We start from the raw sequence: 57,671 nt of genomic DNA on the forward strand, positions 1-57,671 counted from the left end.
AAGAATCCGTATCTTCGAGTGCCCACACAGATTGTCTGATAAATTGTTAAAGAGCAGTGCCGCTTCGCTTTTTCTCAGCGGCGCGGGGTGTGCATATTACGCTTTCCCGCTTCAGAGTCAAGCGTTTATTTTCGCTTTTCTCCGTGAGGTTCTGGTCTGAACCCCGCTGACCCGGCGGCCTGTGTGCCGTTGTTCCGTGTCAGTGGTGGCGCATTATAGGGAGTTATTTCTGCCTGACAAGAGGAAATTTAAAATAATTTTCTGAGTGTCTCTTTTTTCATCAATAGCGTGCTTAACGTGCCATAAAATAAGCAAATTGCCGTTATTGCAACTGCAATCACACTTCCAGGTGGCATACTAATAACCAAACGAAAGAGAAAGGAAGAACATTCATGCCTTTAAGCGCACAACAATTAGCCGCACAGAAAAATCTATCCTATGTTCTGGCTGAAAAGCTGGCGCAGCGGATATTAAAGGGTGACTACGCCCCCGGTACGATTCTTCCCGGCGAAATAGAACTGGGCGAGCAGTACGGCGTAAGTCGAACGGCAGTTCGCGAAGCGGTGAAAACGTTGACGGCTAAAGGTATGGTGCTACCCCGTCCGCGCATTGGTACGCGGGTGATGCCGCAGGGAAACTGGAACTTTCTGGATCAAGAGCTGCTGACCTGGTGGATGACGGAAGAAAATTTTCATCAGGTGGTAGATCATTTTCTGGTGATGCGTATTAGCCTGGAGCCGCAAGCTTGCCTGCTGGCGGCGACTCTTGGCACACCGGAGCAGAAAGCGCGGCTTAATGCCTTAATGGAAGAGATGGTCGCGCTGAAAAAGCATTTTAAGCGTGAACGCTGGATTGAAGTGGATATGGCGTGGCACGAGCATATCTACGAAATGAGCGCCAATCCCTTTCTAATCTCTTTTGCGACGCTATTTCATTCGGTTTATCACACTTACTTTACCTCAATCACCTATAACGAGGTGGTAAAGCTGGATTTGCACCAGGCCATTGTTGATGCCATCGCTGATGGCGACGGCGAACGCGCTTTCCAGGCCTGCCAGGCGTTGTTAATAGCGCCCAATGAGAGACCAGATAATTAACAGGATATTGAATGACCAGCAAAAAAGCGCGCAGTATGGCTGGCCTGCCGTGGATCGCGGCAATGGCCTTCTTTATGCAGGCGCTAGACGCCACCATTTTGAATACCGCTTTACCGGCTATTGCGCATAGCCTTAACCGTTCCCCACTCGCCATGCAGTCCGCTATTATCAGTTATACCCTGACAGTAGCCATGTTAATTCCGGTAAGCGGCTGGCTGGCTGACCGCTTCGGTACGCGTCGCGTCTTTATGGTCGCCGTAAGCCTGTTTACGTTAGGCTCGCTGGCCTGCGCGCTCTCCAGTTCACTATCTGAATTGGTTATTTTTCGCGTCGTACAAGGCGTCGGCGGAGCGATGATGATGCCAGTGGCGCGGCTGGCGTTATTGCGAGCCTATCCGCGTAGTGAGCTGCTGCCTGTTCTTAACTTTGTCACTATGCCGGGGCTGGTAGGTCCGATTCTGGGGCCGGTATTAGGCGGCGTACTGGTGACCTGGGCAAGCTGGCACTGGATCTTCCTGATTAATATTCCCATTGGTGTTGCAGGCATTCTGTATGCCCGCAAATATATGCCCAACTTCACCACGCCGCGTCGCAAGTTTGACATGACCGGCTTCTTTCTTTTTGGGTTAAGTCTGGTTTTATTTTCCAGCGGAATGGAACTGTTTGGCGAAAAGATTGTGGCGACATGGATCGCATCCGCCATTATTTTTTGCAGTATCGTTCTACTATTGGCCTATATCCGCCACGCCCGCCGTCATCCGACACCGTTAATATCACTATCGCTGTTTAAGACACGCACATTTTCCGTCGGTATTGCCGGCAACCTCGCCACGCGTCTGGGGACAGGCTGCGTACCTTTTTTGATGCCGTTAATGCTACAGGTTGGTTTTGGCTACCCGGCTCTGATCGCCGGCTGCATGATGGCGCCGACAGCTTTGGGTTCTATTATCGCGAAATCGACCGTAACGCAGGTTTTGCGACGTTTGGGATACCGGAAGACTCTGGTCGGCATTACGGTATTTATCGGTCTGATGATTGCCCAGTTTTCGTTTCAATCTCCCGCCATGCCGATCTGGATGCTCGTACTGCCGCTATTCATTCTTGGAATGGCGATGTCCACTCAATTTACGGCAATGAATACGATTACTCTTGCGGATCTGACAGACGATAACGCCAGCAGCGGCAACAGCGTTCTGGCGGTTACGCAGCAATTGTCTATCAGTTTAGGCGTGGCGATCAGCGCGGCGGTGTTACGTATTTATGAAGGTTTTGCGGGCACCAGTACCGTGGAACAGTTCCACTATACCTTTATCACGATGGGGGCGATCACTATCGTGTCCGCGCTGATGTTTATGCTGCTAAGAGCCAAAGACGGCAACAATCTGATTAAAGAACGGCATAAATCTAAACCGACCCACGCACCGTCAAAACCGGAGTAAGCTGAAGTCGCTGTTGTTGCAAGGCGGGCTGCGCCATCCGATGAATCAACACATCAATAGCCAGCTCGCCCAATTCATCTTTCGGCTGATGGATAGTCGTCAGCGGCGGCGTCATATAGCGCGCCAGCTCAATATCATCATAGCCAATGACAGCCATATCCTGCGGAATACGAAGCCCCGCCTGATATAGCGCCTGATAGGCGCCGACAGCCATCGCATCGTTTCCGGTAAAAACCGCTTGCGGTCGCTGTTGATGGGCGAGTAACGCCTGCATGGCGTCAAAGCCGCCGCCAAATTCAAAATCGCCGGTGATCTCATAGCCTTGCGGAATAGCCAGCCCTGCGCGTTTCATCGCCGCCCGATACCCTTCCAGCCGCAAACGCGCTGGCGTTTTGTCCAGCGGGCCGGTAATACAGGCTATTCGGGTAAATCCTTTATCGATAAGGTGTTGGGTGGCAAGATCGCCGCCTAGCAACGAATTATCCTGAATGAGATCGCTATCGCCCTCACCATCAAACGGCGACCAGTCCATCATGACGGTAGGAATAGACGGATAACGCTCCATGATTTCACGAGAAGGCTGATGCGTTTCGGTACACAGCAGCAGTAAACCGTCTACCCGTTTTTGCATCAGGGTCTCCAGGTTGCGGTTCATCCGTTGCTCGTCGCCTTCGGTATTGCACAGCACCAGACTATAACCGCGCTCAAAACAGCTTCGCTCAACGCCGCGCACCAGTTCGGAATAAAAAGGGTTGGTACTGGCGGTAATCAGCATACCAATCGTGCGGGTCTGGTTTAACTTGAGGCTTCGCGCCAGCGCGGAAGGCGCATAGTTAAGTGATTTAATCGCCGCTTCAACTTTTTCGGTTATCGTCTCACTCACAAAGCGATCTTTGTTAATAACGTGAGAGACCGTCGATGTAGAGACTCCCGCCAGGCGGGCAACATCTTTCATAGTAGCCAAGCGTTACCCCTGCTGATGTAAAAACGCTTCTATCTCTTCGCGCCACGGAACGGACGGCTGCGCGCCTTTACGCGTTACGGCAATCGCGGCGGCGGCATGGGCAAAGCGAATCGCTTCCGGCAACGGCGTCTCCTCCAGTATCGCGGTGATAAAGGCGCCGTTAAACGTATCTCCGGCGGCAATGGTATCGACAGCCTCAACGCTAAATCCAGGAACGCGGCGGCCCTCGCCGTCTACGCTGGCCCAGACGCCACGGCTTCCTAAGGTAATTAATACGGTTCGAATGCCTTTATCATGCAAAACCTGCGCAGCTTTCGCGGCATCGTCGTCATTTTCCACACGCACGCCCGTCAGCTTTTCAGCTTCCGTTTCATTTGGCGTGATGATGTCCACCAGCGCCAGCAGTTCATCCGGTAGCTCACGGGCAGGCGCCGGGTTAAGCGCAACAGTAGTATGATGTTGATGGGCGATTTTCGCCGCCGCCAGTACGCTTTCCAGCGGCGATTCCAGCTGCATCAGTAACGCATCCGCCTGCGCGATACGTTCACGTTGCGCATCAACCAACGCCGGCGATAACGCGGCATTCGCTCCGGCATGAATACCGATGACGTTCTCGCCTTCGCCGTTAACGAAAATCAGCGCCACCCCGGTAGACTCGCCTTTAATAACGCTAACTGGCGCGATATCAATACGATCGCTGACTAATTGTTTACGAATACTGTCGCCAATATCGTCATCGCCCGTGCAGGCGATAAACGCAATATTTGCCCCGCTACGTCCCGCAGCAACCGCCTGATTCGCGCCTTTCCCGCCAAACGCGACCTGATAATGGCTACCGGTTACCGTTTCACCCGGGGTAGGGAAGGACTCAAGATTAAGGATATGATCGGCATTAATGCTGCCAAGGACGATGAGATTACCTGCGGTTTTCATATTCGGGGTTCCACGTCAAAGTGCGCCACCGGTTAGGGTGGCGCGTGCCCTGCTTTTCTTTTTTTACGTTCACCTCAGCGGAGGCTCGCGTATTTCTGTCGCCATCAGGCCATAGTTGACCCGTGTCGTTTATTACTGCTTGATGACCAGTTTCAGGTCAACCGGATATTTGGCCTGAACTTTTTCGCCTTTCAGCACCTTATCCGCCACTTCAACGCCTTTGGCGCCGATTTGATCCGGTAACTGAGCGATAGTCGCTGCCAGTTTGCCATCTTTTACGGCCTTTTCGCCATCCGGCGTACCGTCAAATCCAACCACCATCACATCTGCTTTACCGGCAGTTTGCAGCGCGCGCAGTGCGCCCAGCGCCATTTCATCATTCTGGGCGAAGACAGCCTGAACATCCGGATGCGCGGTCAGCAGGTTCTGCATGACGTTCAGACCCTTAGTACGGTCGAAATCAGCAGGCTGGCTGGCCAGGACATTAAATTTGTGGGCGGCTACCGCCTGCTGGAAACCTTCGCCACGCTCACGCGCCGCAGATGTTCCGGCAATGCCTTGCAACTCAATCACTTTGGCGCCTTCGCCAGCTTTTTTCGCGATATAGTCGCCAGCGATCTTACCGCCCAGCACGTTATCAGACGCGATATGGCTGACGACATCGCCTTTGGTTGCCTGGCGGTCAAGCGTGATAACCGGAATCTTCGCCTGGTTCGCCATCTTCACCGCGTTACCCACCGCATCGGAGTCAGTCGGGTTGATCAGCAGAATTTTGGTCCCGCGAACGGTTAAATCCTGCACGTTCGCCAGCTCTTTGGCAGGGTTGTTCTGGGAGTCCAGCACCACCAGGTTATAACCCAGTTTATCCGCCTCTTTTTGCGCCCCGTCTTTTAACGACACGAAGAAGGGATTATTGAGGGTAGAGATCACCAGCGCAATGGTGTCTTTCGCCATTGCATTCGCGCTCACGGTGGCGCTCAGCGCAACAGCAGATACCAGGGTAGCCAGTTTTTTCATGTTCATATTTCAGATGTCCTGTAGTCGTTGTTACTGCTTTTTGTTGTCTACCAGTACCGCCAGCAAAATCACCACCGCTTTGACGATCATCTGGTAATAGGAGGAAACACCTAACAAATTCAAACCATTATTAAGGAAGCCGAGAATCAATGCGCCGATCAATGTCCCAACAATGCGTCCTTTACCGCCTGCAAGGCTGGTGCCGCCCAGCACCACGGCGGCAATAGCATCCAGCTCATAGCCGGTACCCGCCGTCGGCTGCGCGGAAGAGAGGCGCGCCACTTCAATGATGCCCGCCAGCGACGCTGTCAGGCCGCAAAGTGAATAGACGATAATTTTCACTTTGCTCACGCTAATGCCAGACAGGCGCGTCGCCGCTTCGTTACCGCCCAGCGCGTAGATATAGCGTCCCAGACGGGTGTGATGCAGCATATACCAAGCGGCGATAAAGACGATAGCCATGATCCAGACCGGCGTAGGAACGCCCAGCGGACGGCCGATACCGAACCAGCCAAACAGATCGGCGTTATCGGTAAAGCCGGTGTTGACCGGGCTACCGTCGGTGTAAACCATCGTTACACCGCGCAGTAGCAGCATCATCACCAGCGTAGCGATAAACGCCTGTACGCGGCCTTTCGCGACGATAACGCCAGTGACGGCGCCAATCGCAGCGCCCAGCGCCAGCGCGGCGGCAACCGCGACCAGCGCATTCACTTCAACGCCGACGATTGAAGCGGCAACCGCACCGGTGAGCGCCAGCAGGGAACCGACGGACAGATCGATCCCCGATGTCAGAATCACCAACGTCATCCCCACCGCCATAATGGCGTTAACGGAGGTCTGTTGAAGAATATTGAACAGATTATTAACGGTAAAAAAGTTGGGGCTTAACGTCGACACAATCGCGATCAGCACCAGCAGGGCAATGAGCGACTTCTGCTCAAGAAGCCACGCTTTAGTGAAATAACGGCGACCAGAAACAGCCTGGGTTGTCATCTTTTTTACTCCTGATTCACGCGATTAAGCTTGCCCACTGCGGCAGCCATTAACACTTCCTGGGTGGCCTGCTCGCGAGTAAATTCACCGCTGAGATGCCCTTCATGCATGACGATGATGCGATCGCTCATGCCTAATACTTCTGGCATCTCAGATGAGACCAGAATGATGCTCAGGCCGTCGGCCTTAAACTGGTTGATAAGCTGGTAAATCTCTTTCTTGGCGCCGACGTCCACGCCGCGGGTCGGCTCGTCGAGAATGAGCACTTTCGGGCGCGTCATCAACCCGCGGGCAATCGCCACTTTTTGCTGATTACCGCCAGAAAGCAGGCCTATCGCCTGTTCCATTGACGGTGTCTTGACGTTGAACAGACGGATAAAATCCCCCACCGCCTGTTGCTCATCTTTGTGTTTCAGGCTTCCGCCAGCGCGGCTGAAATAGTCCAGCGCCGTCAGCGACATATTCTCTTTAACTGACATGCCGAGCACCAGTCCATCGCGCTTACGGTCTTCAGAGATATAAACGATGCCATTGGCCAGCCCGTCCTGCGGAGAACGCGTCACCACTTCGTGTCCATCAAGCGTCACGTAACCGCTGGTTCGCGGCATCGCGCCGTACAATACTTTCATCAGCTCGGTGCGACCGGCGCCCATCAGGCCGGAAATGCCAAGAATCTCACCTTTTCGCAGCACAAAAGAGACATCATTCACGCCCGGTCCGCACAGATTATCGACCTTCAGGCGAATCTCACCCGGCGCGTTATCCAGATGCGGGTACTGATCTTCCAGCTTACGTCCCACCATCATTTCGATAAGAGAATCTTCGGTCAACGTGGCCACTTCACGCTCGGCGATAAATTGCCCATCACGGAAGACCGTCACGTCATCGCAAATTTCGAAGATCTCTTTCATACGGTGGGAGATATAGACAATGCCGCGCCCCTGCGATTTTAATTCGCGGATAACGCGGAACAGAGAGTCGGTTTCAGTGTCGGTCAGCGCATCGGTCGGTTCATCCATAATGATGACTTTGGATTCGAAGCTCAGCACTTTGGCGATTTCCACCATTTGCTGATCGCCGATAGAGAGTTCGCCCACCAGCTTATCGCTCTTAAAGCGCAGATTGAGTTTGGCTAAGAGGTGGTCGGCTTCGGCATACATCTTTTTCCAGTCGATTTTACCAAAGCGATTCACAAACTCACGGCCCAGGAAGATGTTTTCCGCAATGGTCAACTGCGGGATCAGGTTCAGTTCCTGATGAATAATGCCGATCCCGGCTTCCTGAGACGATTTAGGCCCATTAAAGGTGGTCTCTTTACCCAGCCATAACAACGATCCCGCATCTCGCGTATAGATGCCGGTTAATACTTTCATCATGGTGGATTTTCCGGCGCCGTTTTCCCCCACCAGCGCCATAACGCGGCCAGGATAAACGTTTAACGCGGCGCCGGAGAGAGCCTTCACGCCGGGGAACGCTTTATCGATCCCTTTGAGTTGCAGTAATGCGTCCATAGCGGCCTCAGAAAGTGACGCCAGCGCAAAGAATGACGTTCGCATACGGGGAACACTCCCCGCTGCGAATCACCGCCTGACTGTCTGCAGTCAATTTTTTGAATTGTTCGTGTGTCGTATAACTAATTTTTATGGTGTTTCCCTGGTGTTGCTGCAGTTGCTCAAGGTGAGTGAGCAACGTTTCGTGGAGCTGCGGATTCTGTTGTTTGATTTCCGTTGCAAGAATCGCCGCCTCAACCTGCATTTCCCGGGTCACGACATCCACCACCTGCATAAAAGAAGGTACGCCCTGGGTTAGTGCCATATCGATACGCGCGGTGCTATTCGGGATGGGTAAACCCGCATCACAGACTACCAGAGTATCAGTATGCCCCAGACGGGAAATGACCGACGAGATTTCAGAGTTGAGTACGGTGCCTTTCTTCATTTTTCTGCTCCACTAGCGAAACGTTTCGCTGGCCGCAGTGTAACCCTGGATGTGTTCATAAAACCATCATGACGTAACAGAATTGTGATCGCCGTCGAAACGTTTCGCTAGCGGAAATCAGGCGATTATCTTGTGGGAATCTACGGATTGGCCAGGCCGGGTAAGCCAATGCGGCCCCCGGCATGTTGATGGGAGGTTAAATCTCGACCTGCGTACCTAACTCAATCACGCGGTTAGGCGGGATCTCGAACTGATCCGGCGCGCGCAGGGCGTTGCGTTGCAGCAACAAATACAGCTTGCCACGCAAACGCAAATACCACGGGCGTTTGCCGACAATCAATGACTCGTGCGACATAAAGAACGACGTTTCCATCATCCGACAGCTAAGCCCTTCCAGACCGCAGCGGTGGAACACCTCTTCAACGTTTGGCGTTTCGCGCCAGCCGTAGCTGGCCACCACGCGCCAGAATGTCGGAGACAACTGCTCAATCTGCACCCGGCGAACGTTATGCACATAAGGCGCATCTTCCGTACGCAACGTCAGTAAGATTACGCGCTCATGCAACACTTTGTTGTGCTTCAGGTTATGCAATAAAGCAAAAGGGATCACACTGAGCGCGCGCGACATGTATACGGCAGTACCCGGCACCCGAACCGGCGGTGACTTCTCCAGTGAAGCAATCATCGCTTCCAGCGAATTACCGTGTTCATGCATACGACGCAACAGACGGAAACGCTCGCTCTTCCAGGTGGTCATGATCGTGAACATGATCAGACCCAGGCTCAGCGGCAGCCAACCGCCGGACAACAATTTATCGAGGTTAGCCGAGAACAGCGGGATATCCACGCACAGGAACGCGATGAGGATCAGCGCGACAAAATATTTGTTCCAGTGCCAGTTCTTACGCGCCACTGTCGTAGAAAGAATAGACGTCAGCACCATCGTACCGGTCACGGCGATGCCATAGGCCGCCGCCAGGTTGCTGGAGTGCTCAAAGCTAACAATAACAACCACGACCGCGAAATAAAGCAGCCAGTTAACGAAAGGGATATAGATCTGACCGGACTCCATCTCGGAGGTATGGATAATGCGCATTGGCGACAAATAGCCAAGACGCACAGCCTGACGCGTCAGCGAAAAGACGCCGGAAATTACCGCCTGGGAGGCGATCACCGTCGCCAGCGCGGCCAGAATCAGCAGCGGAATTAACGCCCAGTCCGGCGCCAACAGGAAGAAGGGGTTTTTAATCGCTTCCGGATGTTTAAGTAGCAATGCGCCCTGACCAAAGTAGTTCAGTACTAACGACGGCAATACCACGGTAAACCACGCCAGGCGAATCGGGAACTTACCGAAGTGTCCCATATCGGCGTACAACGCCTCTACGCCGGTAATCGACAGCACCACCGCGCCCAACGCAATAAATGATACGGTTTTATATTCAAGGAAAAAACGTACCGCCCAGACAGGATTCAGCGCATGTAACACTTCGGGATTGGCGATAATACTGCGCAGGCCAAGTACCGCCAGGATTAAAAACCAGGTCAGCATGATCGGCGCAAAGAGTTTTCCTACCATTCCCGTACCGTGCTTCTGAATCATAAACAACAGAGTCAGCACAATAATGGAGAGCGGGACAATCCAGGTATCCAGCTGCGGCGCGACAATCTCCAGGCCTTCAATCGCCGACATCACCGAAATCGCCGGCGTAATGACCACTTCGCCATAGAAAAAGCTGCCGCCTATCAGTCCCATGATAACTAACATGGATGTGGTGCGCGCCGAGGTATTACGCCCGGCAAGCGACATCAGCGTCAAAATTCCACCTTCACCCGCGTTATCGGCGCGCATCACGAAGGTGAGATATTTGATGGAAACCACAAAGATGAGTAGCCAGAAGATCAGCGACAGAAAACCAAACACGGCATCTCGTTCAACGCCAAAACCAAACTGACCGGACAAACATTCACGAAGCGTATAAAGCGGGCTGGTACCAATATCACCGTAGACAACCCCAATAGCTGCGAGGGTAATCGCAGGCAACGATTGCTTATTATCAGTGCTCATAGACTCATCTTTCGTTTATACACGTCACCCTTCACACTACCTCCTTGTCGGCTGCATTCGCTTAACCCAGTCACACGTTTAAGTCAGTGCCAGGGGATTCACTCCTTTGCCGCCTTGATGTAGTTTGAATGAATGAGTGTATAGATATGAAATGTGTGCTTAGTCCCTTGGCCCACAAAAAAGCGCACAGTATGCACGATTAATCATAAAATCGTACCCCTAAATGAAGCCAGATTAACCTGGCTCAAAGAAAAATAAACAGCGCGTCAGACGATTACAGCCCCGGTGGTGAAACGTCTATACTCGCAATTAGCATGATCCATTTGTCGAAAGGACGCCTCTTTATTATGGCTCACCCACATTTATTAGCGGAAAGAATTTCCCGTCTGAGCAGCGCCCTTGAGAAGGGGCTGTATGAACGTAGTCACGCCATACGCCTTTGCCTACTGGCGGCGTTAAGCGGTGAGAGCGTCTTTTTGTTGGGCCCGCCCGGTATCGCCAAGAGTCTGATTGCCCGCCGCCTGAAGTTTGCTTTCCAGCGCGCCCGCGCTTTTGAATATCTGATGACACGCTTTTCCACGCCGGAAGAGGTGTTTGGCCCGCTCTCTATTCAGGCGCTGAAAGATGAAGGTCGCTATGAACGCTTAACGACCGGCTACCTTCCCGAAGCCGAAATCGTTTTTCTGGATGAAATCTGGAAAGCCGGGCCCGCTATCCTGAACACATTGCTGACCGCCATTAACGAACGCCATTTCCGCAACGGCGCATTTGAGGAAAAAATTCCGATGCGGCTGCTGGTGGCGGCCTCTAACGAACTGCCCGAAGCGGACAGCAGCCTGGAAGCCTTGTACGACCGAATGTTGATTCGCCTGTGGCTGGATAAAGTTCAGGATAAAGCCAATTTCCGCTCCATGCTGATTAGTCAGCAGGATGAGAGTGATAACCCGGTCCCCGCCTCGTTACAGGTTAGCGACGAAGAATATCAACAGTGGCAAAAAGATATCGGCGCGATTTCACTCCCTGATCCGGTCTTTGAGCTGATATTTACTCTGCGCCAACAGCTGGATAATTTGCCGAATGCGCCTTATGTCTCCGACCGTCGCTGGAAGAAAGCCATCCGCCTGTTACAGGCCAGCGCCTTCTTTAGCGGACGCGACGCGGTTGCGCCGATTGACCTTATCCTGCTAAAAGATTGCTTGTGGTATGACGCGCAGAGTCTGAATCTCATGCAACAGCAACTGGAAATATTGATGACCGGACACGCCTGGCAGCAGCAGGCCATGCTGACTCGCCTCGGCGGTATTGTCCAGCGCCGCCTCCAGTTGCAGCAACAGCAAAGCGATAAAACCGCCTTCACCGTCATTAAAGAAGGCGGTATGTTCAGCCGTCGCCCGCATTACACTTTACCGCCGGAAGCCAGTGCATCAACGTTGACGTTATTGCTACAAAAACCGCTAAAACTGCATGATATGGAAGTGATCCATATTACCTTTGACCGCAGCGCGCTGGAACTTTGGCTGACCAAAGGCGGCGAGATCCGCGGCAAACTGAACGGGATCGGCTTTGCCCAAACGTTGAATATGGAAGTCGATAACGCTCAACATCTGGTGGTGCGCGACATCAGTCTACAAGGTACCCGTCTGGCGTTACCGGGAGCGGCTGAAGACAGTATGCCTGCGGAGATCAAACAGCAGCTGGAAACGTTAGAAAACGACTGGCGCCAGCAGCATACCCGCTTCAGCGAGCAGCAACATTGCCTGTTTATTCACAGCGACTGGTTAGGGCGCATTGAGGCCAGCCTGCAGGATGTAGGAGAACAGATCCGCCAGGCGCAACAATGCTGACGCTGGATACGCTAAATACCATGCTGGCCGTCAGCGAAGAGGGAATGGTCGAAGAGATGATCCTCGCGCTACTGGCTTCCCCACAGCTGGTCATTTTCTTTGAAAAGTTTCCACGTTTAAAAAACGCCGTGACCGCCGATCTCCCGCGCTGGCGGGAAGCGCTACGCAGCCGTCTTAAAGACGTTCGCGTTCCGCCGGAACTCACGGAAGAGGTCATGTGTTATCAGCAAAGCCAACTTCTCTCTACCCCACAGTTCATCGTGCAACTGCCGCAAATACTGGCGTTGCTTCATCGCCTGCATTCACCGTATGCCGCGCAGGCGAAGCAGTTGACGGAGAGCAACAGTACCTTTACCCCTGCGCTACACACGCTTTTTTTGCAACGCTGGCGGTTAAGTCTGGTCGTGCAGGCCACCACGTTAAACCAGCAATTACTGGAAGAAGAGCGCGAGCAGTTGCTGAGTGACGTTCAGGAACGGATGACGCTGAGCGGGCAACTGGAACCGACGCTGGCGGAAAATGATAATGCCGCAGGCCGCCTGTGGGATATGAGCGCGGGCCAGCTTAAACGTGGTGATTATCAACTGATCGTAAAATACGGCGAATTTCTCGCCGCCCAGCCGGAGCTAATGCAACTGGCGGAACAACTGGGACGTTCGCGGGAAGCCAAATCGGTACCGAAAAAAGACGCGCCGATGGAAACCTTTCGTACACTGGTACGCGAACCCGCTACGGTGCCGGAGCAGGTTGACGGTATTCAGCAAGGCGATGATATTCTGCGCCTGTTGCCGCCAGAGCTGGCGACGCTCGGCATCACCGAGCTGGAATATGAATTCTACCGCCGGTTAGTGGAAAAACAGCTCCTCACCTATCGCCTGCATGGCGAAGCGTGGCGTGAGAAAGTGACCGAACGGCCGGTAGTACACCAGGATGTCGACGAGCAGCCGCGCGGACCGTTTATTGTCTGCGTCGATACTTCAGGCTCGATGGGGGGATTTAACGAGCAGTGCGCAAAAGCGTTCTGCCTGGCGTTGATGCGCGTTGCGCTGGCGGATAACCGCCGCTGCTTTATTATGCTGTTTTCCACTGACGTTGTGCGTTATGAACTCTCCGGCCCGGAAGGTATCGAGCAGGCCATCCGCTTTTTAAGTCAACGTTTTCGCGGCGGCACGGATATCGCCAGCTGTTTTCGCGCCATTATTGAAAGAATGCAGGGACGGGAATGGTTTGATGCCGATGCGGTGGTCATTTCGGATTTTATCGCCCAACGCTTGCCGGATGACGTGGTGAGCAAAGTGGGAGAGTTGCAGCGTCTTCACCAGCATCGATTCCATGCGGTGGCGATGTCGGCGCACGGCAAACCCGGCATCATGCGCATTTTCGATCATATCTGGCGCTTTGATACCGGGATGCGAAGCCGCCTGCTGAGACGCTGGCGGCGCTAACGGCTTATAAAATAGCAGGAATGCTTTCGCGAACCTGCGCGGGCCATACGCCGCACTGCACCTGACCAATATGCGGCAATTGCAGCAGCAACATCGTCAGACGCGACTGCCCAATCCCGCCGCCGATGGTCTGCGGCATTTCGCCGCGCAGCAGCGCCTGATGCCATTCCAGTTGCAGGCGATCTTCATCACCGGTCAACGCCAGCTGGCGCATCAGCGTATCGGCATCTACACGGATACCCATAGAGGAAAGCTCAAACGCATCTTCCAGCACCGGGTTCCACACCAGGATATCGCCGTTCAGACCGGCGTAGCCCAGCTCAGATGCGGAGCTCCAGTCATCATAATCCGGCGCGCGTACATCATGGCGGTGGCCATCGCTCAGTTTACCGCCGATCCCCACCAGAAAAACGGCGCCAAGTTCTTTGGCGATCGCGCGTTCGCGCCCTTTCGCATCCAGATCCGGGAAACGCGCCAGCAGTTCCTGACTGTGAACAAAATGGATCTGATCCGGCAGGAACGGCGCCAGACCAAACTCTTTACTGACCGCGGCTTCGGTAGCTTTAATTCCTGCCCATATAGCCTCTACTGTGCTTTTCAGGGTGGAAAATTGGCGCTCGCCATCGCCCATGACACGCTCCCAGTCCCACTGATCCACATAGACCGAGTGGAGCGGAGAGAGTCGGTCTTCATCGGGGCGAAGGGCTTTCATGTGCGTGTACAGCCCTTCGCCCGCGCTGAAGTCATGTTGCCCCAGGGTTTGACGTTTCCACTTCGCCAGTGAATGCACCACTTCGAACTGGGCGTCAGGCAACGCTTTCACTTTTACCTGCACCGCTTTTTCACAGCCGGACAAATTATCCTGCGTACCATCCCCTACGCGACTCAGGATCGGCGCCTGGACCTCAATCAGACCCAGACGCTCCTCAAGCTGGCGAGAGAAATGTGATTTCACGAAGCTAATTTGACGTTGTTTGGCAATGTAAGCGGTTTTCATTTTTTTACTCCTGCGTCCTGTTGCCTATGATTAAGCAACAAAACGAGAGCACTATTCAATAATCAACAGATAAAAAGCTAACTTCGGTTTTGATTCATTAAAAATAATGGCTAAAATAGAGATAATCATTAATCTGCATAAGAAAAAGCGATGGAAAATTATCAGATCGACAATCTGGACCGCGGCATACTTGACGCCTTAATGGAAAATGCCCGCACCGCCTACGCCGAACTGGCCAAACAATTTGGCGTTAGCCCTGGAACCATTCACGTTCGCGTCGAGAAAATGAAGCAGGCCGGGATCATTACGGGCGCACGGATTGACGTCAGCCCTAAACAGCTGGGCTATGATGTGGGCTGCTTTATTGGCATCATTCTCAAAAGCGCCAAAGACTATCCCTCCGCACTGGCCCGGCTGGAAAGCCTGGATGAAGTGACGGAAGCGTATTACACCACCGGTCACTACAGCATCTTTATAAAAGTGATGTGCAAATCAATTGACGCGCTTCAGCACGTACTTATCAACAAGATCCAAACAATTGATGAAATTCAGTCCACTGAGACACTGATCGTCTTGCAGAACCCGATCATGCGCACCATCAAGCCATGATCGGCTTTTTTAATCCCACATTTTTCCACAGGTAGATCCCAGCTCGTTCACAGAGTACAATGCAGCCTCTTTACCTGAGCGAGCGATCAATGGCAGACATTACTCTTATCAGCGGCAGCACCCTGGGCGGCGCCGAATACGTCGCGGAACATCTGGCGGAAAAGCTGGAAGCTGCCGGTTTTTCAACCGAAACGGTGCACGGTCCGTTATTAGAGGATCTGTCAACTTCCGGGATCTGGCTGATAATCAGCTCAACGCACGGCGCCGGAGACATTCCGGACAACCTGACCCCTTTCTATGAAGACCTTCAGACGCAGAAACCCGATCTTTCCGCGGTACGTTTCGGCGCAATTGGCATTGGTAGTCGAGAATACGACACGTTTTGCGGCGCGATTGAGAAAATAGAAGCGGAACTGAAAGGCGCTGGCGCAAAACAGGTTGGGGAAACACTGAAGATCAACATCCTTGAACATGAGATTCCGGAAGATCCAGCGGAGATTTGGCTCGGATCCTGGATTAATTTACTCAAATAAGTGTAAAGATCGTGCGATCCATTGTGGATAAATCTGGTGGAAAGCTTGGATCAAACGGTAGTTATCCAAAGAATAACCGTTGTTCACTTTTTGAGTTGTGTATAAGTACCCGTTTTGATCCCAGCTTATACGGACCACGATCACCGATCATTCACAGCTAATGATCCTTTCCAACGCATTGATCTTTATTACAGGATCCGGGTTATCCACAGCCTGGCGCGATCCTAATAAGAGATCACAATAGAACAGATCTCTAAATAAAAAGATCTTCTTTTTAATAGCCCGGATCCCGGGGCTTTCTCCATCGGCTAAAGTTGAGTAGAATCCACCGCCCGGGCTTCAATCCATTTTCACACCGCGTTATGCGAGGCAATTACCATGTTTTATCAGGATCCTTTTGACGTCATTATTATTGGCGGGGGTCATGCAGGCACTGAGGCCGCGATGGCCGCAGCGCGTATGGGTCAACAGACTCTGCTTTTGACACACAATATTGACACGTTGGGGCAGATGAGCTGCAACCCGGCGATCGGCGGTATTGGAAAGGGACATCTGGTAAAAGAGGTGGATGCGCTCGGCGGTCTGATGGCGAAAGCGATCGATCAGGCAGGTATTCAGTTTAGGATACTAAACGCCAGCAAAGGTCCGGCCGTTCGCGCTACCCGGGCTCAGGCGGATCGAGTCTTATACCGCCAGGCGGTGCGTACCGCGCTGGAGAATCAGCCGAATCTGATGATCTTCCAGCAAGCGGTTGAAGATCTGATTGTCGAAAACGATCGCGTTGTCGGCGCTGTGACCCAAATGGGGCTCAAATTCCGCGCGAAAGCGGTGGTACTGACCGTCGGGACCTTCCTGGACGGCAAAATTCATATTGGTCTGGATAACTACAGCGGCGGTCGTGCTGGCGATCCGCCATCCATCCCGCTGTCTCGCCGTCTGCGTGAGCTTCCGCTACGCGTCAGTCGCCTGAAAACCGGCACACCGCCGCGTATTGATGCGCGTACTATCGATTTCAGCGTGTTGGCTCAACAGCATGGCGATAACCCGATGCCGGTTTTCTCGTTTATGGGGAATGCTTCTCAGCATCCGCAACAGGTGCCGTGTTACATCACGCATACCAATGAGAAAACCCATGACGTGATTCGTAATAACCTCGATCGTAGCCCAATGTACGCTGGCGTGATCGAAGGGATCGGCCCACGCTACTGTCCTTCGATCGAAGACAAGGTGATGCGTTTTGCCGATCGTAACCAGCATCAGATCTTCCTTGAGCCGGAAGGACTGACCTCTAACGAGATTTACCCTAACGGTATCTCCACCAGCCTGCCGTTTGACGTGCAGATGCAGATTGTCCGTTCCATGCAGGGCATGGAGAACGCGAAGATCGTTCGTCCTGGTTACGCGATTGAGTACGATTTTTTCGACCCGCGCGATCTGAAACCGACTCTGGAAAGTAAATTTATTCACGGCCTGTTCTTTGCTGGTCAAATCAACGGTACTACCGGCTATGAAGAGGCTGCGGCGCAGGGCTTGCTCGCTGGTCTGAATGCCGCGCGTCTTTCCGCCGACAAAGAGGGCTGGGCGCCTGCGCGTTCTCAGGCTTATCTCGGCGTGCTGGTGGACGATCTCTGTACGCTGGGCACCAAAGAGCCGTATCGCATGTTTACCTCCCGCGCCGAATATCGCCTGATGCTGCGTGAGGACAACGCCGATCTGCGTCTGACCGAAATGGGCCGCGAGCTGGGTCTGGTGGATGATGAACGCTGGGCGCGCTTCAACGAGAAGCTGGAAAATATCGAACGCGAACGTCAGCGGCTGAAATCGACATGGGTAACGCCGTCTGCGGAATCCGCCGATGAAGTGAATGCGCATTTGACCACGCCTCTCTCCCGTGAGGCCAGCGGTGAAGATCTGTTGCGTCGTCCGGAAATGACCTACGCGCAGCTCACTTCGCTTGCCGCATTCGCGCCTGCGCTTGAAGATGAGCAAGCCGCTGAGCAGGTAGAAATCCAGGTCAAATACGAAGGCTATATCGCTCGCCAGCAGGATGAGATTGAAAAACAACTACGTAACGAGAATACGTTGCTGCCTGCCACGCTGGATTATCGTCAGGTTTCCGGTCTGTCGAACGAAGTTATCGCCAAGCTGAACGATCATAAACCGGCGTCTATCGGCCAGGCATCGCGTATCTCCGGCGTTACGCCAGCGGCAATCTCCATTCTGCTGGTATGGCTGAAAAAACAAGGTATGCTGCGTCGTAGCGCTTGATAACACTAATTTGGCGGGGGCGCTTCGCTTGCCCGCCCTACAAATTTGTAGGCCCGATAAGCGAAAGCGCATCGGGCATTTGATTATTAACAGGTAATGACCGTGCTCAACAAACTCTCTCGTCTGCTGGCTGATGCCGGTATTTCTCTTACCGATCACCAGAAAACGCTGCTGGTCGCCTACGTTGATATGCTGCACAAATGGAACAAAGCATACAACCTGACGTCAGTGCGGGATCCCAACGAAATGTTGGTACGCCATATTCTCGACAGCATAGTCGTTGCGCCATATCTTCAGGGACAGCGTTTTATCGACGTAGGAACAGGACCGGGGCTGCCGGGCATCCCACTGGCTATTGTTCTCCCTGACGCGCATTTCACCTTACTCGACAGCCTGGGCAAGCGGGTACGTTTTCTGCGTCAGGTCCAGCACGAACTGAAACTGGAAAACATCACGCCGGTTCAAAGCCGCGTTGAAGCCTATCCCTCCGAACCACCGTTTGATGGCGTTATCAGCCGCGCTTTCGCATCGTTGAATGATATGGTGAGCTGGTGTCACCATCTGCCGGGAGAGAAAGGGCGTTTTTATGCCTTAAAAGGGCAATTGCCAGGGGATGAAATTGCCTCACTACCTGACAATTTTAGCGTCGAATCTGTTGAAAAATTACGCGTTCCGCAACTGGAAGGCGAGCGGCATCTGGTGATTATTAAGTCAAACAAAGTTTAATTTTTATCAAAAAAAATAGAAAAAAAACGACGCGGCTTGTGTTAAAAATCGACAGGTATAACGCATTTCAGCGTTGTTACATTTAACTCTGGATTTACGGTTTCGTTTCAACATGACAACGTCGCTTCTTTTGTTAAAACAGAGAGTAATCAACTTTGTAAATATCAGTCTGCTAAAAATCGAATCGAAAAATCACTTTTGCTTGTTAAATTTTTATTATAAATGTCAATGGGGCGTTTTTAAGGTGTAAGCTGGTATTTTTAAAACAGTACCTGGTTTTACGCTTAAATATCAAAAAGATGAAAAGGCATGAATTGACACGTAAATGAATTGCGTAAGCATGAATATGTTTAATGTGTGATCTGGTGCACGCTTTATCGCCAGTGTTTTCGCGCTATTTGCAGTTTTGTACGATCGTTCACACTTTGGCTAAAAGTTAAAAATGCGGGCCAGAGAAAAATATTTAAACATTTATTCACCTTTTGGCTACTTATTGTTTGAAATCACGGGGGCGCACCGTATAATTTGACCGCTTTTTGATGCTTGACTCTAAGTCTTAAAGAACGTTTTATACGACACGCGGCATACCTCGAAGTGAGCAGGAGTAAAAACGTGATGTCTGTGTCGCTCGTGAGTCGAAACGTTGCTCGTAAGCTTCTGTTCATTCAGTTTCTGGCGGTAATAGCAAGTGGATTGCTGTTTTGCCTCAAAGACCCCTTCTGGGGCATCTCCGCAGTATGTGGGGGATTGGCAGTGGCACTGCCTAATATGTTGTTTATGATATTTGCCTGGCGTCACCAGGCGCATACACCTGCTAAGGGCCGCGTGTCCTGGACTTTCGCCTTCGGTGAAGCCTTCAAGGTGTTAGCGATGCTGGTTTTACTGGTGGTGGCGTTGGCGGTTTTAAAGGCGGTGTTTTTGCCGCTGATCGTTACGTGGGTTTTGGTGCTGGTGGTTCAGATACTGGCGCCGGCTGTAATTAACAACAAAGGGTAAAAGGCATCATGGCTTCAGAAAATATGACGCCGCAGGAATACATAGGACACCATCTGAATAACCTTCAGTTGGACCTGCGTACTTTCTCGCTGGTGGATCCGCAGAACCCCCCAGCCACCTTCTGGACGCTCAATATTGACTCCATGTTCTTCTCGGTGGTGCTGGGTCTGTTGTTTCTGGTGATGTTCCGTAGCGTTGCTAAAAAAGCGACCAGCGGCGTGCCAGGCAAGTTTCAGACCGCGATTGAGCTGATAGTCGGCTTTGTGCATGGCAGCGTCAAAGACATGTACCATGGCAAAAGCAAGCTGATTGCGCCGCTGGCCCTGACGATTTTCGTCTGGGTATTCCTTATGAACCTGATGGACTTACTGCCTATCGACCTGCTGCCGTATATCGCTGAGCATTGGCTGGGTCTGCCGGCAACGCGCGTGGTGCCGTCTGCTGACGTCAACATCACCCTGTCGATGGCGCTGGGCGTATTCATCCTTATTCTGTTCTACAGCATCAAAATGAAAGGCATCGGCGGCTTCGCAAAAGAGTTGACGCTGCAGCCGTTCAATCACTGGGCGTTCATTCCTGTCAACTTAATCCTTGAAGGGGTAAGTCTGCTGTCCAAACCGGTTTCTCTCGGTCTGCGACTGTTCGGCAACATGTATGCCGGTGAGCTGATTTTCATTCTGATTGCTGGTCTGTTGCCGTGGTGGTCACAGTGGATTCTGAATGTGCCGTGGGCCATTTTCCACATCCTGATTATTACGCTGCAAGCCTTCATTTTCATGGTTCTGACGATTGTCTATCTGTCGATGGCGTCCGAAGAGCATTAATTTACCAACACTACTACGTTTTAACTGAAACAAACTGGAGACTGTCATGGAAAACCTGAATATGGATCTGCTGTACATGGCTGCCGCTGTGATGATGGGTCTGGCGGCAATCGGTGCTGCGATCGGTATCGGCATCCTCGGGGGTAAATTCCTGGAAGGCGCGGCGCGTCAACCTGATCTGATTCCTCTGCTGCGTACTCAGTTCTTTATCGTTATGGGTCTGGTGGATGCTATCCCGATGATCGCTGTAGGTCTGGGTCTGTACGTGATGTTCGCTGTCGCGTAGTAAGCGTTGCTTGAATTAAGAGCAATATCAGAAGGTTAACTAGATAGAGGCATTGTGCTGTGAATCTTAACGCAACAATCCTCGGCCAGGCCATCGCGTTTATTCTCTTTGTCTGGTTTTGCATGAAGTACGTATGGCCGCCGTTAATGGCAGCCATCGAGAAACGTCAGAAAGAAATTGCTGACGGTCTCGCTTCTGCTGAACGAGCACATAAGGATCTTGACCTTGCAAAGGCCAGCGCGACCGACCAGCTGAAAAAAGCGAAAGCGGAAGCTCAGGTAATCATCGAGCAGGCAAACAAACGCCGCGCTCAGATCCTGGACGAAGCCAAAACTGAAGCAGAGCAGGAACGTACTAAAATCGTGGCGCAGGCGCAGGCGGAAATTGAAGCCGAGCGTAAACGCGCCCGTGAAGAGCTGCGTAAGCAAGTTGCTATCCTGGCTGTTGCTGGCGCCGAGAAGATCATCGAACGTTCCGTGGATGAAGCTGCTAACAGCGACATCGTGGATAAACTTGTCGCTGAACTGTAAGGAGGGAGGGGCTGATGTCTGAATTTGTTACGGTAGCTCGCCCCTACGCCAAAGCAGCTTTTGACTTTGCCGTTGAACACCAAAGTGTAGAGCGCTGGCAGGATATGCTGGCGTTTGCCGCCGAGGTAACCAAGAACGAACAAATGGCAGAGCTTCTCTCTGGCGCGCTGGCGCCGGAAACGCTCGCTGAGTCGTTTATCGCAGTCTGCGGTGAGCAGTTAGACGAAAACGGTCAGAACCTGATTCGGGTTATGGCTGAAAATAATCGTCTGAACGCGCTCCCGGATGTTCTGGAGCAGTTTATTCATCTGCGTGCCGCCAGTGAAGCTACCTCCGAGGTAGAAGTTACGTCGGCAACCGCATTGAGTGAAGAGCAGCTTTCGAAAATCAGCGCCGCGATGGAAAAACGTCTGTCACGCAAAGTGAAGCTGAATTGCAAAATCGATAAGTCTGTAATGGCAGGCGTTATCATCCGGGCGGGTGATATGGTCATTGATGGCAGCGTACGCGGCCGTCTTGAGCGCCTTGCAGACGTCTTGCAGTCTTAAGGGGACTGGAGCATGCAACTGAATTCCACCGAAATCAGCGAACTGATCAAGCAGCGCATTGCTCAGTTCAATGTGGTGAGCGAAGCTCACAACGAAGGTACTATTGTTTCTGTCAGTGACGGTGTTATCCGCATTCACGGCCTGGCCGATTGTATGCAGGGTGAAATGATCTCCCTGCCGGGTAACCGTTACGCTATCGCACTGAACCTGGAGCGCGACTCCGTGGGTGCGGTAGTCATGGGTCCATACGCTGACCTTGCCGAAGGCATGAAGGTTAAATGTACGGGTCGTATCCTGGAAGTTCCGGTTGGCCGCGGCCTGCTGGGACGTGTGGTGAACACCCTGGGTGCGCCAATTGACGGTAAAGGTCCGGTTGATAATGACGGCTTCTCTGCCGTTGAAGCGATTGCGCCGGGCGTTATCGATCGGCAGTCTGTCGATCAGCCGGTGCAGACCGGCTATAAAGCCGTTGACTCCATGATCCCAATCGGTCGTGGTCAGCGTGAACTGATCATCGGTGACCGTCAGACCGGTAAAACCGCACTGGCTATCGATGCCATCATCAACCAGCGCGACTCCGGCATCAAATGTATCTATGTCGCTATCGGCCAGAAAGCGTCCACCATCTCTAACGTGGTGCGTAAACTGGAAGAACACGGCGCGCTGGCTAACACCATTGTTGTGGTGGCTACCGCGTCCGAATCCGCTGCGCTGCAATATCTGGCGCCGTATGCCGGTTGCGCAATGGGCGAATACTTCCGTGACCGCGGCGAAGATGCGCTGATCATTTACGATGACCTGTCTAAACAGGCTGTTGCTTACCGTCAGATCTCCCTGCTGCTCCGTCGTCCGCCAGGACGTGAAGCATTCCCGGGCGACGTATTCTACCTCCACTCTCGTCTGCTGGAGCGTGCTGCGCGTGTTAACGCCGACTACGTCGAAGCCTTCACTAAAGGTGAAGTGAAAGGGAAAACCGGTTCACTGACTGCGCTGCCGATTATCGAAACGCAGGCAGGTGACGTTTCCGCGTTCGTTCCGACCAACGTAATTTCCATTACCGATGGTCAGATCTTCCTGGAATCTAACCTGTTTAACGCCGGTATTCGTCCTGCGGTTAACCCGGGTATCTCGGTATCCCGTGTAGGTGGCGCAGCCCAGACCAAGATCATGAAAAAACTGTCCGGTGGTATTCGTACCGCGCTGGCGCAGTATCGTGAACTGGCGGCGTTCTCTCAGTTTGCATCCGACCTTGACGATGCTACCCGTAAACAGCTTGACCACGGTCAGAAAGTGACCGAACTGCTGAAACAGAAACAGTATGCGCCGATGTCCGTCGCGCAGCAGTCTCTGGTTCTGTTCGCAGCAGAACGTGGTTATCTGGCGGATGTCGAACTGGCGAAAATCGGTAGCTTCGAAGCCGCACTGCTGGCTTACGTCGACCGTGATCACGCTCCGCTGATGCAAGAGATCAACCAGTCCGGTGGCTATAACGACGAAATCGAAGGCAAGCTGAAAGGCATCCTCGATTCCTTCAAAGCAACCCAGTCCTGGTAACGTCTGGCGGCTTGCCTTAGGGCAGGCCGTAAGGCATTGAGGAGAAGCTCATGGCCGGCGCAAAAGAGATACGTAGTAAGATCGCAAGCGTCCAGAACACGCAAAAGATCACTAAAGCGATGGAGATGGTCGCCGCTTCCAAAATGCGTAAATCGCAGGATCGCATGGCGGCCAGCCGTCCTTATGCAGAGACCATGCGCAAAGTGATTGGTCACCTTGCGAACGGTAATCTGGAATATAAGCACCCCTACCTGGAAGAGCGCGACGTTAAACGCGTGGGCTACCTGGTAGTGTCGACCGACCGTGGTTTGTGCGGTGGCTTGAACATTAACCTGTTCAAAAAGCTGCTGGCGGATATGAAGGCATGGTCCGATAAAGGCGTTCAGTGCGAACTCGCAATGATCGGCTCTAAGGGCGTGTCATTCTTTAATTCCGTAGGCGGCAACGTTGTCGCTCAGGTGACAGGTATGGGGGATAACCCTTCTCTGTCCGAACTGATCGGTCCGGTTAAAGTGATGTTGCAGGCCTACGACGAAGGCCGTCTGGACAAGCTTTACATTGTCAGCAACAAATTTATTAACACCATGTCTCAGGTGCCGACGATCACTCAACTGCTGCCGCTGCCGGCGTCAGAAGATGATGATCTGAAGCGTAAAGCCTGGGATTACCTGTATGAACCAGACCCGAAAGCGCTGCTGGATACTCTCCTGCGTCGTTATGTGGAGTCTCAGGTTTATCAGGGCGTGGTAGAAAACCTGGCCAGCGAGCAGGCCGCACGAATGGTGGCGATGAAAGCCGCAACCGATAATGGCGGCAGCCTGATTAAAGAGCTGCAGTTGGTATACAACAAAGCTCGTCAGGCCAGCATTACTCAGGAACTCACCGAGATCGTCTCGGGGGCCGCCGCGGTTTAACCAGGTTATTTCGTAGAGGATTTAAGATGGCTACTGGAAAGATTGTCCAGGTAATCGGCGCCGTGGTCGACGTCGAGTTCCCTCAGGATGCCGTACCACGCGTGTACGATGCTCTTGAGGTGCAGAATGGTAATGAGAAGCTGGTGCTGGAAGTTCAGCAGCAGCTTGGCGGCGGTATTGTGCGTACCATCGCGATGGGGTCTTCTGACGGTCTGCGTCGCGGTCTGGATGTAAAAGATCTCGAACACCCGATCGAAGTCCCGGTAGGTAAAGCCACGCTGGGTCGTATCATGAACGTCCTGGGTGAACCGGTCGACATGAAAGGCGAGATCGGCGAAGAAGAGCGTTGGGCGATTCACCGCGCAGCGCCTTCCTACGAAGAGTTGTCAAACTCTCAGGAACTGCTGGAAACCGGTATCAAAGTTATCGACCTGATGTGTCCGTTCGCGAAGGGCGGTAAAGTCGGTCTGTTCGGTGGTGCGGGTGTAGGTAAAACCGTAAACATGATGGAGCTTATCCGTAACATCGCGATCGAGCACTCCGGTTACTCTGTGTTTGCGGGCGTAGGTGAACGTACTCGTGAGGGTAACGACTTCTACCACGAAATGACCGACTCCAACGTTATCGATAAAGTATCCCTGGTGTATGGCCAGATGAACGAGCCGCCGGGAAACCGTCTGCGCGTTGCACTGACCGGTCTGACCATGGCGGAGAAATTCCGTGACGAAGGTCGTGACGTACTGCTGTTCGTCGATAACATCTATCGTTACACCCTGGCCGGTACGGAAGTATCCGCACTGCTGGGCCGTATGCCTTCCGCAGTAGGTTACCAGCCGACTCTGGCGGAAGAGATGGGCGTTCTGCAGGAACGTATCACCTCCACCAAAACCGGTTCTATCACCTCCGTACAGGCGGTATACGTACCGGCGGATGACTTGACTGACCCGTCTCCAGCCACCACCTTTGCGCACTTAGATGCAACCGTGGTACTGAGCCGTCAGATCGCATCCCTGGGTATCTACCCGGCCGTTGACCCGCTGGACTCCACCAGCCGTCAGCTGGATCCGCTGGTTGTTGGTCAGGAACACTACGACACCGCGCGTGGCGTTCAGTCCATCCTGCAGCGTTATCAGGAACTGAAAGACATCATCGCCATCCTCGGTATGGATGAACTGTCTGAAGAAGATAAACTGGTGGTAGCACGCGCGCGTAAAATTCAGCGCTTCCTGTCCCAGCCGTTCTTCGTGGCGGAAGTATTTACCGGTTCTCCGGGCAAATACGTTTCCCTGAAAGACACCATCCGTGGCTTTAAAGGCATCATGGAAGGCGAATACGATCACCTGCCGGAGCAGGCGTTCTACATGGTCGGTTCCATCGACGAAGCCGTGGAAAAAGCCAAAAAACTTTAACGCCTTAATCGGAGGGTGATATGGCAATGACTTACCACCTGGATGTCGTCAGCGCGGAGCAACAAATGTTCTCCGGTCTGGTCGAGAAAATCCAGGTTACGGGTAGCGAAGGCGAACTGGGGATTTACCCGGGGCACGCGCCGCTGCTCACCGCCATTAAGCCTGGTATGATTCGCATCGTTAAGCAGCACGGTCATGAAGAGTTTATCTATCTGTCCGGCGGCATTCTGGAAGTGCAGCCTGGCAGCGTGACCGTTCTGGCGGATACCGCGATTCGCGGTCAGGATCTCGATGAAGCGCGAGCCCTGGAAGCGAAGCGTAAAGCCGAAGAGCACATTAAGAGCTCGCACGGTGACGTGGATTACGCTCAGGCGTCTGCGGAACTGGCCAAAGCGATCGCTAAACTGCGCGTTATCGAGTTGACCAAAAAAGCGATGTAACACCGGCTTGAAAGCATAAAACCAGTCTGATTGCGGACTGGTTTTTTTTTATCCTCTCAATTTTTATTCGATAAACTAGCAACGACAAAAACAAGCGGCTGAAGGCGACGCGTTTTCAGCGACAGCGCTGTTTTCATTAAATCCTTCTTTCTGTCATTGGCATCTGCACATTGTGCGAAGAAGGAAGGAATGGATGCGTTTTTATTGCATAAAATGAGGGATTATTACTATGTCATTTCAGCCATCCTTTGCGGGTCCACAACCCGACTCAAGGATTGATCGTACTACCTTTATCCGTCGCGCTTATCTTCATCTCGCCGGCGCCATCGTCGGTTTTATCGTATTGAGCGCGGCGTGGAGTTTTATAGGGGTCGGGGAGTATGCGCTTGATGTGCTGCTGGCTGGTGGAAGATATAGCTGGTTGGTTGTTCTCGGCGCTTTTATGCTGGTGGGAATGCTGGCGACCCGTCTGGCGGATAATGCGGGGAATAATCAAACGCAACTTATCGGGCTGGGGATTTATGTGTTGGCAGAATCCCTGATTTTTGCCCCCCTGTTAACGGTGGCGGCGTATATTAACCCGTCGAGCATTGGCGCGGCGGCAATAACGACTCTGTTGCTGGTTGGCGGTCTGACGTTTACCGCTTTTTCCATAAAAAAAGACTTTTCTTTTCTGCGCTCGTTTCTGACTATGGCTGGGTTCATTGCTTTTGGCGCGATTATTGCCAGCGTCATCTGCGGTTTCTCGCTGGGCGTCTGGTTTTCTGCGCTAATGGTACTGCTGTGCGCCGGGTTTATACTTTACGATACTTCTAACATTATTCACCATTACCCTACCGATCGCCCTGCTGGCGCGGCATTACATCTGTTTGCTTCTATCGCGACCATGTTCTGGTATATTTTGCGGATTTTTATGTCGCGTAATTAAGTAAAAAATACGCGCAACGGAAAACCAGCGGCCTCTGTCGCTGGTTTTTGCTTTTCTGACTCCCCTGCGCTTTATTACGTTATCTTCTTTATTTATGGAGTAAAAAAACAGCAAAAACATCGGACTACGTTGCCAATACGCGGGTGTTTTTACTTTTCAGGAGACAAGAGGCGCGGTAATGAACGAAAATGATTCATTAGCAGGCGGGGATTTTATCCCGGTGAGCATTTTATCCTTCTTCCATTTTACGATGAAAAAAATGTAGTATTTTCAAAGTGAAACAGTATAAATTCGTTCTCAAATTACAGTCAGGACGCGTATGTTAAATAGTGCTATGAGCGTAGTGATCCTTGCCGCAGGTAAAGGCACGCGCATGTATTCCGATATTCCTAAAGTGCTGCACACGCTGGCGGGTAAACCCATGGTGCAGCATGTCATTGATGCAGCTACTAAATTAGGGGCCGCACAGGTTCATCTGGTCTATGGCCACGGTGGCGAGTTGTTAAAACAGACCCTGAAAGATGACAAGCTGAACTGGGTGCTTCAGGCGGAACAGTTGGGAACAGGTCACGCAATGCAGCAGGCCGCGCCCTTCTTTAGCGACGATGAAGATATTTTAATGCTTTACGGCGACGTGCCGTTGATTTCGGTTGAAACCTTACAGCGCCTGCGCGATGCCAAACCGCAGGGTGGTATTGGGTTATTAACCGTGAAGCTGGACGATCCGAGCGGCTATGGCCGTATTACGCGTGAAAACGGTAAAGTGACCGGCATCGTTGAACATAAAGACGCCACTGATGAACAGCGTCAGATCCAGGAAATTAACACCGGTATTCTGATCGCCAACGGCGCGGACCTGAAACGCTGGTTGTCTAAGCTGACTAACAATAATGCGCAGGGTGAATATTATATCACTGATATCATTGCGCTGGCTTATCAGGAAGGACGGGAAATCGCCGCGGTGCATCCGGCTCGCATCAGCGAAACGGACGGAGTGAATAACCGTCTACAGCTTTCTCGTCTGGAGCGTATTTACCAGGCCGAACAGGCGGAGAAACTGCTGTTATCCGGCGTTATGTTGCGCGATCCGGCACGTTTTGATCTCCGCGGCACCCTTCATTGTGGAATGGATGTGGAAATTGACGCTAACGTTATCATCGAAGGTTATGTAACGCTCGGTCACCGCGTGAAGATCGGCGCGGGCTGCATTATTAAAAACAGCGTTATTGGCGATGACTGCGAAATTAGCCCATACAGCGTGGTGGAAGATGCGCATCTGGAAGCGGCCTGCACCATCGGTCCGTTTGCTCGCCTGCGTCCCGGCGCGGAGCTGTTAGCGGGCGCTCACGTCGGCAATTTCGTTGAAATGAAAAAAGCGCGTCTGGGTAAAGGTTCTAAAGCCGGCCATCTGACCTACCTGGGCGATGCGGAAATTGGCGACAACGTGAATATCGGCGCGGGGACCATCACCTGTAACTATGATGGCGCGAACAAATTCAAAACGGTTATTGGCGACGATGTGTTTGTCGGCTCCGATACCCAACTGGTGGCGCCGGTTACTGTTGGTAAAGGGGCCACCATCGCCGCAGGGACTACTGTCACCCGTAACGTAGCTGACAATGAACTGGTATTAAGCCGCGTGCCGCAGGTGCATAAGCAAGGCTGGCAGCGTCCGGTGAAGAAAAAGTGATTTTGTAAGCCGGATAAGCGTCAGCGCCATCCGGCAGACCGGAGATGAGAGGATAAAATAATCCTCCGCTCCATGAGCAGTACTTATAAAAATAACCCCACTCTCTACAAGGCTCGGGGCGCCCGCAACGACGGGCATACAGGTCAGCGACAACGCATGGCGTAATGCCATAATCAGGAAATAAAACTATGTGTGGAATTGTTGGCGCTATCGCGCAGCGTGATGTAGCTGAAATCCTTCTCGAAGGTTTACGTCGTCTGGAATACCGCGGATATGACTCTGCCGGTCTGGCCGTGGTGGATGCAGAAGGTCATATGACCCGCCTGCGTCGCCTCGGTAAAGTCCAGATGCTGGCTCAGGCAGCGGAAGAACATCCTCTGCATGGCGGCACCGGTATTGCTCACACTCGCTGGGCGACGCACGGTGAACCTTCAGAAGCTAACGCGCATCCGCATGTTTCTGAACACATTGTGGTGGTGCATAACGGCATCATCGAAAACCATGAACCGCTGCGTGAAGCGTTAAAAGCGCGTGGCTATACCTTCGTTTCTGAAACCGACACCGAAGTGATTGCACACCTGGTAAACTGGGAACTGAAACAGGGCGGTACTCTGCGTGAGGCTGTTCTGCGTGCGATCCCGCAATTGCGTGGCGCATATGGCACGGTGATCATGGATACCCGCCATCCGGATACGCTGCTGGCTGCCCGTTCAGGTAGCCCGCTGGTGATTGGTCTGGGTATGGGCGAAAACTTTATCGCTTCTGACCAGCTGGCGCTGTTGCCAGTGACTCGTCGCTTTATCTTCCTTGAAGAGGGCGATATCGCTGAAATCACTCGCCGTTCGGTAAATATCTTCGATAACACCGGCGCGGAAGTAAAACGTCAGGATATCGAATCCAATCTGCAATATGACGCGGGCGATAAAGGTATTTACCGCCACTACATGCAGAAAGAGATCTACGAACAGCCGAACGCGATCAAAAACACCCTTACCGGGCGCATCAGCCACGGTCAGGTGGATTTAAGCGAGCTGGGACCGAACGCCGACGAACTGCTGTCGAAGGTTGAGCATATTCAGATCCTCGCCTGCGGTACGTCTTACAACTCCGGTATGGTTTCCCGTTACTGGTTTGAATCGCTGGCAGGTATTCCGTGCGACGTTGAAATCGCCTCTGAATTCCGCTATCGCAAATCTGCCGTGCGTCGTAACAGCCTGATGATTACCCTGTCACAGTCTGGCGAAACCGCAGATACCCTGGCTGGCCTGCGTCTGTCGAAAGAGCTGGGATATTTGGGCTCTCTGGCAATTTGTAACGTGCCGGGATCTTCGCTGGTGCGTGAATCCGATCTGGCGCTGATGACCAACGCGGGTACGGAAATTGGCGTAGCATCTACCAAAGCCTTCACCACCCAGTTAACCGTGCTGTTGATGCTGGTGGCGAAACTGGCGCGTCTGAAAGGTCTGGATGCGTCCATTGAGCATGATATCGTGCATGGCCTACAGGCGCTGCCGAGCCGTATTGAGCAGATGCTGTCGCAGGACAAACGCATCGAGCTGCTTGCAGAAGATTTCTCCGACAAGCATCACGCGCTATTCCTGGGGCGTGGCGATCAATATCCGATTGCGCTCGAAGGCGCGCTGAAGCTGAAAGAGATCTCTTACATTCACGCGGAAGCCTATGCTGCAGGCGAGCTGAAACACGGGCCGTTGGCGCTGATTGACGCCGATATGCCGGTGATTGTGGTGGCGCCGAACAACGAACTGCTGGAGAAACTGAAATCCAACATCGAAGAAGTTCGCGCGCGTGGCGGTCAGTTGTACGTCTTCGCCGATCAGGATGCGGGTTTTGTGAGCAGCGACAACATGCACATCATTGAGATGCCGCATGTGGAAGAAGTGATCGCGCCTATCTTCTACACCGTTCCGCTGCAACTGCTGGCGTATCACGTGGCGCTGATTAAAGGCACCGACGTTGACCAGCCGCGTAACCTGGCGAAATCGGTGACGGTAGAGTAAGTCAAATGTAGTACCAGGCAGAAGGCCGTCGATAGACGGCCTTTTTTTGTGCGCCGTGACAGGCGCTGTTCTTTCTCTATGGTGGCTGAAGAGCGACTAAGAGGTGCTACGCCTGCCTGCGCTACGGGCACCCGGTCACATTCTCTTCTTTAAGGCCCTGGCTCAATCCAGGTGGATCGGAAATCAAACCACCCCAGGTTATTCAGGTGGATCCCCCTGGCCCGGTCGGGGCTTTTGAGTCGCATCCAGTGGTGAAAAAGCGGCTGTAGCCAGCCTGAACGGGTGGTTTCCCTGACCAGTTGTTCCGCGCTGATGGTTTCGGCATGCCACTGGGTTTCCCATTGGGCCAGCAGCGCATCATCCCCACCACTGATGGCGTGGCGCAGTAAAGGGGAGCCCAGTAGCCATGTACCGACGTTCCACTCTTCGGGAATGGGGAAATTGACCGTCCCCAGCCAGAGATCCACATTGGCTTTGCCATTCGCCCAGTCATCATAATTCAGCTCAACGCCCTCAAGTAAAATGCCCTGCTGGCGCATGATCTCTTGCATGATATCCAGGAGCATTGGAAATTCAGGGTGCTGATCGTGATAGGCCAGACGCAGTTTTGCGTAGGGCGACGACGAGATAAAAGGTGAACAGGCCGGGCCCGCCTCAATAGTATGAAACCAGGAGGACAGCAGGCTGCCGCCCGGTACCCAGAAGGGGCGAATTGCCTCACTCAGATGCTGGAGTATGGCGTAAGGGCTGAGTGTTTCCCGTAGCCAGCGGCGATGTTCGGCGGTATGCCAGTGCGGGGAGCGGCTGTCGCATAATAAAAAATATCCTCCACGCTCAAGAAACATCTCGCGCAGGTTGTCAGAAGGTTTGCCTGATACCTGGCTAAGCCGTCCGGAAACGTAATCCTCATCGCTCAGGCTGGAGCTGAGCCAGGCTGCCGTGTCGTTATCCGACAGCGATTCCGCCAGGTTGTCTGTCTCCGTTAAATTCGGCCAGATAAAGACCTCCACTTCATCCAGCAGCCCGCGCAGGCCGAAATAGTGGTCAAAGGCCTTCATTTGCAGATGAAAGCCATTGTTTTCCACCACCTCATAAGGGCCAGTCCCCACAGGATGTGCCGGGAAATCAGCGCGTTGTGTATGGTCAGGCGGTAGGATCATGGCATCAATATGGCTGAGCAGCAGCGGCAGTCGGTTATCCGGGTGCGCCAGCGTAATTTCAAGGCTCAGCGGCCCGGTGGCCTGAATGGTCTGCAAGTGCGAGAACAACGGCAGCTTAGCGCTGCGGGTCAGTGAAGCGATAACCGCGTCGATCGTCAGCTCCTGACCATCATGCCAGAGGACGGCGGGGCGCAGATAAAAACGCCAGCGCAGTGGATCAATCTGCCGCCAGTGGTGGGCAAGATCGGCTTCGACTTCACCTTTTTCCTCATTTATGCGCGTCAGGCCGCTAAAAATCTGCCTGACCAGATGCTGCTCAGAGCGACGCAACGGTATGCCGGGGCACAGCGACGGCATTGTCCGGTAATAGGGGATGCACAGCCGCTGATAGTCTGCCCGCACGCTATAGCCCAGCTTTGAACGCAACAGTTGCGCCACCTGGTGCTTATTTTTACCCAGCAGTTGAATGGCCTGATCAACATGACCAGACTCCAGCAACTGCTCCGCCTTTTCGCTTAACAGCTGTTCTGGTTTATAGCGCAGGTGAAGCCGGGCGCGATGCCCACGTCCGGCCTGTGATTGCCAGTTGAGCCACTTTGCCTCCTGCATCTGAAGCAACAGATTACGCATATGCCGCCGGGTGCAGAACAACACATCCGCCAGCTCCTGTAATGTCACGCTAACAGGCTTGTCGCCATAGTGCTGGAGTAGCTTTAAGTATTTTTGTTCAGTGTGCCGGGTTGTCATAAAAGGTGAAATTTCCCGAACGGGAATGAGCAATTTTTAATATCCCCTTTTTAGCCGATGATTTTCTCTATCGCAACTTCTATGAGGATTCATCATGACAAAGCGCATTAATAAAGATACTCAGGTCTGCATGTCCCTGGCGGCACGCCCGAGTAACTTCGGTACACGCTTTCACAACTATCTGTACGAAGCGCTGGATCTCAATTATCTCTACAAAGCCTTTTCGCCGACCGATCTTACGCAGGCCATTAGCGGCGTGCGCGGTCTGGGGATCCGTGGGTGCGCGATCTCTATGCCATTTAAGGAAGCCTGCATTCCGCTGGTGGATGAACTGGATGCTTCCGCTCAGGCCATTCACTCAGTTAATACCATTGTGAATACCAATGGCCATCTGAAGGCGTACAACACCGATTACATTGCAATAGCTCGCTTGCTGGCGAATTACAAGGTCTCTCCCGACCTGGTGTTTGCTTTGCGTGGCAGCGGTGGTATGGCAAAGGCGGTGGCCTGCGCGCTGAAGGATGCGGGGTTTACCCGTGGTTATATTGTCGCGATTGATGAAGCGTCAGGTAAACAACTGGCCGAACTCTATGGCTATGAATGGCGCCCGGATACCGACGGTATTGAAGCCGATTTGTTAATTAACGCCACGCCTATCGGAATGGCTGGCGGTAATGATGCCGACAAACTCTCTTATTCCGAACAGGAAGTGGATAAGGCGAGCGTTATCTTTGATGTGGTGGCGCTACCGCCCGTCACGCCGCTGATCCGCTACGCCCGTGAACGCGGTAAAACCGTGATTACCGGTTCCGAAGTGTTTGCTATTCAGGCCGTGGAACAATTTGTCCTTTATACCGGGATTCGCCCGGATGACGCGCTATTCCAGAAAGCCGCGGCCTGGTCACGTCTGTAACATTTTTTCCCGCTTTTTCTTTAAATTAAAAGAACAGGGTACCCTACTATGACTAAAAAAATTGTTGCTGTGACGGCCTGTCCGACGGGCGTCGCCCATACATTTATGGCTGCCGAAGCGTTGGAAATTGAAGCCCGCAAGCGTGGTGACTGGATCAAGGTTGAAACTCGCGGTTCCGTCGGGGCGAAGAACACGCTGACCGCGGAAGAGATAGCGCAAGCGGATGTGGTGATTATCGCGGCGGATATTGAGCTGGATCTGTCAGGCTTTGTTGGCAAAAGACTCTATCGCACCAGTACCGGCGCGGCGCTAAAAAAGAGTGCGCAGGAAATGGATAATGCTTTCAATAGCGCCGAGGTCTATCAGGGGAGTGCAGGGCGTTCTTCTTCAGCTGGTAAAACAGAGCTACCTGGCGTTTATAAGCATTTAATGACCGGCGTATCCCATATGCTTCCTTTGGTGGTGGCGGGAGGGTTGTGTATCGCACTCTCTTTTGTCTTCGGTATCCAGGCCTTCAACGAGCCGGGCACGCTGGCGGCTGCGTTATTTCAAATTGGTGGTAAGGCGGCCTTTGCGCTGATGGTGCCGGTACTGGCTGGGTTTATTGCCTTCTCAATTGCCGATCGTCCGGGTCTGGCCCCGGGGCTTATTGGCGGGATGTTGGCCAGCCTGTGCGGCGCCGGTTTCCTGGGAGGGATTGTGGCCGGTTTTCTGGCCGGTTACAGCGTACGGTTTCTGGCGCAAAATATTAAGCTGCCAGCGTCAATGGAAGCGCTTAAGCCTGTGCTGGTTCTGCCGCTACTGTCTACGCTGGTTACCGGCCTTATCATGATTTACGTGGTGGGTGGCCCCGTTTCTGCGGTGATGGAAGGGCTGACGACGTTCCTGGGGAATATGACCTCTACGAATGCTATCTTGCTGGGAATGTTGCTGGGCGCAATGCAAGGTTTTGACCTTGGTGGGCCGGTGAATAAAGCTGCGTATACCTTCGGCGTCGGTTTACTGGCTTCTCATTCTTATATGCCAATGGCGGCCATTATGGCGGCAGGGATGGTACCGGCATTAGGAATGGGCGTCGCAACCTGGGCGGCCAGAGCGAAATTCAATGCCGCTGAGCATGAAGCGGGTAATGCATCTTTTATCCTGGGGCTGTGCTTTATCTCTGAAGGGGCGATTCCCTTCGCCGCGCGTGACCCGATGCGCGTCATCCCTTCCACGATGGTCGGTGGCGCAATCGCCGGGGGACTATCCATGTATTTCGGTTGTACACTGATGGCGCCACACGGTGGCCTCTTTGTCCTGGCGATCCCGCATGCGGTAGAACATGTGATGCAATATCTGCTCTCGATTGCCCTGGGCACGATTGTCTGCGGCCTGATGTACGCGCTGTTGAAACCGTCTGCGGTTGCGCAAACAGTCTAATTCATCTCCCCCTGCAGGCTGGTCTGGTGTCTCCCCGGGCCAGCTTTTTTTATTTCCATTGTCATCAAACCGTCATAATCAAGACATATAACTGTCATCAATTTGTCCTATTTTGCTCATCGTAGCAACTCAAACAACGATTTACCGAAACCGTGCAGGAGACATTATGAAAGTTATGCGTACCACTGTCGCAACTGTTGTCGCCGCGACCTTATCGATGAGCGCGTTCTCTGCCTTTGCAGCAGCAAGCCTGACAGGTGCCGGTGCAACGTTTCCTGCGCCGGTGTATGCCAAATGGGCGGATACCTACCAGAAAGAAACCGGTAACAAAGTCAATTACCAGGGGATAGGCTCTTCCGGCGGCGTGAAACAAATCACCGCGAATACCGTTGATTTCGGCGCTTCCGATGCGCCGCTGTCTGACGAAAAACTGAATCAGGAAGGACTGTTCCAGTTCCCGACGGTGATCGGCGGCGTGGTGCTGGCGGTGAATATTCCAGGCCTCAAATCCGGCGAACTGGTGCTGGATGGTAAAACGCTGGGTGACATCTACCTCGGTAAAATCAAGAAGTGGGATGATGAAGCCATCACCAAACTGAACCCAGGCGTGAAGCTGCCTTCTCAGAACATCGCTGTGGTGCGTCGCGCTGACGGTTCCGGTACTTCCTTCGTGTTCACCAGTTACCTGGCGAAAGTCAACGACGAGTGGAAGTCGAAAGTGGGCGCGGGTTCTACCGTGAACTGGCCAACCGGTCTGGGCGGTAAAGGTAACGACGGCATCGCGGCATTTGTACAGCGTCTGCCAGGCGCTATTGGCTACGTTGAGTATGCGTATGCTAAGCAGAACAACCTGGCCTACACCAAACTGGTTTCTGCCGACGGCAAGCCGGTAAGCCCGACGGAAGAGAGCTTCTCTAATGCGGCGAAAGGCGCAGACTGGAGCAAAACCTTCGCGCAGGATCTGACCAACCAGAAAGGTGACGATGTGTGGCCAATCACCTCCACCACCTTTATCCTGGTCCACAAAGCGCAGAAGAAACCTGAGCAGGGTGCTGAAGTGCTGAAGTTCTTCGACTGGGCCTACAAAAATGGCGCTAAACAGGCGAATGATCTGGACTACGCCAGCCTGCCGGATAACGTCGTTGAGCAGGTTCGTACTGCCTGGAAGACCAGTATAAAAGACAGCAACGGTAAGGCGCTGTATTAATTAACGAATTGGCGGATGGCGCTACGCTTATCCGCCCTACGGTTTCGACCGCAGGCCCACGTTGTAGGCCGGATAAGCGTAGCGCCATCCGGCAGGGGCAACGTCGTAAAACGCGTTTAATGGAAAGAGTAATTTATGGCTGCAACCAAGCCTGCTTTTAACCCGCCGGGTAAAAAAGGCGACATGATTTTCAGCGCGCTGGTAAAACTGGCTGCGCTGATTGTGCTATTGATGTTGGGCGGTATTATCGTCTCATTGATCATCTCCTCCTGGCCAAGTATTCTGAAATTTGGTTTCTCATTTCTTTGGACTAAGGAATGGGACGCGCCAAACGATATCTACGGCGCACTGGTGCCCATTTACGGCACGCTGGTGACCTCCTTTATCGCACTGCTGATCGCTGTTCCGGTCAGTTTCGGCATTGCCCTGTTTTTAACCGAGCTGGCGCCAGGCTGGCTAAAGCGTCCGCTCGGCATCGCCATTGAGCTGCTGGCGGCGATCCCCAGTATCGTGTACGGCATGTGGGGGCTGTTTATCTTCGCGCCGCTGTTTGCGACGTACTTCCAGGAGCCGGTCGGCAATATTCTTTCCAACATTCCGTTTGTCGGCGCGCTGTTCTCCGGCCCGGCGTTTGGTATCGGCATTCTGGCGGCGGGCGTCATCCTCGCCATCATGATCATCCCCTACATTGCGGCGGTTATGCGCGACGTCTTCGAGCAAACGCCGGTAATGATGAAAGAGTCCGCTTACGGTATCGGCTGTACTACCTGGGAAGTTATCTGGCGCATCGTGCTACCGTTCACCAAAAATGGCGTGATCGGCGGCATTATGCTGGGGCTGGGCCGTGCTCTGGGTGAAACGATGGCGGTCACTTTTATCATCGGCAACACCTACCAGCTCGACAGCGCGTCGCTGTATATGCCGGGCAACAGCATCACTTCCGCGCTGGCGAACGAATTCGCTGAGGCGGAATCGGGTCTGCACGTGGCAGCGTTGATGGAGCTGGGGCTGATCCTGTTTGTGATCACCTTTATCGTCCTGGCGGCGTCTAAGTTCATGATTATGCGTCTGGCGAAGAATGAGGGAGCACGTTAATGGCTACGCTTGATATGCAGAACACCGCGCAGCTCGCGGAATCCCGTCGCAAGATGCAGGCGCGTCGCCGCATGAAGAACCGTATCGCACTAACGCTCTCAATGGCGACGATGGCATTTGGCCTGTTCTGGCTGATCTGGATTTTGATGTCCACCATCACGCGCGGTATTGATGGTATGTCGCTGGCGCTGTTTACCGAAATGACGCCGCCGCCGAACACGGCGGGCGGCGGGCTGGCGAACGCCCTGGCCGGGAGTGGATTGTTGATTCTCTGGGCTACCGTATTGGGTACGCCGCTGGGGATTATGGCCGGGATCTATCTGGCGGAGTATGGCCGTAAATCCTGGCTGGCGGAAATCATTCGCTTTATTAACGACATTCTGCTTTCCGCGCCGTCAATTGTTGTGGGGCTGTTTGTTTACACCATCGTGGTGGCGCAGATGCAGCACTTCTCCGGCTGGGCAGGGGTGATTGCGCTGGCGCTGTTGCAGGTACCGATCGTTATCCGTACCACTGAAAACATGCTCAAGCTGGTGCCGGATAGCCTGCGTGAAGCCGCCTATGCGCTGGGTACGCCGAAGTGGAAGATGATCTCCGCGATTACGCTGAAAGCCTCTATCTCCGGGATTATGACCGGTATCCTGCTGGCTATTGCGCGTATCGCCGGCGAAACGGCGCCATTGTTGTTTACCGCGCTCTCGAACCAGTTCTGGAGCACCGACATGATGCAGCCGATCGCCAACCTGCCGGTGACCATCTTTAAATTCGCGATGAGCCCATTTGCCGAATGGCAACAATTAGCCTGGGCGGGCGTGCTGATTATTACCCTGTGCGTACTGCTGCTGAATATTCTGGCGCGTGTTGTTTTCGCGAAGAAAAAACACGGTTAAAGACATTGTAGGCCTGATAAGCGTAGCGCCATCAGGCATTATTTTACGGCGTGGCGGATGCGGCGCTGGATGAGGAAAAGAGTGAAATGAGTATGGTTGAAACTGCCCCGAGTAAGATTCAGGTTCGTGATTTGAACTTCTACTACGGCAAATTCCATGCCCTGAAGAACATTAATCTGGATATCGCGAAGAATCAGGTAACGGCATTTATCGGGCCATCCGGCTGCGGTAAATCAACGCTACTGCGTACCTTCAATAAAATGTATTCGCTTTATCCGGAGCAGCGCGCGGAAGGTGAAATTCTGCTGGATGGCGACAATATTCTCACCAACACCCAGGATATCGCGCTGCTGCGCGCAAAAGTGGGGATGGTATTCCAGAAGCCGACGCCGTTCCCGATGTCCATCTATGACAATATCGCCTTTGGCGTGCGTCTGTTTGAGAAGCTGTCTCGTGCCGATATGGACGAGCGCGTGCAGTGGGCGTTGACCAAAGCCGCATTATGGAACGAAACCAAAGATAAATTGCACCAGAGCGGGTACTCTCTCTCCGGTGGTCAGCAGCAGCGCCTGTGCATTGCGCGCGGTATCGCCATTCGCCCGGAAGTGCTGCTGTTGGATGAGCCATGCTCAGCTCTGGACCCGATCTCTACCGGGCGTATTGAAGAGCTGATCACCGAGCTGAAACAGGATTACACCGTGGTGATCGTGACCCACAACATGCAGCAGGCGGCACGTTGCTCCGATCATACGGCGTTTATGTACCTGGGCGAGTTGATTGAGTTCAGCAACACGGACGATCTGTTCACCAAGCCCGCGAAGAAACAAACAGAAGACTATATCACCGGTCGTTACGGTTAATTCAGGAGTGCGTAATGGACAGTCTGAACCTTAATAAACATATTTCCGGCCAGTTCAATGCCGAACTGGAAAGCATCCGCACTCAGGTAATGACCATGGGCGGCATGGTGGAGCAGCAGCTTTCTGACGCTATCACCGCCATGCACAACCAGGACAGCGAGCTGGCGAAGCGCGTGGTAGAAGGCGATCATCAGGTTAATATGATGGAAGTCGCCATCGATGAAGCCTGTGTGCGTATTATCGCCAAGCGCCAGCCGACGGCGAGCGATCTGCGTCTGGTAATGGCGATTATCAAAACCATCGCCGAACTGGAGCGCATTGGCGACGTGGCGGATAAAATCTGCCGTACCGCGCTGGAGAAATTCTCCCAGCAGCACCAGCCGCTGTTGGTGAGTCTGGAGTCACTGGGCCGCCACACCGTGCAGATGCTGCACGACGTGCTGGATGCGTTCGCGCGCATGGATCTCGACGAAGCGGTGCGTATCTACCGTGAAGACAAGAAAGTTGACCAGGAGTACGAAGGTATCGTGCGTCAGCTGATGACCTACATGATGGAAGACTCGCGCACCATTCCCAGCGTGCTGACCGCGTTATTCTGCGCTCGTTCTATCGAGCGTATCGGCGACCGTTGCCAGAATATCTGCGAATACATCTTCTACTTCGTGAAGGGGCAGGATTTCCGTCACGTCGGCGGCGATGAGCTGGATAAGCTGCTGGCGGGGAAAGACCCGAAAGAGTAAATCTCATTCTTTTGCCCGGTGGCGCTGCGCTTACCGGGCCTACAGGTACAGATGCTGTAGGCCGGATAAGCGTTAGCGCCATCCGGCATTTCAGTTAACGCGTAATCTCCCACCCGCGCGCTTTCCACAATCCCGGCAACTGCGCCAAATCGGTAAACGTCGTCACGTTAGGGTGATCGATCGGCTTGTTATGCGGATCGGCGCAGAAATAAAACACTTCCATTCCCGCTGCAATTCCTGACTGCGCGCCCGCGCTGGAATCATCCACCAGAATACACTTCTCAACATTGACCTTCATGGCGTTCGCCGCATGGAGCATCAGCGCCGGATCGGGCTTCCAGCGTTGAATATCGTAACCGCTAAACAGCAAATCGGGAAAATGATGCAACATGCCCAGTTTACCCAGCGAGTGCTGCATCTTACTGACCGGCCCGTTGGATACCACGCACATCGGCGTCTTAATGCTCTCCAGCAGGGTATTTGCGCCCGCGATCGCTTCCAGTTCGGTATCGAACAGACGCGCAACCTCGGCGCGATACACCGGCTCCAGGACGTCGCGTCTTAGTGTGACACCGTACTCCTTGCTGATAGTTTCGATAATTTCGTAGAGTTTTACGCCCTTAAAGCGTTTAAATACCGTTTCGAGATCGAGCGTGATGCCAAATTCCTGAAACATTGCGACATAGGCGCGTGAACAGATCACTTCACTATCGACCAGCGTACCGTCGCAATCGAAAAATACCGCTTCTATCATGGACATGATGTTTCCTGTTTAGTCGCCAAACCGTGGACGCGCGCCGCGTTGCGTTAACCATTTTTCTGTGTCATCCCGACTGTAGCGCAGCGGCCTGACCAGGTTGCCTGTTTTATCGATCACTCCCCAGCGCCCGTTTTTAGCAACGGCGATGAAGTTGATATTGTACCGATAATCTGTATTAGAGACAGTATCGTAGCGAAAGGGAATAATGATGTTTCCTGAAAAATCAAAAAGGCCGTATAAAATCTTGTCGTTCATCCGCTTTCCCGCGACAAACGCATCGGGTCGCTGGTTTATCATCTGTATCGACGAAAATTGCGGCGCAATAATCACATTGCCGTAAGCATCGCCCAGGCCGCTTAGCTGAGCGCTATTCTGGTAAGTCCAGAGAAAAACTATGGCGCTGCTTTCGGCTAACTCAATGCTGGAATAGACGGGCGGGTAGATAAATTGCTGCTGGCGGGCGCTATACAAACCGGTATGGTTACCGGTGAACGATGTTGAGACGTAAAACAGATCTGTTTCGCTGTCATAATTCTCAATATAGATTTTTTGCCACGGAATGATTGCCTGCCCAGCGGCGTTGTAGAGTCCACAAAACTCATCCTGACAGATGACGTAAAAGCGCGTTACTGGCAGTCTTAAACCGTCGGCGCTAAAAGAAACGTCAGATATTTCTACCCGGTCAGGTTTTAGCGGTAACGGTACCGGTGCGTTCAGGTAAGTTTTTGGTTGAATGGTGCTGATAAGACTCAGAATGGATGAGCCTGCCGCCCCGGATGTTGAAGAAACCAACGCGAGTAAGAAAAACAGACGGGTAAACATAAAAATCCTTTTCATATCCTGGTCGCTGCCTCAGTATTTCCTGTCTCATATCGCTAGTTTAACGTTTACGTAATGCTGAATGAGGGGACGCAATCGTTGCCGTACTAACAAATTGAGTGAAAAAAATTACCACACAACTGCGCCAGGTGTCGCATTTTGGTATAGGATAACGGCGAATTTTCCCTCCTTTCTCCGGAAATTGATAATGAGTCAACAACACACCACCCAGGCTTCTGGTCAGGGTATGCTGGAACGCGTGTTTAAACTGCGCGAACATGGCACGACGGCACGAACCGAAGTGATCGCCGGTTTTACCACTTTCCTGACGATGGTTTATATCGTTTTTGTTAACCCGCAAATTCTGGGCGTAGCTGGCATGGACACCAGCGCCGTCTTTGTGACCACCTGTCTGATTGCGGCCTTTGGCAGTATTCTGATGGGCCTGTTCGCTAACCTGCCGGTGGCGCTGGCGCCCGCGATGGGGCTGAACGCGTTCTTTGCCTTCGTGGTTGTGCAGGCAATGGGACTGCCGTGGCAGGTAGGCATGGGCGCCATTTTCTGGGGCGCTGTTGGTCTTTTATTGCTGACTATCTTCCGCGTGCGTTACTGGATGATCGCCAACATTCCGGTCAGCCTGCGCGTGGGCATCACCAGCGGCATCGGCCTGTTTATCGGCATGATGGGGCTGAAAAACGCCGGCGTGATTGTCGCTAACCCGGAAACGCTGGTCAGCATCGGCAACCTGACCTCGCACAGCGTGCTGCTGGGGGTTCTCGGATTCTTTATTATTGCGATTCTCGCTTCGCGCAACATTCATGCGGCGGTGCTGGTGTCCATCATCGTCACGACGCTGCTTGGCTGGATGATGGGTGATGTACACTACAACGGCATTGTCTCCGCGCCACCAAGCGTCACCAGCGTGGTAGGGCATGTCGATTTGGCAGGCTCGTTCAATCTTGGCCTGGCGGGGGTTATTTTCTCCTTCATGCTGGTAAACCTGTTTGACTCCTCCGGTACGCTGATTGGCGTGACCGATAAAGCCGGCCTGGCGGATGAGAAAGGCAAATTCCCGCGCATGAAGCAGGCGCTGTTTGTTGATAGTATCTCTTCCGTCACTGGCGCATTTGTCGGAACGTCTTCTGTGACCGCTTATATTGAATCGTCTTCCGGCGTTTCGGTGGGCGGTCGCACCGGTTTGACGGCGGTGGTGGTCGGTATTTTGTTCCTGCTGGTTATCTTCCTGTCGCCGCTGGCGGGCATGGTGCCGCCTTACGCGGCGGCGGGCGCGCTGATTTACGTCGGCGTGCTGATGACCTCCAGCCTGGCGCGGGTAAACTGGCAGGATTTAACCGAATCGGTCCCGGCGTTTATTACGGCGGTAATGATGCCGTTTAGCTTCTCGATCACCGAAGGTATCGCGCTGGGCTTTATCTCTTACTGCGTGATGAAAATCGGTACCGGTCGCCTGCGCGACCTTAGCCCGTGCGTAGTGATTGTCGCGCTGTTATTCGTGCTGAAGATTGTGTTTATTGACGGCCACTAAGAACAACGAAATGGGCGGTAAAACCGCCCATTAACGTATAGAAACATGGACAAAATATTTATTCATCTCCCCAAACATTTAATTCGTTATGAAACAGGCCAGGCTATCGATTCCCTGGCTCAGCGTTTCAGCCTGCCTAATGAATCTTGCATGCAAGATTGGCCAATCGAGGTTGCGGATAATCGACGGTTGGATGAGTTTTTATCGGCTTATAGCGAATGCAACGATGATGAATGCTTTGTGTTAATGATAATACTTCTTGAATGTATAGATAACTTTGGTGAGCAGTACCATAAGCATCCTTCCTGGCCAGTAATCTATGACTTACTGGATAAACATATCACCAGACATATCTATACAGTGTGGTATTGGTCATGTACGGACTGTAAGGATGAAGAGTTGGAAGATGCTTTTTACATCACATCGGATATGCGTGCTTTACTAAAAAAGCACGCGTATTTACTACGGTGATAATCCTCAGTGTTTCACCCGCTGAATATACTCGCCAAATGCGGTCAACTGACCGGTCAAATGATCTAACGTTCCCTGATCCACCACTTCTCCAGTCTGCGGATCGACTTTATTCTGAATCACGCCGCCCATAAACTCCGGTTTGTTCATCACCATTGCATCAAGGAACACCAGAATCTGGCGCAGATGATACTGGCAGCGCGCGCCGCCAATCGCCCCCATTGAACTGGTCTGGATAAGAACGGGCTTACCCGCCAGCGGCTGCTCAGGCAGACGGGATAGCCAGTCGATGGCATTCTTCAGGCCGCCGGGAACGGAATAGTTATATTCCGGCGTCACAATGACGACGCCGTCGGCGTTGCGAATCTGCTCCGCCAGCGCCTCTACGCTGGCTGGAAATCCCTCTTCCTGCTGGATATCGGCGTCATACAGCGGAATATCCCCGATCGAAGGCAGCGGCGATACCGTCATTCCTGCCGGCGCGACTTTAGGCAGCGTACGCGCCACCATCCCGTTAAAGGAACCTTTGCGTAAACTTCCCAGCAATGTAACCACATTCAGCGTTTCAGACATACGTGCCCCTTTTTTCATTATGAACGATTAAGCGTATACGATTTGGCGGCGGGGAGTTGGGCGAATCGCATCAGACGGCCGGTTGGCTCATTGGCGCGCGTCTGGATATCGGGCAGGCTTTTCCAGCCCAGTTTGCCATCGAACTCCCACACTTTTAATTTTTCTATCGCTGGCGTAACGGTTACGGACCATACCAGCACATCTTCTGCATCGCATACGGCTTCAAGCTGTGTGACATGCGCGCACTTCAGGCGTCCGGCAACGGGTAAAAGTTGCAGCTCCCGCGGATCGTCATTCATGACATCGCCGGTGAGTTTTAACACGCTCTGGCGCAATGTGATGAGTTGCGCTCGCGCTTCGTTGGGATCGTTTTGATTGGCTACCCATAATTTTTCATTACGGGAGAAAGGGTGGCGTTCGAGCGAATGCGGATGGTGAAAGCCGCGGGAGGTGCGCTGTAATTCCATATCCAGCCCGCACTCTCCTTCGGTGGTCAACGCCACGCCAACCATATTTCCGGCGTAGGAGATAGAAAAACCTGGCAGATTTTTGTCACGAAACGCGGGTTTACCTTTCGCCTGAATAATGATTTCCGGCAGCTCGCTAATTCCGTACAGCATAAACATCAGTTCGGCAAGAAGGCCTCTGGAGGCGAGAAAACGCGTTCGTCGGTGAGCAGGCAGGTTTCTGGCTTCAATATGGCAAGACGAAGAGAGACGAATTGAAACCAACTGTCCCTCCGTAAGTATCCCTCTGGCAAAGTGAGTCGCCATTTTTCGCTCCGTGATTAATGGGCCGTGATAATGACGAGAGTAACATTAACGTAAATTATGGACAGGTTTTACGCGCTAAAAATTCAATTTCAGAAGGTTCTTTAATCAGACGGTGACATTTCTGGTAAGAGGAAGGTTAATTTATCAACGCAGGTGGTCAGATAAGGCGACGGCAGAGCGTGTTGATAGCCTGTCGTAGCCACACAATCTTGGGATTATGACTATTACGTTTGTGCCATAATAGGGTAAACGGCACCATCAGCTTTTCCCGCTGTTGCGCATCAAAAGGCAGGGGGCGCGCCACTAACGGTAGCTGGTGGAGCTGATTGTAGTGCTGGCAATAGCGCGGCGCGGTTGCTATCAGGGTGTGATCCGGCTGGGCGGCCATAAAGAGCGACTGCTCGAACCCCGGCAGGCTCAACGCGATATGGCGTTTGCGTCCCATTTCTTGCAGGACATCATCCAGCGCCCAGGTATCGCTTTGCTCCCAGCAAATACTGATATGCGGGTAGCGTAGAAAAGTGTCCAGATCCCACGCTTCGCGCAGCGCCGGATGATCTTCCCGCAGCCAGACCCACGGTAAATCGCTAAACAACACCTCAAAATCAATCGCGAGCGGCAACAGACTGAGCAATTCTCGCGAGCGGGGATGGCTTTCGCGTCCGGTAAATCCGATATCGACTTCCCCGCGCGTAATCGCCTCCAGCGAGTCATAATCCCAGTTGCGAACCTTAATGGTAGCCTGCGGATAGCGCTGATAAATCTGCTGCGACAGTGAATTAAACATAATCATCATCAGCGGCGACTCTGCCGCCAACTCAAATTTTAAACCGCGTGGCGTTTGATGATGCGGCTTATCAAGCAGTTGGTTCCCCATCTGCATCCAGTCCGCCAGACTTTGCTCCATACTGACCATCAGCGGCGTCGGCGCCAGGCCCAGCGGCGTATTGACGAACAGCGGATCGTCAAACCATGCCCGGAGTTTCGCCAGCGATTTGCTGACCGCCGAGGGCGTTACGTTCATCCGTTTTGCAGCTTTAGTGACGCTGCGCTCCTGCATGAGTAACTGTAGGCATAACAGCAGATTAAGATCGAGATTGGTAAGGGATTTCTTCATGCTCGGCTACGGACCTGTTGGGCGCGACGGAGAAGATCAGCAGAATACTCACTATGCTACAACCAATCAGAATCCCGATCAGCATATTCATCGCGCTGATACCGAGTATTGCCGCCAGCCAAATCCACAGTGATGAACCGCAAACCTGCGCGATACCGAGCGTGGAACTGGCCACTCCGGCGCGCAGCGAAAATGGCCCCAGCGCCTGGCTCATCGCGACGCCAAAACCAACCGAGAATCCGGCGCAGATAAGCGTCAGGCCAAAGAGTGTGACGGTATTGGTATGAGCAAGGCTTAACGTCACGCCAGCCGTCAAAAACAGCCCCTGTGAGACGAGCATTAAAGTTCGCGGCTTAAATAACCCAAGCGCAAAAGGGGTGGAAAAAGAGACGACCATACTGACGCCTGCGGTGAGCGCCATGGTAATGGCATAGTCGCCACGACTAAATCCCATCACCTCCATCAGCAGCACTGGAGAGGCATTGACGAAGGTCAGGATCACCGACACGCTAAGGGTGGTGATCGCCAGTCGACTAACGAAAAAACGGTTAACCAGCGACTCGGCGGCGGGGGACGATCGTGATAAATCGCGTGGAGCCAGCCTTGCCGGGCGCGTCTCGCGCAGGATAAACAGTGATAACAGGCCCACAATAATGCCCATCGCGGACATCGTATAGAACAGACTTTGCCAGGGGAAACGAAGCATAATCAAATGCCCCATCACCGGGGCGAGTACCGGCACAATACAGGTAATCCCATTCAATAATGACAGCACTTTCGCCCGGCGATGCTCGTCGAGCGTGTCGCGCAGAATGGCGAACGCCACCACATAGCAGCCGCCTGCGCCTACTCCCTGAAGAAAACGCCCACTCAGAAATAGCGAGCCTTCCGACGCCCGTGAACAAAGCAGTGAGGCCATCATAAAGACGAGCGCGCCGACGATCGCGACCGGCTTGCGGCCTGACTGGTCGGCTATCTTCCCGGCAAACAGCATGGCCGTCGCCATTCCGGCCAGGTAAACGGAGAAGGCGATATGCAACTGCGCCTCGCTGGCGTTCAGATCGGCGGCTATACGCGGTAAACCGACCAGATACATATCAATACCGGCAGGATAGAGTAAAACCAGGGCAAAACTACACAGTAGAAAACGTTTCATAGCGGCCTCACGAAAAGTGTGGCGCTAAGAATACGGGGCGACGTTGCGCGAGACGAGTTGCCATTTGGACAACAGTGATTTCCTATGAGGCAATGAGATATCACCCCGGCAGTGACGTAAGCCGGATGGCGTCAGCCACCACCCGGCACAATCAACGCAATATAGAAACTGGAAAATCTAGATAATCCGTTGATATATAATCTATAATTTGCCTTGAAAACATGGCTATGGGCACATTCAAGGACACAAAAACTAAGTAGCTGGTGAAACTGTAAATAGACCCGTTTTAGTTCCATGCATTTTTTGAGATCCCGGCCAGATTGACCCTGTTAAGTGAATTTCTGACATCTGTTTGAGTGTCAGCCAGTTTGTTGCAGTGGGTTTGCAGGCAGTAGCCGGGTTGAAGCTGATCTGCGCGCTGGCGTCACTTTCACTCTCTTACGCTCTTAAAAGTGACGCCGCGTTTTGCACATTCAGCAGGAAGTACGGACGGAAAGCCTTCGGCAATGCCGTCCGACTTCTCTACAGCGTTCTGTCTGCCGCTACGCTTGCAACAGGGTAGCGATAAAGGGTGTGGTCACCTGTATCGAGACAGGAGGTCAGTTTCAGGCCACGCTTCGTTCCCTGGGTGACCGGGGGGCTGACCGCCAAAGGCGCTTCTTACAGGTCGCAGTTCGTCTTAGAACAGGAAGCTTTTAGGGGTACTGCTATGAGTTGGGGATAGGGTAAAGCGTGGGGAGGGAGAAAGCTGCGGGAAACTGTTTTTGGGATTTGAAGAATTCTTAATAAATAAACCAATAAGTAACCTAGAGTTGGTTATGATTCCGTTTTGTGATGGATATCGATAATGATCACTAGGTATAAAACTCACCGTACTCATGTTTTTAATCGGCCTTATAACTGCTTTGAATCTCTATAGAAAAGAAGGGCTCATTGTGGCATTATACTCTTATGTGTCATTTATTAGAAAGTAGAAAATATGACTATACAAGCTTCAGTAAAAATAGAAGATTTATCTAGCTCAGATATAAAAAAGTCCATTGATACAATAAGAAATATAATTATTAATGGTATTAACGATACAAAAAAAGTTATCTTTATTTGTGGTAAAGATAAATCAGATAAAGAGAGTTATCGTTTCAAAATATCGCAACTTTTAGAGCATAATACAAATTATCAGCTTGCCTATCCGGAAGATTTATTTGAGGATTTATTGGAGGGACAAGCGAACAATAGTCTTCTTTCGCTTGAGCAACAATTAGCTGAAGCGGTTGATTTGATTATTCTTATTCCTGAAAGCCCTGGTTCTTTTGCTGAACTTGGAGCATTTTCAACAAGAAAAGAACTAGCTGAGAAAATGTTGGTTCTACGGCAAAACAAATATAAGGCTGATAAAAGTTTTATTAACCATGGGCCTATAAGACTAGTAAGATCTGCCAAGGGTAAAATCCTCGATATACCTCATGATTTTGATTATAAAAACAAAGAGCATTTTTCTGAAATAATTAAAACAGTTAAAAAAATGATTCCTTCAGGAAGACGGTCAAAGTCTATTAATAATATATTATTATATCAGAATCATATTTTATTATTAATTTATCTATTTGATGAGTTAAATATCACCTCAATACATAAATTAATGTCAATGGTACTTGAGAAAAAATTAACGAACCAAGAGTTGATTGGATGTAAAGCTGCAATTCATTCTTTAACTAGATCTCAATTTATTGATAAGATTGGTAATGAATATATTTTAACAGATCGTGGCTTCAGTGATGTCCAGCTTAAATATTATGCCCTAAATGAAATCACGAATCTCAGGATTTCAATTATGAACAAACAATTGTAAGCAAAGTATAGACATAGTAAAAAGAAAGTATGATAATCAATAGGCTAACTCCTAAGCGGGTACTGACCATTTGTGTAAGGCCTTAAGCACAGTGTGAGGTTCCAGAGGATAGAGAAGCAGTAACTCTACTCCTACAATTTAGCGGTCGCACGGTAATGCGATCGAGCCGCCAAAACCACCCCCCGTGGTTTTGGCGTCTCGTACGCATTACGAGGCTAGTGCAGGGCTTAAAAACCCTGCCTCACAGGGTTTTTAAGCCCTGCTCGCCTCTCCTTAGTCGTTAGGAGTTAGCATTTTTTGGTTAATGTATATTGGAGAGTATATTTTGGCAAAATATTCGCAAAGTCTATATACACAAAGACTACTTTCGCTTCCAATATTACAATCTATAGAAGATCTTTCGGTTAAAACCCGGCTTCCATCTCCTTTGTTGTCTCAATATTTAAATGATAATTCTCGGTATTATTGTCATATTTCAGTACCCAAGAAAAATGGCGGATATAGGCCAATCGATAGCCCTAACCGACAATTGAAAGCCATTCAGAGATGGATTCTTAGACATATTTTAGAGAAGCTTCAGCCATCCGTGTATGCAACAGGATTTGTTCCTGGAATAGCATTAAAGAGAAATGCTATTCCTCATACAGGTAACCAATATATACTCAAGTTAGACTTAAAGGATTTTTTCCCAAGTATAAAAGCAAGTTATGTATATTCTGTTTTTCGTGCTGCTGGCTACTCTAAACAAATTGCGTACAGTTTAACTTCAATTTGTACGTTAAATGGATATCTACCTCAAGGAGCACCAACATCACCATGTTTATCTAATCTGGTATGTTTAAGATTGGATCAAAGAATTGGGAAGTATTGTGATCGTCATGCTTTAACTTTCACCAGATATGCAGATGATATTTCAATTTCTGGAAATAAATTAAGTATAGTTAAAAAGGCATGGGTTGTTATAAAACTAATTCTTTCTGAGGAAGGATATGTTATTAATAAAAATAAGGAAATGTTATCAGGACCTCGTTCAAAAAGAGAAATTACTGGATTAGTTGTAACTCCGAAACTTGGGATCGGTCAAAGAAAATACAATATGTATCGAAATAAAATATTCCATTTATGCCATAAAAATGACAATGAAAGTATATTAATTATACAAGGCATATTGGCATATATTAAAGGTGTTGATCAGGACCGATATAGTAAATTAAAAAAATACTATGATGCTTTAAAAACAAAGGAAGTTACAGAGTGATTTTTATTCCCACAACACTTAATCGATCATGCCATTATAATAATGGCATATTTCATTTTATATAATAAATATTTAAGCAAATCATTTGGCTTCATAAGCCTTCCCAAACTTCCCTATAACCACCTTCCGCCCCTCCTCAATCTGCGCATCAACAAAATCCGCCCAAAACTGAAGCATCTCCCGGCGCCGATTTAGGTACTCCGCACGGTTGTAGACACCGTGAACGCCGCCGATCTTATGCGCTAGGTATTTCTCTATCCAATCCGAGTTGTAGCCCTGCTCATGTAGCAATGTGCTGGCAGTACGCCGGAAGTCATGAATAACAAAATCCCTGACGTTCAGATCCAGCGTACGCACCGCACAGTTCAACGTTGTTTTGGAGATCGGACGTCGGTAGCCGTGTCGGCTGGGGAAGACATAAGGGGAATCTCCGGCCAGAAATTTTAGCTCTTCGAACATCGCCAGCGCTTGTTTTGATAGCGGAAGCAGGTTATCCATCTTCATTCTTTCGCCGGGTATACGCCATTCCAGCGAATTGAAGTTAACTTCACTCCATGTTGCTTCAATCAGTTCTGATTTACGCACCATGCAGATAATTAGCAGGTGCAGAGCCAGCGTTTGGCGAATGTTTTGGCTGCCGTTGGGTCTTTGTGTTTAAGCTTTTCTTCCTGCTTTTTCTGCGCGGGATTGATGCCATGGGCAACCAGTGAGCGGCACTTTTCACGCCAGAGCCGCGCTTCTGCAAGTGAGAAAGCTGGGTATTCGCCCAGCGTGATCTGTTACGATTTGTTGTCAAAGCGGTAGCGGAAACGCCAGATTTTTCCTCCGGTGGGAAGAACTTCAATCACCAACCCGTCATGATCGGCAAGTTGCCAGGGGCGGTTTCTGGGAGCAAGTGTGCGTAATTTGGTATCTGAAAGTGCCATATCTCACCTCTATAGTGTGTCTATGAGAAGGGATCTTTGAGCGTTTTTTATACCGTTTTTTGTGTTCATTTGATGTAATTTTTAGATCAAAAAGTAAACAATGGTACACGAGGGATTTAAAGATGGGGACAATTCAGGACACAAAAATCGCGGATGAACCCGCACGACTATGGACGAGTATGGAAAGTAAAAACCCGCATTAACAGGCAGTTAATGCGGGTTAGTGAACGTTCACGGACGAGGATGGACTAAAACTTACTTACCAATACAGAAGCTGGAGAAAATCCGTCCCAGCAGGTCGTCGGAGGTAAACTCGCCGGTAATCTCGCTTAAGCTTTGCTGCGCCAGGCGCAACTCTTCCGCCAGCAGTTCCCCTGCCCATGCGCCTAATAGCTGCGCTTTGCCCTGCTCAAGGTGTTCAGCGGCTTCCGCCAGCGCCTGTAGGTGACGGCGACGGGCCAGGAAGCCGCCTTCCATATTGGTATCAAACCCCATGCTTTGCTTGAGGTGGTTACGCAACACGTCGACGCCTTCGCCGGTACGCGCCGAGAGGCGAACCAGTGAGTGACCGTTTACTTCACTAATACCCAACGTTTCGCCGGTGATATCCGCCTTGTTACGTACCACGGTAATCGGTAGATTTTTGGGCAGACGGGCGATAAAGTCCGGCCAGATGTCGGCAGGGTCAACGGCGTCCGTCGTGGTGCCATCCACCATAAACAGCACGCGATCGGCCTGTTCAATCTCCTGCCAGGCGCGTTCGATGCCGATACGCTCAACTTCGTCGCTGGCGTCGCGCAGTCCGGCGGTATCGATGATATGCAGCGGCATCCCGTCGATGTGAATATGCTCGCGCAACACGTCGCGCGTGGTACCGGCGATATCGGTGACAATGGCCGCTTCACGGCCTGCCAGCGCATTCAGCAGGCTGGATTTCCCGGCATTCGGGCGTCCGGCAATCACTACCTTCATCCCTTCGCGCAGCAGGCTGCCCTGGCGCGCTTCGGTTCGCACGGCGTCAAGATCGGCGATGACGCCATTGAGCTGCGCTTCAATTTTGCCGTCAGAGAGAAAGTCGATCTCCTCATCCGGAAAATCAATAGCCGCTTCGACGTAGATTCGCAGGTGAGTAAGTGCTTCCACAAGGTGGTTAACGCGGGCGGAAAATGCCCCCTGTAACGAGTTTAGCGCCGAACGCGCCGCCTGTTCGGAACTGGCATCGATCAGGTCGGCAATGGCTTCTGCCTGGGCTAAATCGAGCTTATCGTTGAGGAACGCTCGCTCGGAGAACTCGCCCGGTCGGGCAATGCGCACGCCTGGAAGCGTCAGGATACGTTTTAACAGCAGGTCCAGGATCACCGGACCGCCGTGCCCTTGTAGCTCCAGCACATCTTCACCGGTGAAGGAGTTCGGGCCGGGGAACCACAGCGCAATACCCTGATCCAGCGCGCTGCCGTCAACGTCTTTAAACGGCAGGTAGTCGGCATAGCGCGGCTTCGGCAGCTTGCCCAGCACCTCTTGCGCAACGTCACGCGCTTTCAGACCAGAGATACGCAGGATACCCACGCCACCGCGTCCCGGTGGGGTTGCCTGGGCGACGATAGTGTCGTTATGGCTCATGGTTAGTCTCAACTTTGTTGCAATAAAAAAGGCGGTCATATGACCGCCTTTTGATTGTAGGCCTGATAAGCGTTAGCGCCATCAGGCTGACCGGCGCGCCTTGCCGGATGGCGGCTTCGCCTTATCCGGCCTACACCGAATCAGGATTTTTTCTTCTCGCGGCTATGCAGGCCACGCTTCTCCAGACCACGGTAGATCAGCTGCTGCTGAATGATGGTGACCAGGTTGCTGACGATATAGTACAGCACCAGACCTGACGGGAACCACAGGAAGAACACCGTAAAGATGACCGGCATAAAGGTCATGATCTTCTGCTGCATCGGGTCGGTCACGGTGGTCGGCGACATCTTCTGAATGAAGAACATCGTTACGCCCATCAGGATCGGCAGAATGTAGTACGGGTCCTGTGCGGATAGGTCATGAATCCACAGCGCGAACGGCGCATGACGCAGTTCAATGGAACCCATCAGCATGTAGTACAACGCCAGGAAGATAGGCATCTGGATGATCAGCGGGAAGCAACCGCCCAGCGGGTTAACCTTCTCCGCTTTGTACAGGGCCATCATCTCCTGGCTTTGGCGCTGTTTATCATCGCCAAGACGTTCGCGCATCGCCTGAATTTTCGGCTGCAGCATACGCATCTTCGCCATTGACGTGTACTGCGCTTTGGTCAGCGGGTACATGATACCGCGAACGATAAAGGTAATGATGATAATGGAGAAGCCCCAGTTGCCCACAAAGCTGTGGATCCACTTCAGCAACTTGAACAGAGGCTGAGAGATGAACCACAACCAACCGTAGTCCACGGTCAAATCCAGGTGCGGTGCAACAGCCGCCATTTTATCCTGAATTTCCGGGCCGACCCACAGGGTGCTGGTCATCGCGCCAGTCTGGCCTGGCTGTACCAGTACCGGCTGCGCTTTATAGCCGATAGCGACAATGCCGTTACCCAGATTGGCGGTGTAGAAATTGTTGGTGCCGTCGTTACGCGGAATCCATGCGGTAGCGAAATACTGCTGCAACATTGCCACCCAACCGCCTTTGGAGCTGACGTTGAGGTTTTCGTTATCGGCAATAGTGTCGAATTTGTATTTCTCATACTTCTCATCCGGCGTGGAGTACGCTGCGCCGCGGAACGTATGCAGCGCAAAGTTGCTGCTGCCGGTGTCGCGATGAGGAGGCAGGTTGACGGATTGTTTTAACTGACCAAAGGTGGAGACTTCCAGCGGTTTTTCGCCGGTGTTCTGCACGCTATAGTTCACGTTAACCGCATAATCGCCACGCTTAAAGACAAACGTTTTGGTAAACGTGTTGCCTGCGGCGTCAGTATAAGTCATCGGAACCTGCAGTTCGTTCTGACCGTCGGCCAGTACAAACGCATCTTTCTCGACGTTGTACAGCGGACGCGGGCCGTTCGCCGGGTTATCCGGGCCGTCACGGCCTGTCAGGCCGCTTTGCGCCTGATAGATAAACTGCGGGGTGGTTTCCAGCAGCTGGAACGGTTCGTTGGAACCCAGTTCTTTCGGGTAAGCCGGGAGCAAGGCCTGCTCGACATCACCACCACGGGTGTTGATAGTCAAATCAAGCACATCGGTTTTCACCGTAATCATTTTCCCCTGGCCACTGGCTGGTACGCCCTGGTCGGCGGCGCTACCCGCTGCGGTGGTCGTTGTCTGCGTGGTCTGTTGAGTCTGAGGTTGCGGATTTTTATCCTGCTCCCAGGCTTGCCAGATCATGAAAGACACGAACAGCAAAGCGATGACTAAAAGATTGCGTTGCGAATCCATCGTTAGTGTTCTCTGGTATCAAATGGTCCGGGCGGGACGGGATCGTCACCACCAGGGTGTAAAGGGTGGCATTTTAATACGCGTTTCACCGTCAACCAACTGCCTTTTATCACTCCAAACCTGCGCAATGCCTCAATTCCGTAGCTTGAGCACGTTGGCGTGAAACGACAATGCGGCCCAAGCAGCGGGCTGATCAGGCGTTGATAGACCCGAATAAGGGCTATCAGGACCCGCGAGCCAGGCGACAGTGGCGGCGCCATAATTTTTCCAACGCTTCCGAGAGAGCACGGTTATCGAGGTCGGCAACCCCTTTTTTCGCCACCACCACGAAATCCATTGCAGGAAGTTCATGCTGGCGCAGACGGAAGCTTTCACGCGTCAGACGTTTAATCCGGTTGCGTTCATGCGCACGTCGAACGTTTTTCTTGGCGACGGTAAGACCGATACGGGGATGCCCCAGCGAATTCAGGCGGCCGAGGATGGTGATTTGCGGCGTGCCAGCCCGTTGAGGTTGCTGGAAGACGAATGTGAAATGAGCGGGAGTTAACAAACGTAACTCCCTGGGAAATGCGAGCTTAACCACTCAGGGGTTAGCTTTATTACTTGGAAACGGTCAGACGAGCGCGGCCTTTAGCACGACGACGTGCCAGAACCTGACGACCATTTTTAGTAGCCATACGAGCACGGAAGCCGTGAGAACGGTTGCGCTTCAGTACAGACGGTTGAAAAGTGCGTTTCATGGCGATTTCTACCTAAACTTGAATAAATTCACTGACTTTTGCGTATACCCGAACAAACTTTGAACGACTTACGCCACAGTGTGGGTGATTAAAGAGGCCGGATTGTAATAATTGTACACTCCGGAGTCAATTCTCTTTCCTTATTTTCCCGCGATTTTCCACGCCTTTTTGTGCGGAAAATAAGCAGCGTTGACGCCATATGACGGGCATTGCGCGACGGGTGGAGAATTATACGGACTGCCAGGTAAAGCGCAAGGATCGCCCTGGATCTTTATGCGATCTTTTAGGCGTCTGCTCACCTTTACCTATTAATTTTTTCAATATGCGCGCGAAAGCGTACAGGAGTTCCCCAGGATCGATTACACTTATCCTTTCCTGGAAAGTCCTGTGGATAAATCGGGAAGAATCTGTGAGAAACAGAAGATCTCTTGCTCAGTTTAGGCTATGATCCGCGGTCCTGATCGTTTCAAACGATCCTGGTCAGGCATGAACACGAAATCTTTCAGACTGCGTGAAGTCGCGATCGTTTGAAAGATCCGTGAAAACCGCAGACAGCGGTTCGTGCGTCACCCTTCATGCAGGGTCTTATCGACGTGCGCCAACAATCATTAATGTATCAGCCTTTGTCATTTATCGACTTTTGTTCGAGTGGAGTCCGCCGTGTCACTTTCGCTTTGGCAGCAGTGTCTTGCCCGATTGCAGGATGAGTTACCAGCCACAGAATTCAGTATGTGGATACGCCCGTTGCAGGCGGAACTGAGCGATAACACGCTGGCTTTGTATGCGCCAAACCGTTTTGTGCTCGATTGGGTAAGAGATAAGTACCTCAACAATATCAATGGATTACTCAACACATTCTGCGGCGCGGATGCCCCACAACTGCGTTTTGAAGTGGGAACAAAGCCCGTTACGCAAACGCTAAAAACGCCTGTGCATAACGTTGTCGCGCCTGCGCAGACAACAACGGCGCAGCCGCAGCGCGTAGCGCCTGCGGCCCGTTCGGGCTGGGATAACGTACCAGCGCCGGCGGAGCCGACCTACCGCTCCAACGTCAATGTAAAACATACATTTGATAACTTCGTCGAAGGTAAATCCAACCAACTGGCGCGCGCGGCGGCACGTCAGGTGGCGGATAATCCTGGCGGCGCTTATAACCCGTTATTCCTCTATGGCGGCACCGGTCTGGGTAAAACTCACCTGCTGCACGCGGTGGGTAACGGCATTATGGCGCGCAAACCCAACGCGAAAGTCGTGTATATGCACTCCGAGCGCTTTGTGCAGGACATGGTAAAAGCCCTGCAAAATAACGCCATCGAAGAGTTTAAACGCTACTACCGCTCCGTTGACGCATTGCTGATCGACGATATTCAATTCTTCGCCAATAAAGAACGATCCCAGGAAGAGTTTTTCCACACCTTTAACGCTCTGCTGGAAGGCAATCAGCAGATCATTTTGACGTCGGATCGCTATCCGAAAGAGATCAACGGCGTTGAGGATCGTCTCAAGTCCCGCTTTGGTTGGGGGCTGACAGTGGCGATCGAACCGCCAGAACTGGAAACCCGCGTGGCGATCCTGATGAAAAAAGCGGACGAAAATGATATTCGTCTGCCAGGCGAGGTCGCGTTCTTTATCGCCAAGCGTCTACGCTCTAACGTACGTGAACTGGAAGGCGCGCTGAACCGGGTGATCGCCAATGCCAACTTTACCGGCCGGGCGATTACTATCGACTTTGTGCGCGAAGCGCTGCGCGATTTACTGGCGTTGCAGGAAAAACTGGTCACCATCGACAATATTCAGAAGACGGTGGCCGAGTATTACAAAATCAAAATTGCGGATCTGCTTTCTAAGCGTCGATCTCGCTCGGTAGCACGTCCGCGCCAGATGGCTATGGCGCTGGCAAAAGAGCTCACCAACCACAGTCTGCCGGAAATCGGCGATGCGTTTGGCGGGCGCGACCACACTACCGTACTTCATGCCTGTCGTAAAATTGAGCAACTGCGTGAAGAAAGCCACGATATCAAAGAAGATTTTTCTAATTTAATCAGAACATTGTCGTCGTGATCCTATGAAATTTACCGTTGAACGTGAACATTTATTAAAACCGCTTCAGCAGGTCAGCGGCCCGCTGGGCGGTCGTCCTACGCTGCCGATTCTCGGTAACCTGCTCCTCCAGGTAGCGGACGGTACGCTTTCTCTGACCGGCACCGATCTTGAAATGGAGATGGTCGCGCGCG

53 protein-coding genes and 1 pseudogene (1 of these 54 running past the window's edge) are annotated in these 57,671 nt (G+C 52.1%); 33 read left to right on the plus strand and 21 right to left on the minus strand.

Annotation, left to right across the window (positions count from 1 at the left end):
* The first annotated feature begins 392 nt into the window (after positions 1-392).
* Both ABVN36_RS21195 and mdtD read left to right on the plus strand, forming a co-directional pair.
* Positions 393-1,097: a FadR/GntR family transcriptional regulator gene (locus ABVN36_RS21195; protein ID WP_001131144.1), complete on the plus strand. Its 705-nt coding sequence runs from the start codon at positions 393-395 to the stop codon at positions 1,095-1,097.
* Positions 1,098-1,108: 11 nt separating this feature from the next.
* Complete coding sequence (mdtD, locus tag ABVN36_RS21200) at positions 1,109-2,536, plus strand: multidrug transporter subunit MdtD (protein WP_000202071.1); 1,428 nt, start codon at positions 1,109-1,111, stop codon at positions 2,534-2,536.
* On the opposite strand, the gene rbsR is transcribed toward mdtD, so the two are convergent.
* From rbsR to kup, 7 genes are all read right to left on the minus strand, one after another.
* Complete coding sequence (rbsR, locus tag ABVN36_RS21205) at positions 2,502-3,500, minus strand: ribose operon transcriptional repressor RbsR (protein ID WP_000224487.1); 999 nt, start codon at positions 3,498-3,500, stop codon at positions 2,502-2,504. The genes mdtD and rbsR overlap by 35 nt on opposite strands.
* Positions 3,501-3,503: 3 nt before the next feature.
* Positions 3,504-4,433, minus strand: coding sequence for a ribokinase (gene rbsK, locus ABVN36_RS21210; protein WP_000844728.1), 930 nt, complete (start codon positions 4,431-4,433; stop codon positions 3,504-3,506).
* Between the two features lie 132 nt (positions 4,434-4,565).
* A complete protein-coding gene (rbsB, locus tag ABVN36_RS21215) occupies positions 4,566-5,456 on the minus strand; it encodes a ribose ABC transporter substrate-binding protein RbsB (protein WP_001056260.1) in 891 nt (296 codons plus the stop codon).
* 24 nt (positions 5,457-5,480) lie between these two features.
* Positions 5,481-6,446, minus strand: coding sequence for a ribose ABC transporter permease (rbsC, locus tag ABVN36_RS21220; protein WP_000211345.1), 966 nt, complete (start codon positions 6,444-6,446; stop codon positions 5,481-5,483).
* A gap of 5 nt (positions 6,447-6,451) precedes the next feature.
* Complete coding sequence (gene rbsA, locus ABVN36_RS21225; protein ID WP_000339359.1) at positions 6,452-7,957, minus strand: ribose ABC transporter ATP-binding protein RbsA; 1,506 nt, start codon at positions 7,955-7,957, stop codon at positions 6,452-6,454.
* Positions 7,958-7,964: 7 nt separating this feature from the next.
* Positions 7,965-8,384, minus strand: a complete 420-nt coding sequence (rbsD, locus tag ABVN36_RS21230; protein ID WP_000715944.1) for a D-ribose pyranase — start codon at positions 8,382-8,384, stop codon at positions 7,965-7,967.
* 196 nt (positions 8,385-8,580) lie between these two features.
* Complete coding sequence (gene kup, locus ABVN36_RS21235) at positions 8,581-10,449, minus strand: low affinity potassium transporter Kup (RefSeq protein ID WP_000102338.1); 1,869 nt, start codon at positions 10,447-10,449, stop codon at positions 8,581-8,583.
* A 347-nt stretch (positions 10,450-10,796) separates the two neighbouring features.
* Between kup and ravA the strand changes: the two genes are divergently transcribed.
* Together ravA and viaA are read left to right on the plus strand one after the other, a co-directional pair.
* Positions 10,797-12,293: an ATPase RavA gene (gene ravA / locus ABVN36_RS21240; RefSeq protein WP_000940975.1), complete on the plus strand. Its 1,497-nt coding sequence runs from the start codon at positions 10,797-10,799 to the stop codon at positions 12,291-12,293.
* Positions 12,287-13,738, plus strand: a complete 1,452-nt coding sequence (viaA, locus tag ABVN36_RS21245) for an ATPase RavA stimulator ViaA (protein WP_023138234.1) — start codon at positions 12,287-12,289, stop codon at positions 13,736-13,738. The genes ravA and viaA overlap by 7 nt, the downstream gene beginning before the upstream one ends.
* 4 nt (positions 13,739-13,742) lie before the next feature.
* On the opposite strand, the gene asnA is transcribed toward viaA, so the two are convergent.
* Positions 13,743-14,735 (minus strand): aspartate--ammonia ligase, encoded by a 993-nt coding sequence (gene asnA, locus ABVN36_RS21250; RefSeq protein WP_000845114.1) that lies wholly within the window; start codon positions 14,733-14,735, stop codon positions 13,743-13,745.
* Between the two features lie 150 nt (positions 14,736-14,885).
* Between asnA and asnC the strand changes: the two genes are divergently transcribed.
* From asnC to glmS, 16 genes are all read left to right on the plus strand, one after another.
* A complete protein-coding gene (gene asnC / locus ABVN36_RS21255; protein ID WP_000433016.1) occupies positions 14,886-15,344 on the plus strand; it encodes a transcriptional regulator AsnC in 459 nt (152 codons plus the stop codon).
* 89 nt (positions 15,345-15,433) lie between these two features.
* Positions 15,434-15,877 (plus strand): FMN-binding protein MioC, encoded by a 444-nt coding sequence (gene mioC, locus ABVN36_RS21260; protein WP_000763722.1) that lies wholly within the window; start codon positions 15,434-15,436, stop codon positions 15,875-15,877.
* Positions 15,878-16,255: 378 nt separating this feature from the next.
* Entirely contained in the window at positions 16,256-18,145 is a 1,890-nt protein-coding gene (gene mnmG / locus ABVN36_RS21265) for a tRNA uridine-5-carboxymethylaminomethyl(34) synthesis enzyme MnmG (protein ID WP_000499872.1), read from the plus strand.
* A gap of 102 nt (positions 18,146-18,247) precedes the next feature.
* Positions 18,248-18,871 carry a 16S rRNA (guanine(527)-N(7))-methyltransferase RsmG gene (rsmG, locus tag ABVN36_RS21270; RefSeq protein ID WP_001519938.1) on the plus strand — a complete coding sequence of 208 codons (624 nt, stop codon included), beginning with the start codon at positions 18,248-18,250 and terminating at the stop codon, positions 18,869-18,871.
* Between the two features lie 615 nt (positions 18,872-19,486).
* Entirely contained in the window at positions 19,487-19,867 is a 381-nt protein-coding gene (gene atpI, locus ABVN36_RS21275; RefSeq protein ID WP_000116685.1) for a F0F1 ATP synthase subunit I, read from the plus strand.
* An 8-nt stretch (positions 19,868-19,875) separates the two neighbouring features.
* A complete protein-coding gene (atpB, locus tag ABVN36_RS21280; RefSeq protein WP_000135632.1) occupies positions 19,876-20,691 on the plus strand; it encodes a F0F1 ATP synthase subunit A in 816 nt (271 codons plus the stop codon).
* A gap of 46 nt (positions 20,692-20,737) precedes the next feature.
* On the plus strand, positions 20,738-20,977 hold the full coding sequence (gene atpE, locus ABVN36_RS21285) for a F0F1 ATP synthase subunit C (protein WP_000429386.1): 240 nt from the start codon (positions 20,738-20,740) through the stop codon (positions 20,975-20,977).
* A gap of 59 nt (positions 20,978-21,036) precedes the next feature.
* Positions 21,037-21,507 (plus strand): F0F1 ATP synthase subunit B, encoded by a 471-nt coding sequence (gene atpF, locus ABVN36_RS21290; RefSeq protein ID WP_001052212.1) that lies wholly within the window; start codon positions 21,037-21,039, stop codon positions 21,505-21,507.
* 14 nt (positions 21,508-21,521) lie between these two features.
* The gene (atpH, locus tag ABVN36_RS21295) at positions 21,522-22,055 is read left to right on the plus strand and encodes a F0F1 ATP synthase subunit delta (RefSeq protein WP_001288957.1); all 534 of its coding nucleotides are present in this window, start codon (positions 21,522-21,524) and stop codon (positions 22,053-22,055) included.
* A 12-nt stretch (positions 22,056-22,067) separates the two neighbouring features.
* Entirely contained in the window at positions 22,068-23,609 is a 1,542-nt protein-coding gene (gene atpA / locus ABVN36_RS21300) for a F0F1 ATP synthase subunit alpha (protein ID WP_001176751.1), read from the plus strand.
* Positions 23,610-23,659: 50 nt separating this feature from the next.
* Positions 23,660-24,523: a F0F1 ATP synthase subunit gamma gene (atpG, locus tag ABVN36_RS21305; protein ID WP_000896506.1), complete on the plus strand. Its 864-nt coding sequence runs from the start codon at positions 23,660-23,662 to the stop codon at positions 24,521-24,523.
* Positions 24,524-24,549: 26 nt separating this feature from the next.
* Positions 24,550-25,932, plus strand: a complete 1,383-nt coding sequence (gene atpD, locus ABVN36_RS21310) for a F0F1 ATP synthase subunit beta (protein WP_000190499.1) — start codon at positions 24,550-24,552, stop codon at positions 25,930-25,932.
* Positions 25,933-25,952: 20 nt separating this feature from the next.
* Entirely contained in the window at positions 25,953-26,372 is a 420-nt protein-coding gene (locus ABVN36_RS21315) for a F0F1 ATP synthase subunit epsilon (protein WP_001251971.1), read from the plus strand.
* Positions 26,373-26,601: 229 nt separating this feature from the next.
* A complete protein-coding gene (locus ABVN36_RS21320) occupies positions 26,602-27,300 on the plus strand; it encodes a Bax inhibitor-1 family protein (protein WP_000009900.1) in 699 nt (232 codons plus the stop codon).
* Positions 27,301-27,619: 319 nt separating this feature from the next.
* Positions 27,620-28,990: a bifunctional UDP-N-acetylglucosamine diphosphorylase/glucosamine-1-phosphate N-acetyltransferase GlmU gene (gene glmU / locus ABVN36_RS21325; RefSeq protein WP_000934851.1), complete on the plus strand. Its 1,371-nt coding sequence runs from the start codon at positions 27,620-27,622 to the stop codon at positions 28,988-28,990.
* A gap of 188 nt (positions 28,991-29,178) precedes the next feature.
* A complete protein-coding gene (glmS, locus tag ABVN36_RS21330; RefSeq protein WP_000334061.1) occupies positions 29,179-31,008 on the plus strand; it encodes a glutamine--fructose-6-phosphate transaminase (isomerizing) in 1,830 nt (609 codons plus the stop codon).
* 149 nt (positions 31,009-31,157) lie between these two features.
* Here glmS and ABVN36_RS21335 read toward each other — a convergent pair whose 3' ends face one another.
* Positions 31,158-32,915: an SgrR family transcriptional regulator gene (locus tag ABVN36_RS21335; RefSeq protein WP_023138233.1), complete on the minus strand. Its 1,758-nt coding sequence runs from the start codon at positions 32,913-32,915 to the stop codon at positions 31,158-31,160.
* 94 nt (positions 32,916-33,009) lie between these two features.
* Here ABVN36_RS21335 and ABVN36_RS21340 point away from each other — a divergent pair, with 94 nt between their 5' ends.
* The 7 genes from ABVN36_RS21340 (at position 33,010) to phoU (ending at position 40,042) form a co-directional block, all read left to right on the plus strand.
* A complete protein-coding gene (locus tag ABVN36_RS21340) occupies positions 33,010-33,828 on the plus strand; it encodes a shikimate 5-dehydrogenase (RefSeq protein ID WP_000166709.1) in 819 nt (272 codons plus the stop codon).
* Between the two features lie 48 nt (positions 33,829-33,876).
* Positions 33,877-35,250 (plus strand): fructose-specific PTS transporter subunit EIIC, encoded by a 1,374-nt coding sequence (locus tag ABVN36_RS21345; RefSeq protein ID WP_000162550.1) that lies wholly within the window; start codon positions 33,877-33,879, stop codon positions 35,248-35,250.
* Between the two features lie 166 nt (positions 35,251-35,416).
* Entirely contained in the window at positions 35,417-36,457 is a 1,041-nt protein-coding gene (pstS, locus tag ABVN36_RS21350; protein ID WP_000867131.1) for a phosphate ABC transporter substrate-binding protein PstS, read from the plus strand.
* Positions 36,458-36,592: 135 nt separating this feature from the next.
* Positions 36,593-37,552, plus strand: a complete 960-nt coding sequence (gene pstC, locus ABVN36_RS21355; protein ID WP_023138232.1) for a phosphate ABC transporter permease PstC — start codon at positions 36,593-36,595, stop codon at positions 37,550-37,552.
* Positions 37,552-38,442 carry a phosphate ABC transporter permease PstA gene (gene pstA / locus ABVN36_RS21360; protein ID WP_000212197.1) on the plus strand — a complete coding sequence of 297 codons (891 nt, stop codon included), beginning with the start codon at positions 37,552-37,554 and terminating at the stop codon, positions 38,440-38,442. Before pstC ends, pstA begins: the two co-directional genes overlap by 1 nt.
* A gap of 86 nt (positions 38,443-38,528) precedes the next feature.
* The gene (gene pstB, locus ABVN36_RS21365; RefSeq protein ID WP_000063118.1) at positions 38,529-39,302 is read left to right on the plus strand and encodes a phosphate ABC transporter ATP-binding protein PstB; all 774 of its coding nucleotides are present in this window, start codon (positions 38,529-38,531) and stop codon (positions 39,300-39,302) included.
* Between the two features lie 14 nt (positions 39,303-39,316).
* A complete protein-coding gene (gene phoU / locus ABVN36_RS21370; RefSeq protein ID WP_000377800.1) occupies positions 39,317-40,042 on the plus strand; it encodes a phosphate signaling complex protein PhoU in 726 nt (241 codons plus the stop codon).
* A gap of 94 nt (positions 40,043-40,136) precedes the next feature.
* Here phoU and yieH read toward each other — a convergent pair whose 3' ends face one another.
* Together yieH and ABVN36_RS21380 are read right to left on the minus strand one after the other, a co-directional pair.
* A complete protein-coding gene (gene yieH, locus ABVN36_RS21375) occupies positions 40,137-40,802 on the minus strand; it encodes a 6-phosphogluconate phosphatase (protein WP_000061716.1) in 666 nt (221 codons plus the stop codon).
* Positions 40,803-40,814: 12 nt separating this feature from the next.
* The gene (locus ABVN36_RS21380) at positions 40,815-41,624 is read right to left on the minus strand and encodes a WG repeat-containing protein (RefSeq protein ID WP_001747549.1); all 810 of its coding nucleotides are present in this window, start codon (positions 41,622-41,624) and stop codon (positions 40,815-40,817) included.
* 205 nt (positions 41,625-41,829) lie between these two features.
* Here ABVN36_RS21380 and adeP point away from each other — a divergent pair, with 205 nt between their 5' ends.
* Both adeP and ABVN36_RS21390 read left to right on the plus strand, forming a co-directional pair.
* The gene (gene adeP, locus ABVN36_RS21385) at positions 41,830-43,167 is read left to right on the plus strand and encodes an adenine permease AdeP (protein ID WP_001747550.1); all 1,338 of its coding nucleotides are present in this window, start codon (positions 41,830-41,832) and stop codon (positions 43,165-43,167) included.
* Between the two features lie 45 nt (positions 43,168-43,212).
* Positions 43,213-43,638, plus strand: coding sequence for a hypothetical protein (locus ABVN36_RS21390; RefSeq protein WP_001747551.1), 426 nt, complete (start codon positions 43,213-43,215; stop codon positions 43,636-43,638).
* A 6-nt stretch (positions 43,639-43,644) separates the two neighbouring features.
* On the opposite strand, the gene ABVN36_RS21395 is transcribed toward ABVN36_RS21390, so the two are convergent.
* The 4 genes from ABVN36_RS21395 to ABVN36_RS21410 form a co-directional block, all read right to left on the minus strand.
* Positions 43,645-44,229 carry an NADPH-dependent FMN reductase gene (locus ABVN36_RS21395; protein ID WP_001536157.1) on the minus strand — a complete coding sequence of 195 codons (585 nt, stop codon included), beginning with the start codon at positions 44,227-44,229 and terminating at the stop codon, positions 43,645-43,647.
* The gene (locus ABVN36_RS21400; protein ID WP_023138231.1) at positions 44,229-44,984 is read right to left on the minus strand and encodes a 4'-phosphopantetheinyl transferase superfamily protein; all 756 of its coding nucleotides are present in this window, start codon (positions 44,982-44,984) and stop codon (positions 44,229-44,231) included. The genes ABVN36_RS21395 and ABVN36_RS21400 overlap by 1 nt, the downstream gene beginning before the upstream one ends.
* Positions 44,985-45,141: 157 nt before the next feature.
* Positions 45,142-46,101 carry an HTH-type transcriptional regulator YidZ gene (gene yidZ / locus ABVN36_RS21405; protein ID WP_000749365.1) on the minus strand — a complete coding sequence of 320 codons (960 nt, stop codon included), beginning with the start codon at positions 46,099-46,101 and terminating at the stop codon, positions 45,142-45,144.
* Entirely contained in the window at positions 46,070-47,257 is a 1,188-nt protein-coding gene (locus tag ABVN36_RS21410; protein WP_001583480.1) for an MFS transporter, read from the minus strand. Before ABVN36_RS21410 ends, yidZ begins: the two co-directional genes overlap by 32 nt.
* A 979-nt stretch (positions 47,258-48,236) precedes the next feature.
* Between ABVN36_RS21410 and ABVN36_RS21415 the strand changes: the two genes are divergently transcribed.
* Positions 48,237-49,106: a retron St85 family effector protein gene (locus ABVN36_RS21415; protein ID WP_000155089.1), complete on the plus strand. Its 870-nt coding sequence runs from the start codon at positions 48,237-48,239 to the stop codon at positions 49,104-49,106.
* Positions 49,107-49,431: 325 nt separating this feature from the next.
* The gene (locus ABVN36_RS21420; RefSeq protein WP_001668081.1) at positions 49,432-50,364 is read left to right on the plus strand and encodes a retron St85 family RNA-directed DNA polymerase; all 933 of its coding nucleotides are present in this window, start codon (positions 49,432-49,434) and stop codon (positions 50,362-50,364) included.
* Positions 50,365-50,445: 81 nt separating this feature from the next.
* Here ABVN36_RS21420 and ABVN36_RS21425 read toward each other — a convergent pair.
* The 6 genes and pseudogenes from ABVN36_RS21425 to rpmH all read right to left on the minus strand — a co-directional run bounded on the left by ABVN36_RS21425 (position 50,446) and on the right by rpmH (position 55,437).
* Positions 50,446-51,290: pseudogene (locus tag ABVN36_RS21425) on the minus strand (tyrosine-type recombinase/integrase).
* Between the two features lie 255 nt (positions 51,291-51,545).
* The gene (gene mnmE / locus ABVN36_RS21430) at positions 51,546-52,910 is read right to left on the minus strand and encodes a tRNA uridine-5-carboxymethylaminomethyl(34) synthesis GTPase MnmE (RefSeq protein WP_000019081.1); all 1,365 of its coding nucleotides are present in this window, start codon (positions 52,908-52,910) and stop codon (positions 51,546-51,548) included.
* Positions 52,911-53,050: 140 nt separating this feature from the next.
* Positions 53,051-54,697 carry a membrane protein insertase YidC gene (gene yidC / locus ABVN36_RS21435; RefSeq protein WP_000378278.1) on the minus strand — a complete coding sequence of 549 codons (1,647 nt, stop codon included), beginning with the start codon at positions 54,695-54,697 and terminating at the stop codon, positions 53,051-53,053.
* A 2-nt stretch (positions 54,698-54,699) separates the two neighbouring features.
* Positions 54,700-54,957 carry a membrane protein insertion efficiency factor YidD gene (yidD, locus tag ABVN36_RS21440; RefSeq protein WP_001307474.1) on the minus strand — a complete coding sequence of 86 codons (258 nt, stop codon included), beginning with the start codon at positions 54,955-54,957 and terminating at the stop codon, positions 54,700-54,702.
* On the minus strand, positions 54,921-55,280 hold the full coding sequence (rnpA, locus tag ABVN36_RS21445) for a ribonuclease P protein component (protein ID WP_000239725.1): 360 nt from the start codon (positions 55,278-55,280) through the stop codon (positions 54,921-54,923). The genes yidD and rnpA overlap by 37 nt, the downstream gene beginning before the upstream one ends.
* Before the next feature lie 16 nt (positions 55,281-55,296).
* Positions 55,297-55,437, minus strand: coding sequence for a 50S ribosomal protein L34 (gene rpmH / locus ABVN36_RS21450; RefSeq protein WP_000831330.1), 141 nt, complete (start codon positions 55,435-55,437; stop codon positions 55,297-55,299).
* Positions 55,438-56,097: 660 nt separating this feature from the next.
* Here rpmH and dnaA point away from each other — a divergent pair.
* Positions 56,098-57,498 carry a chromosomal replication initiator protein DnaA gene (dnaA, locus tag ABVN36_RS21455; protein ID WP_000059093.1) on the plus strand — a complete coding sequence of 467 codons (1,401 nt, stop codon included), beginning with the start codon at positions 56,098-56,100 and terminating at the stop codon, positions 57,496-57,498.
* A gap of 4 nt (positions 57,499-57,502) precedes the next feature.
* Positions 57,503-57,671, plus strand: partial view of a DNA polymerase III subunit beta gene (gene dnaN / locus ABVN36_RS21460; RefSeq protein ID WP_000673474.1) — the 5' end (the start) only. The gene runs 932 nt beyond the window's last position; the window shows 169 of its 1,101 coding nt (coding positions 1-169); its start codon is at positions 57,503-57,505; its stop codon lies off the right edge, out of view.

The sequence above is a fragment of the Salmonella sp. SJTUF15581 genome, assembly GCF_043356775.1.
In the GTDB taxonomy this organism is placed as follows: domain Bacteria; phylum Pseudomonadota; class Gammaproteobacteria; order Enterobacterales; family Enterobacteriaceae; genus Salmonella; species Salmonella enterica.

What these genes read in the sequence shown, in the direction of transcription:
- rbsC (WP_000211345.1), bottom strand. Translation starts at nt 6,446, where the DNA reads ATGACAACCCAGGCTGTTTCTGGTCGCCGTTATTTCACTAAAGCGTGG.
- glmU (WP_000934851.1), top strand. Translation starts at nt 27,620, where the DNA reads ATGTTAAATAGTGCTATGAGCGTAGTGATCCTTGCCGCAGGTAAAGGC.
- ABVN36_RS21335 (WP_023138233.1), bottom strand. Translation starts at nt 32,915, where the DNA reads ATGACAACCCGGCACACTGAACAAAAATACTTAAAGCTACTCCAGCAC.
- ABVN36_RS21415 (WP_000155089.1), top strand. Translation starts at nt 48,237, where the DNA reads ATGACTATACAAGCTTCAGTAAAAATAGAAGATTTATCTAGCTCAGAT.
- phoU (WP_000377800.1), top strand. Translation starts at nt 39,317, where the DNA reads ATGGACAGTCTGAACCTTAATAAACATATTTCCGGCCAGTTCAATGCC.
- rbsD (WP_000715944.1), bottom strand. Translation starts at nt 8,384, where the DNA reads ATGAAGAAAGGCACCGTACTCAACTCTGAAATCTCGTCGGTCATTTCC.
- atpA (WP_001176751.1), top strand. Translation starts at nt 22,068, where the DNA reads ATGCAACTGAATTCCACCGAAATCAGCGAACTGATCAAGCAGCGCATT.
- pstC (WP_023138232.1), top strand. Translation starts at nt 36,593, where the DNA reads ATGGCTGCAACCAAGCCTGCTTTTAACCCGCCGGGTAAAAAAGGCGAC.
- ravA (WP_000940975.1), top strand. Translation starts at nt 10,797, where the DNA reads ATGGCTCACCCACATTTATTAGCGGAAAGAATTTCCCGTCTGAGCAGC.
- atpH (WP_001288957.1), top strand. Translation starts at nt 21,522, where the DNA reads ATGTCTGAATTTGTTACGGTAGCTCGCCCCTACGCCAAAGCAGCTTTT.
- ABVN36_RS21340 (WP_000166709.1), top strand. Translation starts at nt 33,010, where the DNA reads ATGACAAAGCGCATTAATAAAGATACTCAGGTCTGCATGTCCCTGGCG.
- atpD (WP_000190499.1), top strand. Translation starts at nt 24,550, where the DNA reads ATGGCTACTGGAAAGATTGTCCAGGTAATCGGCGCCGTGGTCGACGTC.
- mnmE (WP_000019081.1), bottom strand. Translation starts at nt 52,910, where the DNA reads ATGAGCCATAACGACACTATCGTCGCCCAGGCAACCCCACCGGGACGC.
- asnA (WP_000845114.1), bottom strand. Translation starts at nt 14,735, where the DNA reads ATGAAAACCGCTTACATTGCCAAACAACGTCAAATTAGCTTCGTGAAA.
- yidZ (WP_000749365.1), bottom strand. Translation starts at nt 46,101, where the DNA reads ATGAAGAAATCCCTTACCAATCTCGATCTTAATCTGCTGTTATGCCTA.
- rpmH (WP_000831330.1), bottom strand. Translation starts at nt 55,437, where the DNA reads ATGAAACGCACTTTTCAACCGTCTGTACTGAAGCGCAACCGTTCTCAC.
- atpB (WP_000135632.1), top strand. Translation starts at nt 19,876, where the DNA reads ATGGCTTCAGAAAATATGACGCCGCAGGAATACATAGGACACCATCTG.
- ABVN36_RS21390 (WP_001747551.1), top strand. Translation starts at nt 43,213, where the DNA reads ATGGACAAAATATTTATTCATCTCCCCAAACATTTAATTCGTTATGAA.
- ABVN36_RS21315 (WP_001251971.1), top strand. Translation starts at nt 25,953, where the DNA reads ATGGCAATGACTTACCACCTGGATGTCGTCAGCGCGGAGCAACAAATG.
- glmS (WP_000334061.1), top strand. Translation starts at nt 29,179, where the DNA reads ATGTGTGGAATTGTTGGCGCTATCGCGCAGCGTGATGTAGCTGAAATC.
- pstA (WP_000212197.1), top strand. Translation starts at nt 37,552, where the DNA reads ATGGCTACGCTTGATATGCAGAACACCGCGCAGCTCGCGGAATCCCGT.
- adeP (WP_001747550.1), top strand. Translation starts at nt 41,830, where the DNA reads ATGAGTCAACAACACACCACCCAGGCTTCTGGTCAGGGTATGCTGGAA.
- yidD (WP_001307474.1), bottom strand. Translation starts at nt 54,957, where the DNA reads ATGGCGCCGCCACTGTCGCCTGGCTCGCGGGTCCTGATAGCCCTTATT.
- ABVN36_RS21195 (WP_001131144.1), top strand. Translation starts at nt 393, where the DNA reads ATGCCTTTAAGCGCACAACAATTAGCCGCACAGAAAAATCTATCCTAT.
- mioC (WP_000763722.1), top strand. Translation starts at nt 15,434, where the DNA reads ATGGCAGACATTACTCTTATCAGCGGCAGCACCCTGGGCGGCGCCGAA.
- pstB (WP_000063118.1), top strand. Translation starts at nt 38,529, where the DNA reads ATGAGTATGGTTGAAACTGCCCCGAGTAAGATTCAGGTTCGTGATTTG.
- rbsA (WP_000339359.1), bottom strand. Translation starts at nt 7,957, where the DNA reads ATGGACGCATTACTGCAACTCAAAGGGATCGATAAAGCGTTCCCCGGC.
- ABVN36_RS21320 (WP_000009900.1), top strand. Translation starts at nt 26,602, where the DNA reads ATGTCATTTCAGCCATCCTTTGCGGGTCCACAACCCGACTCAAGGATT.
- mdtD (WP_000202071.1), top strand. Translation starts at nt 1,109, where the DNA reads ATGACCAGCAAAAAAGCGCGCAGTATGGCTGGCCTGCCGTGGATCGCG.
- yidC (WP_000378278.1), bottom strand. Translation starts at nt 54,697, where the DNA reads ATGGATTCGCAACGCAATCTTTTAGTCATCGCTTTGCTGTTCGTGTCT.
- atpI (WP_000116685.1), top strand. Translation starts at nt 19,487, where the DNA reads ATGTCTGTGTCGCTCGTGAGTCGAAACGTTGCTCGTAAGCTTCTGTTC.
- rbsK (WP_000844728.1), bottom strand. Translation starts at nt 4,433, where the DNA reads ATGAAAACCGCAGGTAATCTCATCGTCCTTGGCAGCATTAATGCCGAT.
- mnmG (WP_000499872.1), top strand. Translation starts at nt 16,256, where the DNA reads ATGTTTTATCAGGATCCTTTTGACGTCATTATTATTGGCGGGGGTCAT.
- atpE (WP_000429386.1), top strand. Translation starts at nt 20,738, where the DNA reads ATGGAAAACCTGAATATGGATCTGCTGTACATGGCTGCCGCTGTGATG.
- atpG (WP_000896506.1), top strand. Translation starts at nt 23,660, where the DNA reads ATGGCCGGCGCAAAAGAGATACGTAGTAAGATCGCAAGCGTCCAGAAC.
- ABVN36_RS21400 (WP_023138231.1), bottom strand. Translation starts at nt 44,984, where the DNA reads ATGGCGACTCACTTTGCCAGAGGGATACTTACGGAGGGACAGTTGGTT.
- rbsB (WP_001056260.1), bottom strand. Translation starts at nt 5,456, where the DNA reads ATGAACATGAAAAAACTGGCTACCCTGGTATCTGCTGTTGCGCTGAGC.
- kup (WP_000102338.1), bottom strand. Translation starts at nt 10,449, where the DNA reads ATGAGCACTGATAATAAGCAATCGTTGCCTGCGATTACCCTCGCAGCT.
- ABVN36_RS21380 (WP_001747549.1), bottom strand. Translation starts at nt 41,624, where the DNA reads ATGTTTACCCGTCTGTTTTTCTTACTCGCGTTGGTTTCTTCAACATCC.
- viaA (WP_023138234.1), top strand. Translation starts at nt 12,287, where the DNA reads ATGCTGACGCTGGATACGCTAAATACCATGCTGGCCGTCAGCGAAGAG.
- asnC (WP_000433016.1), top strand. Translation starts at nt 14,886, where the DNA reads ATGGAAAATTATCAGATCGACAATCTGGACCGCGGCATACTTGACGCC.
- pstS (WP_000867131.1), top strand. Translation starts at nt 35,417, where the DNA reads ATGAAAGTTATGCGTACCACTGTCGCAACTGTTGTCGCCGCGACCTTA.
- ABVN36_RS21345 (WP_000162550.1), top strand. Translation starts at nt 33,877, where the DNA reads ATGACTAAAAAAATTGTTGCTGTGACGGCCTGTCCGACGGGCGTCGCC.
- ABVN36_RS21410 (WP_001583480.1), bottom strand. Translation starts at nt 47,257, where the DNA reads ATGAAACGTTTTCTACTGTGTAGTTTTGCCCTGGTTTTACTCTATCCT.
- ABVN36_RS21395 (WP_001536157.1), bottom strand. Translation starts at nt 44,229, where the DNA reads ATGAAAAAAGGGGCACGTATGTCTGAAACGCTGAATGTGGTTACATTG.
- yieH (WP_000061716.1), bottom strand. Translation starts at nt 40,802, where the DNA reads ATGTCCATGATAGAAGCGGTATTTTTCGATTGCGACGGTACGCTGGTC.